Source organism: Halorubrum sp. DM2 (assembly GCF_901686465.1).
GTDB lineage: Archaea > Halobacteriota > Halobacteria > Halobacteriales > Haloferacaceae > Halorubrum.
This window is the reverse complement of record NZ_LR594487.1, coordinates 648,747-705,414: the sequence shown is the minus strand read 5'-3', so window position 1 is coordinate 705,414 and position 56,668 is coordinate 648,747. Positions and strand designations below refer to the sequence as shown.

At 66.6% G+C, this 56,668-nt stretch carries 52 protein-coding genes, 1 tRNA gene and 1 pseudogene (1 of these 54 running past the window's edge); 31 read left to right on the top strand and 23 right to left on the bottom strand.

Annotated elements, in window-relative coordinates; translation table 11 throughout:
• Together QOL69_RS03665 and QOL69_RS03660 are read right to left on the bottom strand one after the other, a co-directional pair.
• Positions 1–656: the start of a class I adenylate-forming enzyme family protein gene (locus QOL69_RS03665; protein WP_283402076.1), read on the bottom strand. The gene continues 949 nt to the left of window position 1, outside the view; the window shows 656 of its 1,605 coding nt (coding positions 1–656); its start codon is at positions 654–656; its stop codon lies off the left edge, out of view.
• 1 nt (position 657) lies between these two features.
• Complete coding sequence (locus QOL69_RS03660; protein WP_283402075.1) at positions 658–1,464, bottom strand: alpha/beta fold hydrolase; 807 nt, start codon at positions 1,462–1,464, stop codon at positions 658–660.
• A 155-nt stretch (positions 1,465–1,619) separates the two neighbouring features.
• On the opposite strand from QOL69_RS03660, the gene QOL69_RS03655 reads away from it, so the two are divergent.
• From QOL69_RS03655 to QOL69_RS03640, 4 genes are all read left to right on the top strand, one after another.
• On the top strand, positions 1,620–2,981 hold the full coding sequence (locus QOL69_RS03655; protein ID WP_283402074.1) for a phosphoribosylamine--glycine ligase: 1,362 nt from the start codon (positions 1,620–1,622) through the stop codon (positions 2,979–2,981).
• An 80-nt stretch (positions 2,982–3,061) separates the two neighbouring features.
• Positions 3,062–3,610 (top strand): helix-turn-helix domain-containing protein, encoded by a 549-nt coding sequence (locus QOL69_RS03650; RefSeq protein ID WP_283402073.1) that lies wholly within the window; start codon positions 3,062–3,064, stop codon positions 3,608–3,610.
• Between the two features lie 9 nt (positions 3,611–3,619).
• Positions 3,620–4,576: a halocyanin domain-containing protein gene (locus tag QOL69_RS03645; protein WP_283402072.1), complete on the top strand. Its 957-nt coding sequence runs from the start codon at positions 3,620–3,622 to the stop codon at positions 4,574–4,576.
• Positions 4,577–4,648: 72 nt separating this feature from the next.
• Positions 4,649–5,860 (top strand): HD domain-containing protein, encoded by a 1,212-nt coding sequence (locus tag QOL69_RS03640; protein ID WP_283402071.1) that lies wholly within the window; start codon positions 4,649–4,651, stop codon positions 5,858–5,860.
• Positions 5,861–5,902: 42 nt separating this feature from the next.
• Here QOL69_RS03640 and QOL69_RS03635 read toward each other — a convergent pair whose 3' ends face one another.
• Positions 5,903–6,307, bottom strand: coding sequence for a universal stress protein (locus QOL69_RS03635; RefSeq protein ID WP_283402070.1), 405 nt, complete (start codon positions 6,305–6,307; stop codon positions 5,903–5,905).
• 116 nt (positions 6,308–6,423) lie between these two features.
• Here QOL69_RS03635 and QOL69_RS03630 point away from each other — a divergent pair, with 116 nt between their 5' ends.
• The 5 genes from QOL69_RS03630 (at position 6,424) to QOL69_RS03610 (ending at position 10,958) form a co-directional block, all read left to right on the top strand.
• Entirely contained in the window at positions 6,424–7,683 is a 1,260-nt protein-coding gene (locus tag QOL69_RS03630) for an HD domain-containing protein (RefSeq protein WP_283402069.1), read from the top strand.
• Between the two features lie 51 nt (positions 7,684–7,734).
• Positions 7,735–8,811 (top strand): amidohydrolase family protein, encoded by a 1,077-nt coding sequence (locus QOL69_RS03625; RefSeq protein ID WP_283402068.1) that lies wholly within the window; start codon positions 7,735–7,737, stop codon positions 8,809–8,811.
• An 84-nt stretch (positions 8,812–8,895) separates the two neighbouring features.
• Positions 8,896–9,351: a hypothetical protein gene (locus tag QOL69_RS03620; RefSeq protein WP_283402067.1), complete on the top strand. Its 456-nt coding sequence runs from the start codon at positions 8,896–8,898 to the stop codon at positions 9,349–9,351.
• A gap of 57 nt (positions 9,352–9,408) precedes the next feature.
• The gene (locus QOL69_RS03615; protein ID WP_283402066.1) at positions 9,409–10,050 is read left to right on the top strand and encodes a thymidine kinase; all 642 of its coding nucleotides are present in this window, start codon (positions 9,409–9,411) and stop codon (positions 10,048–10,050) included.
• A 455-nt stretch (positions 10,051–10,505) separates the two neighbouring features.
• Complete coding sequence (locus QOL69_RS03610) at positions 10,506–10,958, top strand: hypothetical protein (RefSeq protein ID WP_283402065.1); 453 nt, start codon at positions 10,506–10,508, stop codon at positions 10,956–10,958.
• A gap of 163 nt (positions 10,959–11,121) precedes the next feature.
• Here QOL69_RS03610 and QOL69_RS03605 read toward each other — a convergent pair whose 3' ends face one another.
• The 3 genes from QOL69_RS03605 to QOL69_RS03595 all read right to left on the bottom strand — a co-directional run bounded on the left by QOL69_RS03605 (position 11,122) and on the right by QOL69_RS03595 (position 12,680).
• On the bottom strand, positions 11,122–11,382 hold the full coding sequence (locus QOL69_RS03605; protein ID WP_283402064.1) for a hypothetical protein: 261 nt from the start codon (positions 11,380–11,382) through the stop codon (positions 11,122–11,124).
• 69 nt (positions 11,383–11,451) lie between these two features.
• Positions 11,452–12,015 carry a transcriptional regulator FilR1 domain-containing protein gene (locus QOL69_RS03600; RefSeq protein ID WP_283402063.1) on the bottom strand — a complete coding sequence of 188 codons (564 nt, stop codon included), beginning with the start codon at positions 12,013–12,015 and terminating at the stop codon, positions 11,452–11,454.
• Positions 12,012–12,680 carry a class I SAM-dependent methyltransferase gene (locus tag QOL69_RS03595; protein ID WP_283402062.1) on the bottom strand — a complete coding sequence of 223 codons (669 nt, stop codon included), beginning with the start codon at positions 12,678–12,680 and terminating at the stop codon, positions 12,012–12,014. Before QOL69_RS03595 ends, QOL69_RS03600 begins: the two co-directional genes overlap by 4 nt.
• 60 nt (positions 12,681–12,740) lie before the next feature.
• Here QOL69_RS03595 and QOL69_RS03590 point away from each other — a divergent pair, with 60 nt between their 5' ends.
• Positions 12,741–13,265: a CinA family protein gene (locus QOL69_RS03590; RefSeq protein ID WP_283402061.1), complete on the top strand. Its 525-nt coding sequence runs from the start codon at positions 12,741–12,743 to the stop codon at positions 13,263–13,265.
• 126 nt (positions 13,266–13,391) lie between these two features.
• Positions 13,392–13,811: a universal stress protein gene (locus QOL69_RS03585; protein ID WP_048076327.1), complete on the top strand. Its 420-nt coding sequence runs from the start codon at positions 13,392–13,394 to the stop codon at positions 13,809–13,811.
• Positions 13,812–13,844: 33 nt separating this feature from the next.
• On the opposite strand, the gene QOL69_RS03580 is transcribed toward QOL69_RS03585, so the two are convergent.
• The 4 genes from QOL69_RS03580 to QOL69_RS03565 form a co-directional block, all read right to left on the bottom strand.
• Positions 13,845–14,048 carry a hypothetical protein gene (locus tag QOL69_RS03580; protein WP_048076328.1) on the bottom strand — a complete coding sequence of 68 codons (204 nt, stop codon included), beginning with the start codon at positions 14,046–14,048 and terminating at the stop codon, positions 13,845–13,847.
• Between the two features lie 64 nt (positions 14,049–14,112).
• A tRNA-Thr gene (locus QOL69_RS03575) sits at positions 14,113–14,186 on the bottom strand.
• 61 nt (positions 14,187–14,247) lie between these two features.
• The gene (locus QOL69_RS03570; protein WP_283402060.1) at positions 14,248–14,796 is read right to left on the bottom strand and encodes a GNAT family N-acetyltransferase; all 549 of its coding nucleotides are present in this window, start codon (positions 14,794–14,796) and stop codon (positions 14,248–14,250) included.
• 80 nt (positions 14,797–14,876) lie between these two features.
• Positions 14,877–15,608: a CBS domain-containing protein gene (locus QOL69_RS03565; protein ID WP_283402059.1), complete on the bottom strand. Its 732-nt coding sequence runs from the start codon at positions 15,606–15,608 to the stop codon at positions 14,877–14,879.
• Between the two features lie 256 nt (positions 15,609–15,864).
• Here QOL69_RS03565 and udk point away from each other — a divergent pair, with 256 nt between their 5' ends.
• Positions 15,865–16,563, top strand: coding sequence for a uridine kinase (udk, locus tag QOL69_RS03560; RefSeq protein ID WP_283402058.1), 699 nt, complete (start codon positions 15,865–15,867; stop codon positions 16,561–16,563).
• A 750-nt stretch (positions 16,564–17,313) separates the two neighbouring features.
• Here the strand turns inward: udk and QOL69_RS03555 are convergent.
• Positions 17,314–18,696: a DEAD/DEAH box helicase family protein gene (locus QOL69_RS03555; RefSeq protein ID WP_283402057.1), complete on the bottom strand. Its 1,383-nt coding sequence runs from the start codon at positions 18,694–18,696 to the stop codon at positions 17,314–17,316.
• Positions 18,697–18,745: 49 nt separating this feature from the next.
• Between QOL69_RS03555 and QOL69_RS03550 the strand changes: the two genes are divergently transcribed.
• Positions 18,746–19,720, top strand: coding sequence for an alpha/beta hydrolase (locus QOL69_RS03550; protein WP_283402056.1), 975 nt, complete (start codon positions 18,746–18,748; stop codon positions 19,718–19,720).
• A 14-nt stretch (positions 19,721–19,734) separates the two neighbouring features.
• Here QOL69_RS03550 and QOL69_RS03545 read toward each other — a convergent pair whose 3' ends face one another.
• A complete protein-coding gene (locus QOL69_RS03545) occupies positions 19,735–20,184 on the bottom strand; it encodes a universal stress protein (RefSeq protein WP_048076330.1) in 450 nt (149 codons plus the stop codon).
• A gap of 107 nt (positions 20,185–20,291) precedes the next feature.
• Between QOL69_RS03545 and QOL69_RS03540 the strand changes: the two genes are divergently transcribed.
• The 7 genes and pseudogenes from QOL69_RS03540 to QOL69_RS03510 all read left to right on the top strand — a co-directional run bounded on the left by QOL69_RS03540 (position 20,292) and on the right by QOL69_RS03510 (position 25,579).
• Positions 20,292–21,890 (top strand): amidohydrolase, encoded by a 1,599-nt coding sequence (locus QOL69_RS03540; RefSeq protein ID WP_283402055.1) that lies wholly within the window; start codon positions 20,292–20,294, stop codon positions 21,888–21,890.
• A gap of 128 nt (positions 21,891–22,018) precedes the next feature.
• Positions 22,019–22,270, top strand: a complete 252-nt coding sequence (locus QOL69_RS03535; RefSeq protein WP_048076334.1) for a SelT/SelW/SelH family protein — start codon at positions 22,019–22,021, stop codon at positions 22,268–22,270.
• Between the two features lie 322 nt (positions 22,271–22,592).
• A complete protein-coding gene (locus QOL69_RS03530) occupies positions 22,593–22,910 on the top strand; it encodes a toxin-antitoxin system TumE family protein (protein WP_283402054.1) in 318 nt (105 codons plus the stop codon).
• A 33-nt stretch (positions 22,911–22,943) separates the two neighbouring features.
• Positions 22,944–23,360 (top strand): HVO_A0114 family putative DNA-binding protein, encoded by a 417-nt coding sequence (locus tag QOL69_RS03525; RefSeq protein ID WP_283402053.1) that lies wholly within the window; start codon positions 22,944–22,946, stop codon positions 23,358–23,360.
• 226 nt (positions 23,361–23,586) lie between these two features.
• Positions 23,587–23,676, top strand: a pseudogene (locus QOL69_RS03520) (IS6 family transposase); the annotation flags it as partial.
• 493 nt (positions 23,677–24,169) lie between these two features.
• Positions 24,170–24,580: a cupin domain-containing protein gene (locus QOL69_RS03515; RefSeq protein ID WP_048076336.1), complete on the top strand. Its 411-nt coding sequence runs from the start codon at positions 24,170–24,172 to the stop codon at positions 24,578–24,580.
• 165 nt (positions 24,581–24,745) lie between these two features.
• Positions 24,746–25,579: a phosphoenolpyruvate hydrolase family protein gene (locus QOL69_RS03510; protein WP_048076337.1), complete on the top strand. Its 834-nt coding sequence runs from the start codon at positions 24,746–24,748 to the stop codon at positions 25,577–25,579.
• A gap of 49 nt (positions 25,580–25,628) precedes the next feature.
• Here QOL69_RS03510 and QOL69_RS03505 read toward each other — a convergent pair whose 3' ends face one another.
• The 7 genes from QOL69_RS03505 to QOL69_RS03475 form a co-directional block, all read right to left on the bottom strand.
• Positions 25,629–26,894, bottom strand: coding sequence for a BamB-related PQQ repeat family beta-propellar protein (locus QOL69_RS03505; protein ID WP_283402052.1), 1,266 nt, complete (start codon positions 26,892–26,894; stop codon positions 25,629–25,631).
• 92 nt (positions 26,895–26,986) lie between these two features.
• Positions 26,987–27,730 carry an ABC transporter ATP-binding protein gene (locus QOL69_RS03500; protein WP_283402051.1) on the bottom strand — a complete coding sequence of 248 codons (744 nt, stop codon included), beginning with the start codon at positions 27,728–27,730 and terminating at the stop codon, positions 26,987–26,989.
• A complete protein-coding gene (locus QOL69_RS03495) occupies positions 27,727–28,485 on the bottom strand; it encodes an ABC transporter ATP-binding protein (protein WP_283402050.1) in 759 nt (252 codons plus the stop codon). The genes QOL69_RS03500 and QOL69_RS03495 overlap by 4 nt, the downstream gene beginning before the upstream one ends.
• The gene (locus tag QOL69_RS03490) at positions 28,485–29,639 is read right to left on the bottom strand and encodes a branched-chain amino acid ABC transporter permease (RefSeq protein ID WP_283402049.1); all 1,155 of its coding nucleotides are present in this window, start codon (positions 29,637–29,639) and stop codon (positions 28,485–28,487) included. Before QOL69_RS03490 ends, QOL69_RS03495 begins: the two co-directional genes overlap by 1 nt.
• The gene (locus tag QOL69_RS03485; protein ID WP_283402048.1) at positions 29,636–30,577 is read right to left on the bottom strand and encodes a branched-chain amino acid ABC transporter permease; all 942 of its coding nucleotides are present in this window, start codon (positions 30,575–30,577) and stop codon (positions 29,636–29,638) included. Before QOL69_RS03485 ends, QOL69_RS03490 begins: the two co-directional genes overlap by 4 nt.
• 210 nt (positions 30,578–30,787) lie before the next feature.
• Positions 30,788–32,143: a substrate-binding protein gene (locus QOL69_RS03480; protein ID WP_048076343.1), complete on the bottom strand. Its 1,356-nt coding sequence runs from the start codon at positions 32,141–32,143 to the stop codon at positions 30,788–30,790.
• Positions 32,144–32,228: 85 nt separating this feature from the next.
• Positions 32,229–33,428 carry a Tm-1-like ATP-binding domain-containing protein gene (locus QOL69_RS03475; RefSeq protein WP_283402046.1) on the bottom strand — a complete coding sequence of 400 codons (1,200 nt, stop codon included), beginning with the start codon at positions 33,426–33,428 and terminating at the stop codon, positions 32,229–32,231.
• 203 nt (positions 33,429–33,631) lie between these two features.
• On the opposite strand from QOL69_RS03475, the gene QOL69_RS03470 reads away from it, so the two are divergent.
• From QOL69_RS03470 to QOL69_RS03455, 4 genes are all read left to right on the top strand, one after another.
• Positions 33,632–34,546 carry a GAF domain-containing protein gene (locus QOL69_RS03470; protein ID WP_283402045.1) on the top strand — a complete coding sequence of 305 codons (915 nt, stop codon included), beginning with the start codon at positions 33,632–33,634 and terminating at the stop codon, positions 34,544–34,546.
• 93 nt (positions 34,547–34,639) lie between these two features.
• On the top strand, positions 34,640–35,404 hold the full coding sequence (locus QOL69_RS03465; RefSeq protein ID WP_283402044.1) for an IclR family transcriptional regulator: 765 nt from the start codon (positions 34,640–34,642) through the stop codon (positions 35,402–35,404).
• A 352-nt stretch (positions 35,405–35,756) separates the two neighbouring features.
• On the top strand, positions 35,757–36,725 hold the full coding sequence (locus QOL69_RS03460; protein WP_283402043.1) for a sugar phosphate isomerase/epimerase family protein: 969 nt from the start codon (positions 35,757–35,759) through the stop codon (positions 36,723–36,725).
• A gap of 935 nt (positions 36,726–37,660) precedes the next feature.
• Positions 37,661–39,589 (top strand): archaea-specific SMC-related protein, encoded by a 1,929-nt coding sequence (locus QOL69_RS03455; protein WP_283402042.1) that lies wholly within the window; start codon positions 37,661–37,663, stop codon positions 39,587–39,589.
• 153 nt (positions 39,590–39,742) lie between these two features.
• Here the strand turns inward: QOL69_RS03455 and QOL69_RS03450 are convergent, their stop codons facing one another.
• Positions 39,743–42,016 (bottom strand): glycoside hydrolase family 3 N-terminal domain-containing protein, encoded by a 2,274-nt coding sequence (locus QOL69_RS03450; protein ID WP_283402041.1) that lies wholly within the window; start codon positions 42,014–42,016, stop codon positions 39,743–39,745.
• 357 nt (positions 42,017–42,373) lie between these two features.
• On the opposite strand from QOL69_RS03450, the gene QOL69_RS03445 reads away from it, so the two are divergent.
• Complete coding sequence (locus tag QOL69_RS03445) at positions 42,374–44,704, top strand: glycoside hydrolase family 3 N-terminal domain-containing protein (RefSeq protein ID WP_283402040.1); 2,331 nt, start codon at positions 42,374–42,376, stop codon at positions 44,702–44,704.
• Between the two features lie 103 nt (positions 44,705–44,807).
• Here the strand turns inward: QOL69_RS03445 and QOL69_RS03440 are convergent, their stop codons facing one another.
• Positions 44,808–45,683, bottom strand: coding sequence for a fumarylacetoacetate hydrolase family protein (locus QOL69_RS03440; protein WP_048076350.1), 876 nt, complete (start codon positions 45,681–45,683; stop codon positions 44,808–44,810).
• A gap of 185 nt (positions 45,684–45,868) precedes the next feature.
• Between QOL69_RS03440 and QOL69_RS03435 the strand changes: the two genes are divergently transcribed.
• Entirely contained in the window at positions 45,869–47,020 is a 1,152-nt protein-coding gene (locus QOL69_RS03435; RefSeq protein ID WP_048076351.1) for a mandelate racemase/muconate lactonizing enzyme family protein, read from the top strand.
• Between the two features lie 84 nt (positions 47,021–47,104).
• Entirely contained in the window at positions 47,105–48,007 is a 903-nt protein-coding gene (locus QOL69_RS03430) for a HEAT repeat domain-containing protein (RefSeq protein ID WP_283402039.1), read from the top strand.
• 9 nt (positions 48,008–48,016) lie between these two features.
• On the opposite strand, the gene QOL69_RS03425 is transcribed toward QOL69_RS03430, so the two are convergent.
• Both QOL69_RS03425 and QOL69_RS03420 read right to left on the bottom strand, forming a co-directional pair.
• On the bottom strand, positions 48,017–48,250 hold the full coding sequence (locus tag QOL69_RS03425; protein WP_283402038.1) for a hypothetical protein: 234 nt from the start codon (positions 48,248–48,250) through the stop codon (positions 48,017–48,019).
• 71 nt (positions 48,251–48,321) lie between these two features.
• A complete protein-coding gene (locus tag QOL69_RS03420) occupies positions 48,322–50,400 on the bottom strand; it encodes an alpha-glucuronidase family glycosyl hydrolase (protein ID WP_283402037.1) in 2,079 nt (692 codons plus the stop codon).
• Positions 50,401–50,606: 206 nt separating this feature from the next.
• On the opposite strand from QOL69_RS03420, the gene QOL69_RS03415 reads away from it, so the two are divergent.
• Genes QOL69_RS03415 through QOL69_RS03400 form a run of 4 tightly spaced genes read left to right on the top strand, consistent with a single transcriptional unit; the run spans position 50,607 to position 56,635 of the window.
• Complete coding sequence (locus tag QOL69_RS03415; protein ID WP_079890560.1) at positions 50,607–52,385, top strand: ABC transporter substrate-binding protein; 1,779 nt, start codon at positions 50,607–50,609, stop codon at positions 52,383–52,385.
• A 34-nt stretch (positions 52,386–52,419) separates the two neighbouring features.
• Positions 52,420–53,418: an ABC transporter permease gene (locus QOL69_RS03410; protein WP_048076353.1), complete on the top strand. Its 999-nt coding sequence runs from the start codon at positions 52,420–52,422 to the stop codon at positions 53,416–53,418.
• A complete protein-coding gene (locus QOL69_RS03405) occupies positions 53,408–54,433 on the top strand; it encodes an ABC transporter permease (protein ID WP_048076354.1) in 1,026 nt (341 codons plus the stop codon). Before QOL69_RS03410 ends, QOL69_RS03405 begins: the two co-directional genes overlap by 11 nt.
• Positions 54,434–56,635: an ABC transporter ATP-binding protein gene (locus QOL69_RS03400; RefSeq protein ID WP_283402036.1), complete on the top strand. Its 2,202-nt coding sequence runs from the start codon at positions 54,434–54,436 to the stop codon at positions 56,633–56,635.
• Positions 56,636–56,668: the final 33 nt, after the last annotated feature.

Here is a 56,668-nt window from a genome sequence, read left to right as displayed (position 1 = left end):
CACCGGATCGCGCCGTGGCTGATCACGGTCTCCTTCGGCGTCCCCGTCGACCCCCCGGTGTGTAAGAGGAGGTGCGGGTCGGCGAGCGACACGTCCGCGGTCTCGACCGGGGAGCCGTCCGCGGGGAGGTCCTGCGTGTACGGCCGCCACGCGTCGTCGCCGTCGGTCGGGATCGCCCGGACCGCCGGCTCCACGTCGGCCCGCTCTAGGGCGTCGACCACGTCGCCCTCGAACGGGGTCTCGACGAGCAGCAGTTCGGGGTCGGCCGCGCCCAACACGGCGGCGAGGTCGCGCTCCGCGAGCCGGTGCGAGAGCGGCGCGAGGACCGCTCCGGTCTTGCCGGTCGCGAAGAACAGGTCGACCAGTTCGACGCGGTTCCGGGAGACGACGGCGACCCGGTCGCCCGCGTCGACCCCGGCCTCTCGGAGGAACCGCGCGGTGCGGTTGGCGCGCTCGTCCAGTTCGGCGTACGTGTACTCGGCGTTCGCCGCGGTGTCGGTGACGGCGACCCTGTCCGGCGAGAGCTCGGCGCGGCGGGCGGACAGCGAGCCGACCCACTCGTAGCCGCGGTCGCCGTGCGGGTGCGGTCGCGGGTCGGAGTCCGCGTCGGACTCGTTCTCGCGGTCCTCGGCCCGGGGATCGTTTTCCGTCGCCATCTCAGGCGACCTCGCCGAGGAAGCCCCGGATCCGGTCGTTGACGCGCTCGCGCTCCTCGATGAAGAAGAGGTGTGGCCCGCCGTCGAACAGGTCCACGTCGGCGTGCGGGAGGCGCTCGGCGAGCAGGTCGGCGTTCTCGACCGGGAGGACGCGGTCCGCGGTTCCGTGGAGGACGAGCGCCGGCACGTCGAGGTCGCCGAGCCGGTCGCTCGCGTCGAACGCCGCCACCGCCGCGACCTGCGCCTCGCGGCCCGCCGGGGTCGCGTCGCCCGCCAGCCGCCAGTCGACGATGTCCTCGACGAGCTCCGGCTCGCGGTCGTAGAACCCCTCGGAGACGGCCGGCTCCATCAGGTACCGGATCCGCTCGCGGGGGTCGGCGTCCTCGGGCGCGGCGAAGATGTGCTCTTGAACCTCCGGGGGCGTGGGGGCCGCCTCCTCGCCGCCCGGCGAGGTACACAGCAGCGTCAGGGAGGCGACGCGGTCGTCGCCGAGCGCGAGTTCCTGCGCGATCATCCCGCCCATCGACGCGCCGCAGACGTGGACCGCGTCGACCCCGCGATCGTCGAGGACCGCGCTCGCGTCGGCCGCCATCTCGGCGGCGGTGTACGGTCCTTCGGGCGCGTCCGAGTCCCCCGTGCCGCGGTTGTCGGGTCGAAGGACCTCGTAGTCGTCGGCGAGCGCCTCGGCGAGCCACCGCCACATCCACCGGCCGTACCCGAGCCCTTCGAGCAGCAGCACGGCCGGTCCCGACGGGTCCCCGTCGACGGCGTAATCGATCGTCACGCCGTCACGTGTCACAGTTGGCATACCCGGATCGACCACGCCGTCCTCCATCAACCCGAGCGTTAACGTTTCAACCGACCCGCCGAGGACAGCCCCTCCGAGACGCCGCCGACACGCCGGCGTCACTCGAGATCCATACACACACCTACACTCAAGTCTGTTCCCGACGACGGCCGGGTATGGACGCAGCGAACTTCCTCTTCGTCTCGGCCGACGCGGCGCTTATCACGGACCTCGCCTGGCAGGTCCACCGCGAGGGTCACGCCGTGAAGTACTACATCGAGGCCGAAAGCGATCAGGAGATCGGTGACGGCTTCGTCCCCAAGACGGACGACTGGCGCGCCGAGGTCGACTGGGCCGACGTGATAATCTTCGACGACATCTGGGTCGGCTCCGACGTGGGGACCGGCGCGCTCGCGCAGGAGCTCCGTGAGGAGGGCCACGCGGTGGTCGGCGGAACGCCGAACACCGACCGACTCGAAGAGGACCGCGGCTACGCGATGGAGGTCCTCGAAGACCACGGCGTCAACACCGTCGAACACCACGTCTTCCACGAGTTCGACGCCGGGATCCAGCACGTCCGCGAGAACCCCGCCCCGTACGTTATCAAGCCGCTCGGCGAGGTCCAGAACGTCAAGCGGCTGCTGTACGTCGGCAACGAGGACGACGGCAGCGACGTGATCGACGTCCTGAAGGCGTACAAGAAGGCGTGGGGCCACCGGATGAAGGGGTTCCAGCTCCAGCGGAAGGTCGAGGGCGTCGAGGTCGCGATCTGCGGCTTCTTCGACGGCGACGAGTTCGTCGACCGGGTCAACTTCAACTTCGAGCACAAGAAGCTGTTCCCGGGGAACATCGGCCCGTCGACCGGCGAGATGGGAACGTCGATGTTCTGGGCCGGCCGGAACCGACTGTTCGAGGAGACGTTCGGGAGGATCGAGGGGTGGCTCGCTGACGAGGGGTACGTCGGCAGCATCGACATCAACTGTATCGTCAACGAGACGGGGATCTACCCGCTGGAGTTCACGCCGCGGTTCGGCTACCCGACCATCGCCTTACAGGAGGAGTCGATCGAGTCCTCGACCGGCGAGTTCTTCTACGACCTCGCCCACGGTAACGCCCCCGAGCCGGAGGTCCACGGCGGGTACCAGATCGCCGTCAGGGTCGTCCTCCCGCCGTTCCCGTTCGACGACGAGAAGACGTACGACGAGAGCTCGCGGAACGCGGCGGTCGTCTTCCAGACGGAGCACCGCGACGGGAGTCACGCGAGCGGAGCGAGCGTGACGTCGTCGGGGGTCGCCCCCGACGGAATCCATCTGGAGGACACGAAGCAGGTCGACGGGCAGTGGCGCGTCGCCGGCGAGAGCGGGATGCCAATCGTCGTGACCGGGAAAGGCGAGACGATGAGCGCCGCCCGCGAGCAGGCGTACGACCGCATCGACGACGTCGTCATGCCGAACATGTACTACCGCGACGACATCGGCGAGCGCTGGATCGACGGCGACGGCGACCGGCTTCAGGCGTGGGGATACCTCGGGCCCTGACGCCCGCCGCGGTCAAACGCGTTCGCGACGCCGAGCGCGCCCTCCACGGCTTTTTAACGGCCCGGCCCACTACTCGGGGTATGCCGAAGTACTCGACGGGCGGCGGCGGCGGCGACGACGGCGACGCGTGCGAGCTCTGCGGCCGCGAGACCACCGACCTCCGGAAGGCGACGGTCGCCGGCGCGAAGCTGCTCGTGTGTTCGAACTGCCGCCCCCACGACGACGCCGGGAACGCCCCGAGCGGGGGCGACTCTCGCGGCGGAAACACGGGCGGCAGCCCCGGTGGGGCCGGGTCCGGGTCGAGTCCGACCGAGAGCCGGAACAAGGAGCTGGCCCGGAAGCAGGCGAAGATGTACGACTCCGCGACCGGCGACTCGAAGCGCTGGGAGGAGGAGGGGACGAGCTACGAGTCCGATCGGCTCCCGTACCTCGTCTCCGGCTACGGCGACGTCGTCACCGAGGCGCGACAGGACGCCGGGCTGACCGTCGAGGAGGTGGCGGCCGAGCTGGAGGTCGACGAGGACGATCTCCTCGCGGTCGAGGACGGCCGGGCCGCGACCGCGAACGTGGGCGGGTCGGTCGTGCGCGCGCTCGAAGAGCGGTTCGGGATCGACGTCGTCGACGAGTGATCCCGGCCGATGTCACGAACGCCCTCCACCTCCCGTCGCCGCGCGCTGGCGCTGGCGGCGGGCGGAACGCTCGGAGCGCTCGCCGGCTGTCTCGGCTCGCTCGATCCGATTGGCGGCGGCAACACTGACTCCGGCGACGGGTTCACCGACACGACGGACGTGCCGGAGCCGGAGTACGGCCACTGGTTCGACGGCGGGACCGATTACGCCGGGACGGTCGACCGACGGGGAGAGGACGAGGTTGTAATCCCGGTCGGCGACGGCGACGGGTTCCGGTTCGACCCCGCGGCGGTGTGGGTCGACTACGACACGACGGTCCGCTGGGAGTGGACCGGTGAGAGCGGCGTCCACGACGTGGTGACGTACGACGGTCCCGCGGCGATCGAGTCGGAACTCACCGACGAGGCGACCCACGAGTACGCCGTCACCCTCACCGAGGCCGACGAGGGGGTCACCCGATACTCCTGCCGTCCCCATCAGACGATCGGCGAGCAGGGGGCGATCGTCGTCGGCCCGGAGATCGAGTTGTATGTCACGGAGTACGACACGACGCCGGTCGACTACGGCGACTGGTTCGATCGAACGCCCAACGTTTCGGAGACCGCGAACCCGCTCCGACGGGACGCGGTCAGCGTCCGCGTCGGCGGTCCCGGTGGATACGATCCGGAGGCCGAGGAGTGGGAGACTGCGCCCGTCTACGACACCCCCGCGCTCCGCGTGACGCCCGGCACGACCGTCAGGTGGCGCTGGGTCCCCGGCGCGGGCGAACACAGCGTCGTCGCCGAGGACGGGTCGTTCGAGAGCGACCTCGTCGCCGTCGAGGCCGCCGACTCCCCCGAATATCAGGAGGACGAACACACCTTCGAACGCGTCTTCGAGGATCCGGGGATCTACGAGTACGCCTGCGAACGCCACCGGGACGACGGGATGCGCGGCGCGGTCGTCGTCGCCGAGTCCCGACACTGACCGCGTTGGCGAGACCGGGCGGCCGATCGGCGAGCCGAAACGACCAATTCCCCGGCGGGCGATCAGCCGACAATGAAGGCGATCAAGGACAGCGTCCACGGTCACGTCCGGCTCGGCGACGTCGCCGCCGAACTGGTCGACACGCCGGCGTTCCAGCGGCTGCGCCACATCAAACAGCTGTCCACGGTCCGGCTCGTCTACCCCGCCGCGAACCACACGCGGTTCGAACACAGCCTCGGCGTCTACCACCTCGCGGGCCGCGCGGTGGAGGGGCTCGGCGTCGACGACGACACCGCGGCGCACGTCCGCGCCGCGGCGATGCTCCACGACGTCGGCCACGGCCCGTACGGCCACCAGACCGAGGGGATCATCCGGCGCGCGACCGGGCGCGACCACGACGACGTGCGATGGCTGCTCACCGACGCGGACCGCGAGGTGTGTCAGGTCCTCGAACGCAACGGGCTCGACCCGGAGCGCGTCGCCGCCCTGATCGACGGAGCGGGCGCGCTCGGGCCGCTCGTCTCGGGCGAACTCGACGTGGACCGCATGGACTACCTCGTGCGCGACGCCCACCACACCGGCGTCCCGTACGGAACCGTCGACACCGGTCGGCTCGTCACCGAACTCCGGCTGGTCGGCGGCGACGGTTCGGCTGAGTCCCGGAGCGACGCCGACCTCGTCTTGGACGAGGGGAACGTCGCCACCGCGGAGAGCCTCCTCGTCGCGCGCTCGCTGATGAACGCCGTCGTCTACCGCCACCACGTCTCCCGCGTCGCGGGCGCAATGTTAGAGCGCGCCTGCGAGCGCTACCTCGATCGGACGGAGGCGGACGTCGAGGCGTTCCGGCGGATGGCGGACCACGACCTCCTCGTCGAACTGCGCGACCGCGTCCCGGCGCTCGGCGAGCGCATCGAGCGGCGCGACCTGTACAAACGCGCCGTCTGGGCCGAACTCGACGAGGTGCCGGCCGGCACGGTCGACGCCGGGCGCGCGGAGGAGCGGGCGGCCGAACGAGAGATCGCCGAGAGCGTCGGAATCGACCGCGACGCGGTCGTCGTCGACATCCCCTCCCGGCCGGCGCTCAAGGAGTCCGGCTCCGCCGTCGTCGTCGACGGCGTCCCCCAGCGGCTGGAGGACGCCTCGGAACTGGTCGCCGGACTCCGGGCCGCGGAGCGCCGCCGCTGGACGCTCGGGGTGTACTGTCCGGCCGAGCACGTCGACGCGGTCGCGATCGCGGCGCGGGACGTGCTGGGGCTGCGTGCGGCGAACCGTCCCTCGGCCTGACCGGCTCCGTCGACCGCTTGTCTCCCGCGCGGATTCTCTCGTTTACTCTCGTTCCGGTCCCGGAACCGTCAGAACCGGCCGGTCCGCGTTCAACACGAGCGCCTGCGTGGTGCTGCCGAAGACGGCCTTCCCGGTCGGACTCCGCTTCCGACCCGACACGCAGATCGCGTCGGCGTCGACGTCGGCCGCGGCCACGAGCAGCTCGTCGGCGGGGTCGCCGCTGGCCTCGTAGTGGACGCACTCGACACCGACGTCTTCCAACACCTCGCGGGCGCGCCGCACGGTTCCGAGCTGGTGGACCGACGCGCCCTCCGGGTTGTCTCGGAAGACGTGACAGAGGTGCGCGGTCACCTCGTCGGCGGCGGCCGGGAGGTCCGTCACCGCCGCCGCCTGTGCGGTCGCTCTCGCCTCGTCGTCGAGTCCAATTCCGAGCAACACGTCGTACATGCGCGACGCTTCGTCCGATCGGGATATAAATTGTACCGCCGATCCGTGGCTCGCGGTATCGGCGCGTCCCGATCGACACTCACAGCCTTTTATCTCGTGCCGCCGAAGGCGGACGCATGATCACGGTCAAGGATACCGTCCACGACCACATCGAGATCGACGGGGTCGCCGCCGACCTCGTCGACACCCCCGCCGTCCAGCGCCTCCGCCACGTGAAACAGCTCGGGACGGTCCAGCTCGTCTACCCCTCCGCGAACCACACACGGTTCGAACACAGCCTCGGCGTCTACCACCTCGCGAGCCGTGCGCTCGACCACCTCGGGATCGAGGGGAAACGCGCCGACCGCATCGAGGCGGCGGCGATGCTCCACGACACCGGTCACGGCCCGTTCAGCCACAACCTCGAATCGCTCACGCACCGGCGGACCGGTAAGTACCACGACGATGTCGGCGAGCTGCTCGCGACCGGCGCGGTCGGCGAGGCCCTGCGCGACCACGATCTCGACCCGGACCGGATCGCGGAGATCGTCGCCGGCGAGGGACCGTACGCCGGCCTCGTCTCGGGCGAACTCGACGTGGACCGCATGGACTACCTCGTGCGCGACGCCTACCACACGGGCGTCCCGTACGGCACCATCGACACCGAGCGGTTCGTCCGGGAGCTGACGTTCGTCGAACGGGACGACATCCCGGACGGAGACGAGCCGGACCGCGGCGGCCCGCAGCTCGTCTTGGACGAGGGGAACGTCCAGACCGCCGAGAGCCTGCTGCTCGCCCGGGCGCTGATGAACCCGGTCGTCTACACCCATCACGTGGCGCGCATCTCGAAGGCGATGTTGCGCCGGGCCGCGAGCGACCTCCTCGACGCGACCGCGACGACCGCGGCCGAGCTCCGGCGGATGGACGACCACGACTTCCTCGCGGCGATCCGGGACTGCCGGGAGACCGCCGGACTCTCCCGGCGGTACGACGAGCGCGACCTCTACAAGCTGGCCGTGTGGGCCGAGTACGACGACGTTCCCGACCGGGTCCACGAGGCGGACCACGCCGCGGAGGCGGCGCTCGAACGCGAGATAGCCGAGGAGGCGGGCGTCGCGCGCGACCACGTGATCTTGGACGTGCCGCCCGAGCCGACGATGCGGGAGTCGACCGCGCGCGTCACCGTCAACGGCGAGATCCGGCGCTTGTGGCGGCAGTCGCCGCTCGTCTCCGCGCTCCGGACCGCACAGCGGAACCAGTGGCGGCTCGGCGTGTATGCCCCCGAACCGGCGACCGACCGCGTCGGCCGGGCGGCCGGGGACGTCCTCGGACTCGACTCCGACGGTCTCGTGACCGAGGTGCGCGGCGCGATGCCGACGACGCTCGACGAGTTCTGAGCGGACGGGGCGTCCCCGTGACGTTTTACCCTCGGCTGGCGAGCCTCCGGTATGTATCTCGAAGGGACCATTCTGGTCGGCCCCGACTTCGAGCCGGTCGAGGGCCGGGTCGTCGTCGCGGACGGCGAGATCGTCCGGGTTGAGGAACGCGAGACCGAGGGCGACGACGTGATCTGCCCGGCGTTCGTCAACGCCCACACCCACATCGGCGACTCCATCGCCAAGGAGGCGGGCGAGGGCCTCTCGCTCGACGAACTCGTCGCCCCGCCGGACGGGCTGAAACACCGGCTCCTCCGGGCGGCCGGCCGCGAGGAGAAGGTGTCGGCGATGGCCCGCACCCTGCGGTACATGGAGTCGACCGGGACCGGGACCTTCCTGGAGTTCCGCGAGGGCGGCGTCGACGGCGTCGGCGCGCTTCGCGACGCGCTCGCCGGCGAGGGCGTCGAGTTCGGTAAGCGCGCGATCGAGGCGGTCGTCTTCGGCCGCGACGACCCCGACGTCCTCTCCGTGGCCGACGGGTACGGGGCCTCCGGGGCCCGCGACGCCGACTTCGACGCGGTCCGCTCCGAGACGCGCGAGGCCGGCAAGCTGTTCGGGATCCACGCGGGCGAGCGCGACGCCGACGACATCAACCCCGCGATGGATCTGGACCCGGACTTCCTCGTCCACATGGTCCACGCGGAGGGGATCCACCTCGAACGGCTCGAACATCGGGGGACCCCAGTCGTGGTCTGCCCGCGGTCGAATCTGGTGACGAACGTCGGCGTCCCGCCGATCCGCGAGCTGACCGAGCGGACGACCGTCGCCTTGGGCACCGACAACGTGATGACCGACTCGCCGTCGATGTTCCGCGAGATGGAGTTCGCCGCGAAGCTCTCCGATCTCCCCGCGCAGGAGATACTGCGGATGGCGACGCGCAACGGCGCGGAGATAGCCGGCCTGAACCGCGGCGTGGTGCGGGAGGGGGCCGACGCCGACCTGCTCGTCCTCGACGGCGACTCAGACAACCTCGCCGGCGCGCGCGACCTCGTCCGGGCGATCGTCAGGCGGGCCGGCCACGCCGACGTCTCGCGGGTCGTGATCGGCGGCGAGACCGTCGTCCCCCGCGACGATCCTCGCGACGACTGAGGGCGCTCGCCCGCCGGATCTCGTCCCCGAAGTCGGGCTCCCCGGTCGACGGAGTGAAACCCCTTCCGACCGTGTGATCTCGCAATGACGACGCTCTCGCTGCTCGCCGGTCTCGCCCTCGGCCCGGTCGTCGGGCTCGTCGCGACGCTCGCGATGGACGTGGCGATGGCGCGGCTCCCCGAGGGGACGACCGCACCGAAGGTCGCCGCGGGCGTGCTCACCGACACTCCGGTCGACGACGCGCCGGAGCGGCTGGCGACGTGGGTCCACTACGTCGCCGGCGGCGGCTCGGGGCTGCTGTTCGTCGGTCTCGTCGCCGCGGTCGGATCGCTTCTCGGCCTCGGTCCCCTCGTGACCCTCGCCGTCGCGGGCGTCGCGCTGCTCGCGCTGATGGTCGGCTTCTTCGCGCTCGTCCCGCTCCCCCGGGCGTCCGGCCTCCCGCGGCAGCGGCTCGGTCCGATCCGCCGGGACTGGGCGGTCTCCGCGGCGACGTACGTCCTCGTCGCGGCCGCGGTCGTCGGAGTGGCGACCGGCGTCTAGCTCGCCGCCCGCGCCCGGAGAGAAACGGTTTAGTCGCTGGCTCCGGCCCGATCGGGTATGCACGCCATCACTCGATCCGGCTGGATCGAGGTCATTTCGGGGTCGATGTTCTCGGGCAAGACGGAGGAGCTGCTCCGCCGGCTCCGGCGCTCGGAGATCGCCGGTCAGTCGGTCGCCGTCTACACGCCCGCGGTCGACGACCGCTACGGGGAGGCGACGATCGGCAGCCACACCGGCCGACAGTGGGAGGCGACCGTCGTCGACAACGAGGGCGACGGCCCGCTCGACATCCTCGACGACGACCCCGCCGAGGTGGTCGCGATCGACGAGGCGAACTTCTTCTCGAACGCGCTCATCGAGGTCTGTAACACCCTCGCGGACCGCGGAACCAGGGTGATCGTCTCGGGCACCGACCAGACGTTCCGCGGGGAGCCGTTCGAGCCGCTGCCGCAGCTGATGGCGACCGCCGAGTACGTCGACAAGCTACAGGCGATCTGCTCGGTCTGCGGGGAGCCGGCCTCTCGGAACCAGCGGCTCATCGAGGGCGAACCGGCCCACGTCGACGACCCGACGATCCTCGTCGGCGCGGAGGAGTCCTACGAGGCGCGGTGTCGCGACTGCCACGTCCTGTTGACCGGAGAGCGACCCGAGGAGGAGCGACCGTTTGAGGGGGCCGAGGCGGACCCCGCGAACGACTGATCCGGCTTTGTTGAAATTCTTATTAGTTGATACTTCCCTTAATCGCTCAGTACAGGAAGAACAGCGACCGATCTGCGGTGCGGTGGCGCGTGCCTCCGAGCGGTCGCCCTCGGCGACCGCGAGGAGCACCGCGCGAGGGAGTCGGCGGCGACCAACGGGAGCCGCCGACGAGGCTGGGGAGGTGTGAGGCTGCGGTTGCGGTTGGGCGGGACTCGAAGGGGCAGTCGCGAGGCGGGCGCAGGCGAAGCAAGCACCGCAGGAGCGAGTGAAGCGAGCGACGAGGAGCACAGCGAGCGTGCGCCCGCCTCGCGACTGGGGCTTCGGCGGTGTTCGTATCGATCAGCGATTTATATACGAGAGGCTTTATAAAAATCTCTTCTTCAGATAGATTCTCGCCTGAAACAGCCGGTCCATGAAACCTGCTTATCGACCGTCGGAAGTCCTACCAGTCTCAGATGATGTTCGGACACCGTACAAGATGTAGGGTTCAAATTCAGCAGACAGCATTAGCTGGCGAACAATTTTTGAACTGCGGCGTTTCACTCAAACAAGGAACAGTGCCAGAATCTAACTGGTGGTATGGCGTTGTAGTCGTTCCGATTCTCACAGCAGTCGTGTGGATTGCCCATTTTGGAGCCGAAGCTGGATTCCCGCTCCTCTCCGTCATTACTGGTATCGGACTGGTTTTCGTCGGTGGATTGTTGGTGCCGCTATTCTCGGTGAGTCTGATCATGGACGTTCGTGCGTTGAATCAGAACGAGAACGGCTGGAACCCTTCCAAGCCGCTGTATTATTTCGTTGCGGCCATTCACGTATTTGGACTCGTTACCCCATTAATCTACGTTGCTACGTTATTTGGAGCGACCGCATACCTCACACAGCGTCATAACAACGTCGGCTCACCCTGAAGATCTCTACAGGGTGAGACCCGATGTCTTACTCGAATATATTGTATTGACCGCACGGGAGAACAGAACCTATCACGTTTCCATGATTTCAACAGAGCCACTGATCCCCCGTCGACTCCGTCTCTGCCCCTCGATCTCGTTTGCGTCCGATCTCCGATCCCACCTACGCCGAACCGTCGGGCTCGTCCGCGTCCCCCGCTTCCGGCACCTCGTCGTCGTCGGTCGCGAGCCGGAACAGCCCGACGAGCGCGCCCGCGGCCACCAGCGCCCCCTCGGCCTTCGCGGCCGCGTACACCCACTCCCGCGGCTCCGCCTCGCCCGCGTTCCGGTAGAGCGCGCGCGTCCAGACCGCGACCGCGCGCCGCGGCGCGACGGCTTCGAGCAGTCCGCCGATCCCGGCCACCAACAGCAGTAGCGCTTTCATACGCGTCCTTCGACGGCGACCCTCAAAAGCGGTCGGGAGACCGACGCGGTTCGCACGGACGAGACCTGCTCACCCCTCCGTCACCGGCTCGGCCGCGTCGAGGTAGCGTGCGCACGTCGCGGCCGCCCACTCGCGGACCGCCGGCGCGTCCGTCCACAGCAGCGCCGAGATCCCGTCGCCGTCGGTCAGTCCGACCGCGGCGCGGTCGTCCGCGAGGACCACCGCGACCGGCGACTCGCCGTCGTGCCGGTAGGCGTCGACCCCGCGCTCGGAGAGGGCGCGCCGGACGACGGGACCGGTCGCCCCGGCGAGGCGGTCGCCCGCCGCGTCCGTGAACACCACTCGGACGTCGCTCGGGACGGTCCCGGACGACGACAGCGACGCGTTCAGTCGCCGGGCGAGATCGGCGTCGAATCGCGGGACGACGGCGACGACGCTCTCGGCCGCGCCGACTAGCTCCGCGAGCCGTTCGTCTGGGGGCGCGGCGTCCTCCGCGTCCGTCGCTCCGGCCCCGCGTTCGACGACCTCGATCCGGTCGTCGAGGCTCGCGGGTTCGGCGTCGACCGCGTTCGCGACGAGCGACCGGAGGACCGCCGCGGGCGACGCCGAGGACCCGGTGGCCTCGTCGCTCACGGGTCTCGCTCGTTTTCGGCGGTCGAGTCGGCGTCGCCGCCCGGCCACCGCTCCGGTACGCCCGGGCGCTGCGGATACGACTGCCGACCGCCGGTCGACTTCTGCGCGAGCAGTCGGGCCGTGGCCCGACGTCGACCGTCCGGCCGCTCCGTCGTCGTCTCGTCGTAGTAGCGCACGCTCAGTCCCATCCCGGCGCGGAGCAGTTCGTTCGCCGCGTAGCGGTACCGGTCTCCGCTCGGCCCGGACGACGCGTCCGCCGACCGCAGGTGTCCCTCGACGAAGAGGTACCCGTCCGGCGCGAGCGACTCGATCAGGTCGGCGAACCGGTCGAGCGCGTGGAAGTAGCTCATCGCGATCACGTCGTAGGTCTCCGCCGGGAACTCGTGCGTCGAGGCGTCGGCCTGAATCGTCTCGACTCGATCGCCGATCCCGCGTTCCGCGGCGCGCTCGCGGAGGATTTCGAGTCCTTCCGCGGAGGCGTCGAGCGCGTCGACCTCGCGGCCGCGGTCGGCGAGGAACACCGCGTTGCGGCCGGTTCCGGCGGCGACGTCGAGCGCGCGGCCGTCGGGTACGGACGGCTCGTAGGCGCGGAGCACGGGGGACGGCTCCGGCGCGCGCGGGTACTCGCCCGACGCGAACCGCTCGTCCCAGTCGGTGTCGGTCACGGTCGCCCTTCGACGCGCCGGGGCGTAAACCTCAGGGGCGCGCCGCTCGGAGCGGGAGGCATGGAGGACGCGACGGACCCCGCCGAGCGGCTGAACGCGCTCCTCGGCGACCGCGACGAGACGCTCGCGACCGCGGAGTCGCTCACGGGCGGGCTCGTCGGGTCACGGGTGACGGACGTTCCGGGCGCGAGCGCCTACTTCGACCGCGGGTTCGTGACCTACACCTACGACGCGAAACGGGAGCTGCTCGGCGTCTCCCGCGAGTCGCTCGACGCTCGCGGCGCGGTCAGCGACCCGGTCGTGCGCGAGATGGCGGCCGGCGCGCGCGACCGGGCGAACGCGGACTGGGCGGTCGCGACGACCGGGATCGCCGGGCCGACGGGCGGGACCGACGAGAAGCCAGTGGGACTCGTCTACTTCGGCGTCGCGCACGCCGCGCCGTGGGGCACCGAGGAGTCGTTCGTCCGGACGGAGCGAGCCGTCCTCGACGGCGACCGCGACGCGGTGAAGCGCGGCGCGGCCGAGACTGCGCTCGACGCGCTCGTCCGAGCGATCGAAGATGTCGACGGGAACGCCGAGGGCTGAGAGGCGCGGTTGAGAGACGAGGCTGAGCGGTGGACGGCTGAGCGGTGGACGGCTGGGCGGCAGTCGGGAAGCGACTTCGGGACCTCGCGTGCGAGCGTTTATCACACTCCTCCGTGTAACGCCGGCATGATCGAACGCGTCTTGGTGGCGATGGACGGATCTGACCTCGCGGAGCAGGCGCTTCGGTACGCGCTCGACGCGCACGACGACGCCGAGATAACCGTGATCCACGTCCTCGGCGGTGCCTCGCCGATGATGGGCGAGGCGACCGGGCTCGCCCTGTCCGACGACGACGACGACGGCGTTCGCGAGGCGGCCGAACCCGTGTTCAAGCGGGCCCAAGAGATCGCCGCCGAACACGACAAGACCGTCGAGACGCTCATCGCGGTCGGCCGGCCCGCCCGCAGTATCATCGACCACGCCGAGGGGTTCGACACGGTCGTCTTAGGCACGCACAACAGTTCGCTCGCGGACCGACTGCTCGTCGGCAACGTCGCGAAGACGGTGTTCCAGAAGTCGCCCGTGCCGGTCACGGTCGTGCGGTGAACCCCTCCGGCCCCTCTCGCGAGCGTCGCCCCCTCACTCGATGTAGGCGTTGCCGACGACGGCGACGACGAGCGCGGCGACCACGATCCACGTGAGGGGTTCGACCGCGAGGAGCCGGATCGGGCGGGCCGCCGACTCGTCGAAGCCGAAGAGGTAGCCGCCGGCGAACGCGACCGCCAGCACGAGCGCGCCGACGATTCCGGCCACGCCGAGCAGCGCGCGGTCCGACGGGTCCATATTCGCCGTTGGGCGTCGAGGATACTTAAGAAACGCCCGTGAGAACGAGCGCGGAGCGGATCCAAGCCAGGGCAGGGATTTGAACCCCGGAAGTCTCGATTACAAGTCGAGTGCATGAACCGCCCATGCTCCCCTGGCGCGTGCGGCCGTACTCGGTCCTCCTATGTGTGCGTGTCGCTTTCCGCGAACCCGGCCGGGGTCAGTCGCTTTCGTCTCTCGCGTCGTCATCGGCCCCGTCTCCATCGCTCTCGTCGCCCAGCGGCTTCGTCAGTTCGACGCGGTGGGCGTCGTAGCCGCGCGCCGCGTAGAACGACCGGGCGCGGTCGTTGTCGGCGAGCGCCTCCAGCGCCACGCGGTCGGCCCCCCGGTCGCGGAGCGCGCGCTCGGCCTCGTCGAGCAGCGCCGTTCCGACCCTCTCGCCGCGCCGCTCCGGCACCACGAAGAGGTTACTGACGGTGCCGCGGACGGCGTCGCGCTCGTAGCCGCCGTGTTCGAGCGAGAAGCCGACGAAGCCGACGAGACCGGCTTCGTCCTCGGAGTCCGCCGCAGATCCCGGGTCGCGCGCGACGAGCAGGTCGCCCGTGACGACCGACTGCGCGACCCACTCGCGGACCGTCGCGCGGTTCGCCTCGGCGCGGAGCGTGGAACCGTACTCTCGCTGGCCGGCCGCGAGCGCTACCCACATGTCGGTGACGGCGTCGACGTCGTCGGCGGTCGCCGGCTCGATGCGGGGGTCCGTTGCGGCCATGTGCCCGGCTTCGGCTCGCGGCGTGTTGAGGCTGCCGACCGGCGAACCGATCGCTCGGAGAACGGTCGTCCGGAGACGGGTCAGACCTCGCGGCAGTTCGGGCAGACCGCCTGCCCGTTGGCGCTGACGAGGTCGGGGACTAACGCGCCGCAGTTCTCGCAGACGCCCTGCGTCGACGACTCGCTCGGCGTCTCCGCGGGCCGCGAGGCGCTCCCGCTGTCACCGTCAGGGGGTCCGTCCAGCGAGGCGGCCGCTGCGCGGTCCGCCGCCGACTCCGGATCGATCGTCGCCCCGGCACCTCGTTCGGCGTCGGAGTCCGCCGCGGCGGCCGTCGAGACCACCGTCTCGTCGCGTCGGGGGTCGCCGGTCGGGGTCTCGCCGCCGAACCCGTCGGCCCCCGTTCGCGGCGCGCCCGCGGCGAGCACGTCGCCGTCCGTCACGACGCCGACCGCCTCTCCCTCGTCGACGGCGACGACGCGGTCGGCCCCGTCCGCGACGAGGCGCTCCTCGACCGCCGTCAGGGAGTCGTCCGGGGACATCGTCGGGAGCGGCGGTCCCATCGCGTCGCCGACGGTGCGCTCGTCGACATCCGTCTCCGACTCGGCTTCCGTGTCGCCTCCGGTCGCCGCCAGCAGCGCGTCGAGCGCGTCGCGGGACTCCAGCCGCCCGACCGGGTCGCCGCCGCGCACGACGACCACGCAGTTCGTCTCCTCTTCGACCAGCAGCGCGGCCGCGTCCGAGAGCGAGTCCGACTCGCTGACGCCGAGAAATTCGCGGTGCATCACGTCACGGACCGTGGTGTCTGTTCGCATACGTCTCGAATTCGCTCCGATCGGCTAAAAGCTGCCCCCGATACCGTTATACCGCCACCGATCGTACTCTTGCGATCGATTCGCACACTAAACGGCGCGAGACCTTCAGAGAGTTGCCCGAGTTGTCCGTGAGTTGTCCGGGAGTTCTCCGGGAGTTACGGGCGAGTTGAACGCGGCGAGTCGAACGCGGCGAGTGATGCGGAGGGCGGGACGACGAAAAGGGAGCGTTCAAACCCTCCGACGTTCGAACGGCGGTATGGCCATTCCCTCGTTCGTGATCGGGATCGCGGGCGGGACGGGCGCTGGGAAGACGACGGTCTCCCGGCTCGTCACCCGCGATCTCGGCGACAGCGTCACTCGAATCCCGCTCGACAACTACTACGAGGACCTCTCGCACCTCGACTTCGAGGAGCGGCAGGAGGTCAACTACGACCACCCCTCGGCGTTCGAGTGGGAACTGCTGCGAGAGCACCTCGAATCCCTGCTTGAGGGCCAGTCCGTCCAGATGCCCCAGTACGACTTCGAGGTTCACAACCGGAAAGACGAGCGCATCACCGTCGAGCCGACCGACGTCATCGTGTTAGAGGGGATCTTAGCGCTGTACGACGAGGAGATAAACGACATGATGGACCTCCGGCTGTTCGTCGAGACGGACGCCGACGTGCGCATTTTGCGGCGGATCCGGCGGGACGTTATCGACCGCGGCCGCGACCTGGAGGGCGTCATCGACCAGTACCTCTCGACGGTGAAGCCGATGCACGAGCAGTTCATCGAGCCGTCGAAGAAACACGCCGACGTGATCATCCCCGAAGGCGCGAACAGCGTCGCGGTGAACCTCCTCGAAGAGAAGCTCCGCGCCGAGGTCGAGGGCGACGCCGTCAGGAGCTGGGAGCGCGGGAGTCTCGAACAGGAACTCGGCGAGAAGCGCTCGCTCGACATCGACGGCGACGATTAATCGGTTCGATACGCCGACTCGCTGAGAATAGCTGTCGGAACAGCGAACACCGCTAAAGCCCCAGCCGCTCGCTACGATGCGGATTCTGCTGAGAACACGACCACCGAAGCCCCAGCCGCGAGGACTCGCGCGACTCGCTGCGCTCCTCGGTCGTTCGCTTCGCTCACTCCCTGCGGTGCTTACTTCGTCGTGCTTTGTCCTCGCGACTGCCCCTTCGATTCCCACCCCGCACAGCACCTCACACCTCCCCAGCCTCGTCAGCGGCTCCCGCTGGTCGCCGCTGACTCCCTCGCGCGGTGCTCCTCGCGGTCGCCAGAGGCGACCGCTCGGAGGCACGCGCCACCGCACCGTCATTTATAAGCAATTGTCGTAGTCACTCCTCGGTCAATGGCTCTGTTGAAATCCTCAACAGTTGATAGTTCACACCGCAAATTGCTCAATACAGGAGAACTACTCTCCGATAGAACTGGTACCCACGCTTAAGTCCCAGCCAGAAAAATCACTATATGATGAAAACGGAAATTTTCGAATGCCCTGAATGCGGGGCAGAGGTGGAAGTACAAGTTGAGCCTGAACCACCAAACGGTATCGCCGAATGTCCGGAGTGTGGAGGCGCGTTCGAGATATAGCGTCTTTCTCACCGACACGTTCGCACGCTTTACAGACCGGCTATTTCAGACGAGAAAACATCTGAATACTGGGATTTCAACAGAGCCCGGTCAATACATATCGTCTTTCGACTGTTCCTGCTCACCGCCGCCGGCTTGCCACGCGCTCCTCAGCGGTCTCGGCGCTGACGAGTTCGTAGAGCGTCGCCCGGCCACCGTCCTCCTTCGGTCGGAGGACGCGCCCGAGCCGCTGGGTGAACTCGCGCTCGCTACCGGAGCCGGAGAGGACGACCGCGACGTTGGCGTCGGGCACGTCGACGCCCTCGTCTAAGACGTTGGCGGCGACGACGCGCCCGTAGGTCCCATCGCGGAAGCGTTCGAGGATCTCGCGGCGCTCCTTCGCGCCCGTCTCGGCGGTGATCGCGGGCAGCAGGAACCGCTCCGAGAGCCGGTAGACGAGGTCGGTGTGGCCGGTGAACACGATCACGCGGTCGTCGCGGTGGCGGTCGAGGATCGCCGCCAGCTTTGCCACCTTCCGCTCGGCGTTCATCATGATCTCGCGGGCGTCCTGTTTCGCGAGGAGGGCCTCGCGGGCGGCGGGGTCGTTGCCGGAGCGCTTGACCAGCTCCTGATAGTCGCTCCCGCTGGTGAACGTGATCCCGGCCTCGCGGACGTACTCGACGAACGTACCCTGCTTCTCGTCGTAGCGCTCGCGCTCCGCGTCGGTCAGCTCCACCTCGATCCGCCGGATGTCGTAGGGCGCGAGGTGGTCACCGGCGAGGTCGTCGACATCGAGCGCGTAGACGCGGTCGCCGACCAGCTCCGCGACCGCCTCGTGAGCGCCGTCGGGGCGCTCGAAGGTCGCGGTGAGACCGAGCCGCGCGGGGGCTGCGAGCAGCCGCGCGGCGTCGCGGTACCCCTCGCCGCCGAGGTGGTGTACCTCGTCGAAGACGACGAACTCGAAGGCGTCGCCGACGCCGTCCGCCTTGAGGTACGCGGAGTCGTACGTCGACACCGTGATCGCTTCCCGGCGCTGCTCGCCGCCGCCGAACCGGCCGATCGGGGCCGAAAACTCGCGTTCCAGTTCGCGCTGCCACTGGTCGACGAGGTCGACGGTCGGGACGACGACGAGCGTCGGCACGCCGAGATCGACCATCGCCCGGATCGCGATCACGGTCTTCCCCGCCCCGGTCGGCAGTTCGATCACCCCCCGGTCGCCCGCCTCGTGCCACGCGTCGAGCGCCTCCCGCTGGTACTCGCGGAGGTCGTAGTCGGTGGCGAGCGCGTCCGGCAGCCCGGCCGCCTCGGCGGCGCGGTCGCTCACGTCGAGGACCCGGTCGTCGACGCCGATCCCGGCCACCCGGAGCGCCCGCCGGAGTTCGGCGTAGCGGTGCGCGGGAGCGCGCGCCGTGCCCGTTCGCGGGTCCGTCTCGACGCCGGGCAGCGGCGGCAGCGCGTCGGCCGCGAGGTCGGCGTCCGCCTCGACCCGGATCGTGCCGTCCTCGTAGGTCAGCCGGACGTCCATCGACCGGAGTTGCCGACCGACTTACAAAGGCCCACCGCCTCGGTCCGCCATGCGCGCGGACGAACTTGACCCGGACCTCGCCGCGGCGATCGCCGAGATCGAGTCGCTGGGGCTGCCGGGGTGGAGCGACCTCTCCGTCGCGGCCGCCCGCGACCTCGAAGACGACCTGTTCTCCGGGCCGCCTGAGCCGCCCGTGGCCGACGCCCGCGACCTCGCGTTCGACGGGCCCCACGGCGAGGTGCCGGTCCGCGTGTATCGCCCGGAGGGCGCGGAGGCGACGACCGCGTCGACGAGCGACGCCGCCGGCGCGTCGGGAGCCCGCGCCCTCGTCCACTTCCACGGCGGCGGGTGGACGCTCGGCACGCTCGACTCGGTCGACGGCATCTGTCGCGAACTCGCGGTCCGCGGCGACGCGGTCGTGGTCTCCGTCGACTACCGGCTTGCCCCCGAACACCCGTTCCCGGTCGCCGTCGACGAGGCGGCCGCGGCGGTCGAGTGGGTCGTCGAAACGGCCGACGCGCTCGGCGTCGACTCCGATCGAGTCGGCGTCTCGGGCACGAGCGCCGGGGGCGCGCTCGCGGTCGCGGCGTCGCTCCGCGCCCGCGAGGTCGACGACTCGCCGACGCCCGCCGGCCAGTTCCTCCTGTACCCGATCGCCGGTGACGACTTCGAGACGGACTCGTACCGGGAGAACGCGGACGGCCCCCTGCTCACCCGCGCGGACATGCGGTGGTTCTACGAGCGGTACCTGCGGAGTCCGGTCGACGCCGCGAACCCCCACGCGGTCTCCCTCCGGGCGACGGACCTCGGGGACCTCCCGCCCGCGACGGTCGTCACTGCCGGGTTCGACCCCCTGCGCGACGACGGCGTCGCGCTCGCGGAGCGGTTCGAGCGCGAGGGAACGCCCGTCCGACACCGGCACTACCCGGCGATGGCGCACGGGTTCTGTAGCCTCGCGGACCGGGTCCCGACGGCGGAGACGGCGCTGTCGGCGGTCGCGGACGACGTGCGAGAGGGGCTGTAGCTCGACCGGGCGACTCAGGCCTCGACCGTCGTCTTCACGATGCTCACTGGCGCGGTCGACTGCCGGGAGACGCGCTCGGTGACGGAGCCGAGCATCCGGCGGTAGTCGCCGGACCGCGTCTTCGACCCCATCACCGTGAGGTCGACGTCCTCCTCGTCGATGTACCGGAGGATCTCCTCGTGGGGAGCGCCGTACCGCATCGCGGTGACCGCCTCCACGCCGGCGTCGTCCGCGAGCGCGGCGACGGCGTCTATCGCCTCGCGGCCGGTCTCTTCGAGCGTCTCCTCGGCACCCTCGGCCCCGTCGACGAACTCGTCGCCGGAGTAGGCGTTCACCACGCCGCCGTCGACGACGTAGAGGACGTGGAGCGTCGCGCCGTAGCGGGCGGCGGCGTCGATCGCGTGGTCGATCGCACGGTCGACGCCGACGCTGCCGTCAGTCGGGAGGAGGATATGGTCGTACACACGTGAGGGTTCGCCGGCGGCGCGAATAAATCGGTCGCCGTTTCTCGGCCGGCGGTGCCATCGCCGTTTTCCGAACGGTTAACACGCTGTGTCTCGGCGGAATTCCCATGACCGAGGCCGCGGACCGGATCTTCGTGAACGGGGAGGTACACACGCTCGCGGACCCCGAGGACGGCGGCGACGCGGTCCGCGAGGCCGTCGCCGTGCGCGACGGCGCGATCGTTCGGACCGGGCGGACGCACGACGTGGAACTGCTCGCGGGCGTCGGCACCGACGTGGTCGACCTCGACGGGCGCGTCCTTCTCCCGGGCTTCGTCGACGCGCACACGCACCTGACCACCGTCGGTCGCTACCTGGTCCACGCCGACCTCTCCGACGCCGACGCGCCCGAGGCCGCCGTCGACCTGCTCGCGGAGCGCGCGGCGGAAGTGGAAAACGAGGAGAGCGGGCGAGAGAGCACCGAAACCGGCGACTGGGTGCTGGGCTACGGCTACGACGAGTCGACGTGGGACGAGTCGCGCTACCTCACCCGTGAAGACCTCGACCGCGTCTCGACCGAGCGCCCGGTCGCGGCGTTCCGCGAGGACATGCACGTCGCGGCGGTGAACGGCGTCGTCCTCGACCGGTTCGCGGACGCGCTCGCGGACGCCCCCGACGAGACGGTCCCCGCGGACGACGACGGGGAGCCGACGGGCGTCCTCCTCGAAGCCACCATCGACCCGATCTACCGGGCGGTCGAGCCCGACCGCGTGGAGACGCGCGCGGTCGTCGAGGCCGCGCTCGACGGCTGCGCCGCCCGCGGGATCACCGGGTTCCACGACATGGTCCGGAACTCGCACGCCCCGCGCGTCTACCGCGACCTCGACGCCGCCGGCGACCTGACCGCCCGCGTCCGGATCAACTACTGGAGCGACCACCTCGACGCGCTCGACGAGAGCGGCCTCGCTACGAACGCCGGGAGCGACACGGTTCGGACCGGCGCGATCAAGTCGTACACGGACGGGAGTTTCGGCGGTCGGACCGCCCGCCTCTCGGAGCCGTACGCGGACGCCCCCGACGAGACCGGACAGTGGGTCGTCGACCCCGAGGAACTGCGCGAGACGGTGGCGGCGGCGACCGACGCGGGCTTTCAGTTCACCGCGCACGCCATCGGCGACGAGGCGATCGCGGCGGTGTTGGACGCCTACGAGGAGGCCTCGGAGACCGACCCGGGCGAGGCTCGCCACCGGATCGAACACGTCGAACTGGCCGACGACGAGGCGATCGAGCGCCTCGCGGAGACCGGCGTCGTCGCCAGCGTCCAGCCGAACTTCCTGAAGTGGGCGGGCGAGGGCGGTCTCTACGAGGAGCGACTCGGCCCGGAGCGCACCGCCGAGACGAACCGCTACCGCGAGATGCTCGACGCGGGGGTCCGGCTCGCGTTCGGCTCCGACGGGATGCCGATGGACCCGCTCGTCGGCGTCCACCACGCGGTCAACGCCCCGGCCGAGCCTCAGCGACTCGCCGTCACGGAGGCGCTGCGCGCGTACACGAGCGGTGCCGCCTACGCCGGCTTCGACGAGGACCGCCTCGGCACGATCGAACCGGGCAAACGGGCCGACTTCGTCGCGCTCGACGCGTCACCGTGGGAGCGGTCCGACGCCATCGACGACATCGACGTCGGACTGACCGTCGTCGACGGCGAGGTCGTGTTCGACGGTCGGTGAGTTCGACGGCCAGCGAACTCGACGGCCTTTTGTTCGATGATCGTCGTAACACCAATCGACTGTCATCGAAAGCCGCAATCGCTGCCAGAAAACGATAGTTATTAATCATGTGGTTCTAACGTGTGAGCATGACGGAGATAGCTATCGAGTACGCCGCGGGGAACCGGCTCCGCTCCGAGGCAGAGACGGCCCGGCGGCTCATCGACGCGTACCTCGGCGACCGTCCCGAGGTCGACCGCGTCACGCTCTCGCCCTCCAGCGAATCGGTGTTCTGCGTGAGCGTCGAGGGCGACCGGATCTGGTGTACGGACCCACGGGAGTGGATCGACGCGATGGAGGCGGTGACGGCCGCGCGGCGGCGGCTCTCCGAGCTGTCGTAGCCGATCGGTCAGGACGTCAGGAACGGATCGCGTACGTGCGCTGCCCTTCGAGAAGCGGTCAGTGTAGGTGACATATAGAACACTCAATACAGCATTGACCCAATCGCGTATTGGGTACAAATATGCGGTTGGGAGGGTGTGTTATTGAGGTGCCGCAGACACCATCCGGGTAACAGCGGCTGATTCAATGGCGACTCGGGGCTCGGCTTCGATCTGTGCGGGAGACCGATCAGAGGCCTTTGCGGGACGAGCGGTGTTTCTGTTCAGTGTTGGACTTCTGCCCAACGCTTATGTTGTTGGGAGGTGTCCCAACACGTAAGGGATGCCCGCAGAGCCGCTCTTCCAGTACACGCACGTCGAAACCGGCCTCGTCGAGAACGTCGTGCTTCGACCGACTGACGACACCGAGACGTACCCCTCGGGCTGGAAGTACACGCTCCATCTGGGCACCCTCGACGATCTCACGCTCGTCCGGTACGACAACTCCCACGAGGACACGAAGGGGCACGAGCATCACACCGCAGCTGGCGATCTCGACGACATCGAGTTCCCTGGGATGGAGGAGCTGCTCGTCGAGTTCTGGGCGAATGCGGACGAGTACTGGGACGCTGTCGGCGGCGACCCACCCCGACCACACTGATCGAACACCACCCGACCCACTGCCACCCCGACCATGACCACACTCCACATCACCGTCGGCGGCCGAGAACAGCTCCGTGAGGACGCACTCCAGTTCGTCCAGGATGTCGAGGACGACGATCTCGACGACCAGGACGGAAAGGCGATGCTCCAGTTCGGAACCTACGACGACTTCGTCGACAGTCTCACCCCGCTCCGCTTAGAGCTCATCCGAGCGATCGCCGAGGAAGCTCCCGAAAGTATGCGCGAAGCGGCGCGGCTCGTTGAGCGAGACGCATCCGACGTCCACTCTGACCTGAAGCAGCTGGAAGTACTGGGTATCCTTACGCTCGAAGAGGGCGGCCCCAGCGGCGCGATACAACCTGTCGTCCCATTTGACCGCATCGAAGTTCACATCGACTACCCGCTCATCGATAACGGCGATGCCGACAGCGCCCCCGCGAGTGCGTAGTCGGTTCGTCTCAAACTAGGAGGATTCTCAGCGATCAATTCGCACTCTCCAGTGACCGGATGTTTCAGGTGAGTAACTGTCTGAAGAATAGGATTTCAACAAAGCCGCGTGAGTTGGTCTTGGAGGTCAGTAGCTATCGTCCCACTCTAATTTCACTGTCTTGAGTATTCTCGTGGTGGTGCGCAGATACGGTTTGAAAGGTGACGGTAGGGTTTCAAAGCCGTCCATCCCCGAGAACACCCGCTTCAGGGACTGTTTAGACGAGATCAACGTAGCGTTCGTGGAGCGAGAAGCAACACCGTGGCTGTTGCTGAAGTTTAGTGTTCTGTTTCGGCTGCCAGAAATACCATTTTAATATGTATATAGGATTCTTTATGTATTTGAGTTCAATTGTGTTCGCTTGATCGAGTATAACTGAGATCGGGAAATCGATCGACAGCCAAAAACCGGTCGGATTCCGAATCACCTTTCGATTAACAAAACGATATAGAAAATCGCTTTTTCTTGATTTTTGTGATAAATATGAGTTTATAACGCTTTTTATTAATATAGTTCACTTCAGTAAGCTTGTCAAAAACACGATCTCTGTTCAGAAATGACCAAGATGGAACCTGAATAGCGACAGACAAATAATATATAAGAAAAACTATTTGAATACTTATTTACCAAATTATTTTAATTTTGTCGAAGCAGTAACGGTAAACGAGTGGTTCAGGTCGTTCGCCTCGCATGGACTCAGCGCCTCTAAGTACGATCGCACAATTGACACCAACGTATTTAACCGGCACCTGTGAATGGCAGTGTGTAGCATGGTAGCTGAAAAGCGGTTCGTCAGTCCGGACGATGTCGAAACGATCCAGCTCGACTGGGGGACGATCAAGTGGATGAACACTCCGTCCGTCACTGGCGCAGCGGAATTCAGCGCCGGTGTCGTGGTGCTCGAACCGGGGAAAGGCCACGAGCGACACACGCATCCCGACTCCGAAGAGATCCTGTACTTCCTCAGCGGAGAGGGGGAACAGACCATCGCCGACGAGAAGCGGACCGTCGGAGCGGGCGAGATGGTACATATCCCGAGCGGCGTCGAACACAGCACGATCAACACGTCGTGGGAGCCACTTCGGTTCCTCGCGGCGTACGGTCCGCCGGGTCCGGAGGCCGAGATCCGCGAGGACGAGGACGCAACGGTGTTCCCGCCGGGTGAGTTCCCCGAAGACTGACAGTCCGCGGAGCGGACGCGGCCGGTAGCGCTCGGCCGACCGGCCACCATCCGAGTTTCGACGCCGGCCTGCGACAGCGGATAGCCGCCGCTCAGGCCCGAATACGGCCGTAATCGGCGCTTCTTCCACAATGTTAAAGTGATGTGCGGTGTGTCGTCACGTACGATGAAATACGACCGTGCGGAATCACTCGAACGGGTAGAATCGACTATCGAAGCGGGCGAGCCGGTCATCGGAGCGGGTGCGGGGACGGGGATCTCGGCGAAGTTCGCCGAGCGGGGCGGCGTCGACCTCCTCATCATCTACAACTCCGGGCGGTACCGGATGAACGGGCGCGGGTCGCTCGCGGGGCTGCTTCCGTACGGGGACGCAAACGAAATCGTCGTGGAGATGGGCCACGAGGTCATCCCGGTCGTCGAGGACACGCCGGTACTCGCGGGCGTCAACGGAACGGACCCGTTCCGTGAGATGGACGTGTTCATCGAGGACCTGCGTCGGCGCGGCTTCTCCGGCGTACAGAACTTCCCGACCGTCGGTCTCATCGACGAGGACAGCGACTTCCGACAGAACCTCGAGGAGACCGGAATGGGATACGACGAGGAGGTAGAGATGATCCGCGAGGCCAGCGATCAGGGAATGCTGACCTGCCCGTACGTATTTACCGAGGAGCAGGCGGAGTCGATGGCGGAGGCGGGCGCTGACGTGATCGTCTCGCACATGGGACTGACCACCTCCGGCGACATCGGCGCGGAGACGGCGCTCGATCTGGACGAGGCGTCCGAGCGCGTCCAAGCGCACCACGACGCCGCCAAGTCCGTCCGCGAGGACGTCCACGTCATCTGTCACGGAGGGCCAATCGCCTGGCCCGACGACGCCGAGTACGTCCTCAACAACACGGAGGGCATCGTCGGGTTCTTCGGGGCGTCGAGCATCGAACGGCTCGCGACCGAGGAGGCGATCGAGAATCAGGCGCGCAAGTTCAAAGAGATCGACTTCTGATCCCGTCGGCGGACGGACTCTGTTCGCCCGCCGCGGCGTCGCGTCCGGTTCACTCCATCGCGTACACGGTCGCGTCGGTTCCGCCGAAGTACAGCCGTCCGTCGACGAGCGCCGGGCTGGAACCGACGCCCCGACCGCCGATCTCGACGAACCACTCCTCCTCGCCGTCTGTCGTGAGCGCGTGGATGCCGACGGTGCTGTCTCCCTCCTCGGTCTGTCGGTGGCTGCCGACGTAGACGCGGTCGGTCGTCACGACCGGGCTGCTTCCGATCTCCAGCGCCGACGTCTCGAAGGCCCAGTCCTCCTCGCCGGTTCGACGATCGAACCGGAACACCTTCGCGTAGTTCGTGGTCGGGTCGTCGAGGGTGTTGTACGGCGTGTGGCCGACGTAGACGCCTTCTTCGTCGACGGCGACGGAGCCGGAGATGTAGCGCCCGGCCGTGTCGGCGAGCCACGCCTCATCGCCGGTTTCGGCGTCGACGGCGTGGACGTTCCCGTTCCAGTCGGTGATGAACACCGTTCCGTACGCGACCGCGGGACTCGACCAGATCATGTCGCGGGTTTCGTAGGTCCAGCGCGTGTCCCCCGAGGCGGGATCCAGCGCGTGGAGGATGCCGTCGGAGTCGCCGACGTAGACGGTGTCGTCGGCCACGGCCGGGGTGCTCACGACTTCCGTACCCACGTCGACCCGCCAGTCGGTCTCTCCGGTCGCCGCGTCGAGCGAGTAGATCCACCCGTTCTCGGGGGCCCCTTCTTCGTCGGCGTACCACGCGCACGCGAGGTTGTGACAGCCGACGCCCACGATGATCGACCCGTCCCACGGCGTCGGACTGCCGCGGATCAGCCCGTCGAACGAGCGCGACCAGCGCTCGGTTCCCGCCGCCGCGTCGACGGCGTACAGGCGCTTGTCGTACGATCCGACGTAGACCGTTCCGTCGCTGTACGCCGGCGTCGCCTCGATCCGGTGGTCGGCCGCAAACGTCCACTCCTCGTCGCCCGTCTCGGCGTCGAGCGCGTACAGTGCGTTATCGGCGCTCCCGATGAACACGGTCCCGTCGGCGACCACCGGACTCCCCCAGAACGGACCGTCCGCCTCGTACGTCCACGCCGGCGACGGGTCGGTGCCGATGTCGGAGTCGTCGCCCGTGTAGCCGGTGTTGTGTCGGTCGCCGCGAAACGTCGCCCACGACTCGATCGGTTCCGTGACGGGATGGCTCCCCGACGCGGACGGCGACAGCCGCTGACAGCCCGCAGTGAAAGCAAGCGCGGACGCCGAGGCCGCCGCGAGGAACTGTCGTCGGTTTTGGTTCGTCATCCAATACACTCTTCGGCGTCGCGGAGATAATAGTGTCGGCCGTTAACCGCCGTCTGGAGCCGAATTGGTCCGGCCCGTGTCGGCCGCGACGATCAGACGACGAGGTACTCGTCGAGGTCCTCGTTTTCGAGGTCCTCGGTGGTCCCCTGATACACGATATCTCCCTGGTCGAGGACGTATCCGCGGTCCGCGATCCGGAGCGCCTCGCGGACGTTCTGTTCGATGAGCAGCACCGTCAACCCCCTGTCTGCGATCTCTTCGACGGCGTCACCGACCGCGGTGACGATCTGCGGGGCCAGCCCCTCGGTGGGCTCGTCTAACAGGAGGAGGTCGAGGTCCGGCAGCCGGAGGGTCCGCGCGATCGACAGCATCTGCTGTTCGCCGCCAGAGAGCGTCCCCGCCTGCTGTTCCCGCCGCTCCTCTAAGCGCGGGAACAGGTCGTAGAGCTCGCCGATTTCCATGGTGCTCTCGCCTCCTCCGAGCCCGCGTCGTCGGATGGTGTTCCACCAGCTCCGCGTGATGGTCGACAGCTCGAGATTCTCCTCGACGGTCAGCTCGGTGAACAGCCGCCGCCCCTCGGGGACGACGCCGATCCCACCCATGGCGATGTCGTCGGCCGGCCAGTCGGTGATGTCGGTTCCGTCGAACCTGATAGCTCCCGACCGAATCTGTGGCGGCTCCGTCCCGGCGATGCTGCGCACGGTCGTCGTCTTTCCGGCTCCGTTGCGTCCGAGAAGGGTAACAACCTCTCCCTCGTCGATGGATATCGAGACGCCCCGGAGGATGTGACTCGGTCCGTAGTGGGCGTGGACGTCCTCGAGTTCGAGCAGACTCATTGCTCTTCACCCCCGAGGTAGGCCTCGCGAACCGCCGGATGGTCCCTGATCTCGTCGGGTGTCCCCTTCGCGATGAGCTCGCCTTGGTGAAGCGTGAAGATCCGGTCGGAGATGTTGAAGACGATGTCCATGTCGTGTTCGACCAAGAAGATCGTTATTCCCCACTCCGACTGAAGGTTTTCGATGAGATCGACGGTCATCTCGGTTTCCGCCGGCGACATCCCCGCCGTCGGCTCGTCCATGAACAGCAGGTCCGGATCGGTCGCGAGTCCGATGGCGACTTCTAGCCGTCGCTTGTCGCCATACGGGAGCGACGCGGCCGTCGTCTCCGACTTGTCGTCGAGTTCGATTGTGTCGAGGATGTCGTCCGTCAACCGTTGAACCTCGTCGAAGGAGTCCCGGCGGCTGAGGAAATTGATCCGGAAGGAGCCGTGTTCGGCCGCGAACGCCGCGACCTGAACGTTCTCGCGGACGGTGAGTTCGGGCAGGATCGACGCCGTCTGGAACGTCCGTCCCACGCCCAGTTGAGCGATCTCGAAGGGCTCCATCCCGACGAGTTCGGTGCCCGCGTACGTCACCGTTCCTTCGGTCGGCGTGAGCCGCCCCGTGATCGTGTTGATGAGCGTCGACTTCCCCGCGCCGTTGGGACCGATGAGCGACACCAGCTCGCCCTCCTCGACGGCGATGTCGACGTCTTTGAGCGCCGTAAGGCCGCCGAACTCCTTCGTCAACTCGTCTGTTTCGAGCAGTGCCATTACCGCTCACCCCCGTCGGACTCCTCGGTAGCTGAGCCACCCGTCACTCGGGCTTTCACCTTCGCAGCGAGCGTCTTCGGCTCCCGGAGCTCTGCCGTGAGGCTCGTGATCATTCCCCAGATTCCGTCGGGGTACGCCCACACGACCGCAGTGAACGAGACCGCCAACATGAGCAGCCAGTAGTTTCCGAGCGTGGGGAACCCGTTAACGATCCCCTTGAAGTAGAACCACACGAACGTGCCGATGACCGGGCCGGCGAGCGTACCGAGACCGCCGAGGACCGCCATCACGACCACGTCCCCGCTGATCGACCAGTACAGGCGTTCGACACCGGCGAACTGCGTGTTGACCGCCAAAAGCGAGCCGGCGAGCCCCGATATTCCCGCCGAGAGGAGGAACGCGGCGAACTTGTAGCGCCAGACGTCGAGCCCCACGAAGGACGCTCGGGTCTCGTTCTCGCGGATCGCCTTGAAGATCAGGCCGTAGGGCGATTTGCGAATCCGGGTGATGAACACGACGACGCCGACGAAGAAGACGCCGACGAAGAGGTACAGGTTGTCCACGACGAACTCCCCGAGAATCCCTCCGTACCGGTGGTTGAGATCGACGATGCCGAGGAGCGGCGCTCGATCCACTGAGAGCCCGTTTATCCCCTGTGTGATCCCTTCGAGCGGGTTGTTCGCGAGGAAGTACAGGAACTGGCCGATCGCCAGCGCGACGATGGCGAAGTACACCGTGTGGAGCCGGAGGAGGATGAGCGCCGCCACCGCTCCGAGGGCGACCGCGGACAGCACTCCGACGACGACGATCGTGAGCGGCTCGTTGAACACGTGGATCGAGAACAGCGCGGTCGCGTAGCTCGCGATCCCGAAGAACATCGCGTGTCCGAACGAGAGGAGTCCGGTCTGTCCCAACAGGAGGTTGAACCCGAGCGCGAAGATAGACCAGATGAGGATGGTCACCGTGAGCCCGTGGTACCCTTGTGTCACGTCCGAGATGACGGGTGCGCGACTGAACAGGTACGAGAACGTGAGGACGAACCCCACCGAGATCAGGAAGATGAACCGCTCGGTGTGTTTGATCCGGTCCCACGCGTCCACGCTGATCAGCGACGATTCGTCCTCGACGTCGGGTTGGGCGTTATCAGTGCTCATTGTCCGATCCTCGCAGAGGGGTAGATACCGCTCGGTCTAATTGTCAACACGACGATAGCCAGCAGGTAGATGATCGCTTGGGTCATGCTCGGCGCGACCACCGTCGCCAGCGCGAACGCGAGCCCGGCGAGCAGCGAGCCGACGACCGTTCCGCGAAGGCTTCCGACGCCGCCCATGATAACGATCACCAGCGACGGAATGATGATCTCCATCCCGATCCCGGTGGTGACACTGAACAGCGATCCGCCGAGCACGCCGGCGAGTCCCGCGTACGCGGCCCCGATCGCGAAGATAAGCAGGAATGGGCGACCGACCCGGATTCCCAGCATTTCGGCCATCTCGGAGTCTTCGGTCCCGGCCCGCACCGCGAGCCCGTAGTCGGTGTACTTGAAGAACGCGAAGATGATCCCGATGAGCACCAGCGTGAGCGTCACGACCAGCACTCGTATCGTCGACGCCGCGGCCAGCCCGGGCGGCGTTCCGATTACGGGAAGCGAGATCGCGCCCGAGAGCCATTCGGGTCGGGGAAATATCGTCCCCGTCCGACCGAAGACGATGGCGACAACCTCCTGGGCGGCGATCAGGACGCCGAACGTGACCAGCAGCTGGTCGAGCAGATCGCGGTCGTAGAACGGCTTCGCGAGCAGCCGTTCCATGGCGACGCCGACGGCGAAGATGACGATCGGCGTCAAGATTAACGCCGGCACGAACCCCCAGTCGAGGCCGACCGCCCCGTAGTCGGAGAGGAGCCCGCCGTACTCCTCTTCGGACGCGATGAGGAGTCCGATGTACGCGCCGCCGAGATAGAGGACGCCATGAGCCATGTTCACGTATTTAAGCGACCCGAACACGATTGACAGGCCGATGGCGACCAGCAGATACAGGGATGCGACGCTCAAGGCGATGAATACGAATCCGACGGCTGCGTCGAGAGTCATCCCAGCCACCTCGGATCAGACGGTGTTTGCTGTTTCATGGAGTGTACGATTATTGTAATTTTTCACTATGTTAATCTTGTGCTTTGGTGACTCTCCACGTGGAATCGATGTACGCTCTCTGGGTCCCGCTCAGCGAGCGAGCGACGTACTGGGACAAAAGTCGGGTGACGGAAGGCGGTGCGATCCCGACTCTCCCGACCGCGGGCGGAGCTACTCGTCGCCGTACTCGTTGTCGCCCATCGCGCACTCCGTTGCCGGGAACGCGTCGGAGCCGTAGATCAGCGGATCGGTCGTCTCGACGACCTCCGTGCGGATACCGAGCTCCTCGGCTCGGTCGTCGCCGACACCCTGCACGAGGTACCACGGGCGCTCGACCTGGTGATCGGCCTCGCGGAACACCGAGTCTCCCCACGCGAGGCTCCACTCGAACTCCTCGAGCGTGCGGACCACGGTCGGCGGGTGGAACGTGCCCGCCTCCTCGACGGCGGCGGCGTAGACCATCATCGACTCGTAGGTGTGCAGCGAGCTCTGGTTTGGCGTCTCGTCGTACTCGTCTCGGTACGAATCGATGAACACCTGGCTCGGCTCATTGTCGGCGGCGGGGTTCCACGGCTCCATGCCGAGGACGCCCTCCGCGTCGGCACCGAGCGGGTCGAGCGTGAACGCGCTGACGTGCGGGATGATGACGTCGATGTCGTCGGTCAGTCCGGCGTCGTTCAGCTGTGCGAGCCCGCTGGCGGCGAAGTTGCCGAAGCTGGAGAAGTACAGCGTGTCGGCACCGGACTCTTCGAGCGCCTGAATCTGCGAGCTGTGGTCGTTCTCTCCCTCTGCGATGGCGGCCTGTCCGGCGTGCTCCCAGGGGCCGTTCTCCGTGAGGTACTTGCGGGCGGCGTCCCGGTTGGACTGCCCGTACGAGTAGTCCATGTAGATGTGGAACAGCGAGCGGTCCTCACCGAGGACGGAGGGCGCGGCGTCGCCCATCGCCATTCCGATAATCTCCGCGTGGAACGTCGGGTGGAAGTAGTACCGCGAGCAGTTCTCTCCCGAGATGCTGGCGGACGTGGAGTTGCCACCCATGAACGGGATCTTCTCCCGTTGCGCGACGTTTTGCATGGCCATCGTCACCGTACTGGACATGCCGCCGGTCCAGAACTGGATGTTGTCCTGCTGGATCATCCGCTCGATGTTGTCCTGTGCGGTGTCGGCGCTGCCGGCCGTGTCCGCCCTCGTGGGCTCGACCTCGTAGCCCATGATGCCGTCGCCGCTCAGTCGGTCCCAGTAGTCGACGAGACCGCCGCCGTTGTTGAGGTGCTGGACCGCGAGGTCGAAGCCCGCCTCTTGGTCCTGTCCGTCGGGCCCCAGCGCGCCGGAGGTCGGTCCGTTGAATCCGATCGACACCGTGTCGCCCTCCGGGGGGAAGTTCCCGATGGGCGCGTATTCGCCGTCGCCACCGTCACCCCCGTTACCGCCCGTACAGCCGGCAAAACCGGCCGCGAGGCCGGTCGCGCCGATTGCTTTCAGATAGCGTCGCCTCGTGCTGTCGGTCTGTGATTGCGTATTCATCATGGATTTTTGGAACGTTCGTAGTCACATGGTACCAACCAGCAATTAAATGTTTGGGTGGTAACCGGTCACGACACCGAGACGGGGTTCACATGTACCGGTCGATCCGCTTTGCGAGCGCCAGCGCGAACTCCTCGTCGTTGATGTTCGCGTCCATCTCGATCAGCTCCACGTCGTCGTCGAGGTGTTCGCGGAGCGCGTCGAAGAGCGCCGCGTCGGCCTCGGGGTCGTGAAACTCCTCGCCCGGCGCGTCGAGCATGGAGACGCCGCCGAGCGGGAGCGCGACCGTCACCGGACCGGTCGCCGCGTTGAGTTTCTCCGCGATGATTCGGCCGAGCTCGACGTTCTCCTCGGGAGTGGTCCGCATCAGCGTCACCTGCGGATTGTGGACGTGGAAGTGACGGTCCGCGAACTCCTCGGGAACGGACGACTCCGGACCGAAGTTGACCATGTCGAGCGCGCCGGTCGAGACTACCTGCGGGACACCGGCGTTCCCCGCCGCCTCGAGTCGTTCCGGTCCGGCCGAGAGGACGCCGCCGACGAGCTCGTCCGCCCATTCCGTGGTCGTGACGTCGAGCACCGCGTCGATGACGCCCTCCTCGACCAGCGACTCCATCGCGCGGCCCCCCGTTCCGGTCGCGTGGAAGACGATCGTCTCGTACCCCTGCGCTTCGAGCCACTCGCGCGCGGTCTGGACGGAGGGCGTCGTCACGCCGAACATCGTGATGCCGATCGTCGGCTTCTCCTCGGTCTCGACGTCGGGATCCCGGGAGATCATGCCCACCACCGCGAGCGCGGCGTTGGCGATCACGGTTCGCGAGAGCTGGTTGAGCCCCTCGATGTCGGCGACGGAGTACATCATCGCGATGTCGGCGTGACCCACATACGGCTCCGTGTCACCCGACGCGACCGTCGAGACCATGAACTTCGGGACGCCGACCGGGAGCGCGCGCATCGCCGCCGTCGCCATCGACGTGTTGCCGGAGCCGCCGAGCCCGAGGACGCCGTCGAGCCGCCCCGCCTCGTGTGCTCGGGTGACGATCGCGGCGGCACCGTCACCCATGGCCTCGACGGCCGCGCCGCGGTCGCCGGTCTCGCGCAGCGACTCGAGGTCGGTACCGCCCGCCGTCGCGACCGTCGCGGCGTCGGTGTCCGGCTCGATCTCGGGGTCGCCCATCACGCCGACGTCGACGAGGTGGACGTCGATCCCCTGCGATTCGATCACGTCGCGGGCGAAGCCGATCTCCTCGCCCTTCGTGTCGAGCGTCCCGACGATGTAGATGCTCATCGTTCCACCCGCGGACGGGGCAACCGACGGGGAAGTGTGCGTCCGACTGTGTGTCCGAGTCGCTGTGGCGTGTGTTTGCGTGGCATGAGTACAGACCTACCGACAGCACAGAACATAATGAACATTCGGGTCGATCCACCGGTTCCCGCGAGCGGGGTTCACATGTAGATTTATTACGGTCTCCTCGTTACACGACGCTATTCATGGTCGACTCACCGGACTGGGATCGGACCGAGGTCTCGCAGTCCGTCCCGGACGCGTTCGAGGGACGGCTGCCGGAGGTGCTCGGGAGCCTCCAACGGCTCACGGGCATCGGGATGTGGTCGTACGACGTGCCGCGGTCGGAGCTCTGGTGGAGCGACGAGGCGAAGCGGATCCACGGCTTCGAGACCGAGGAGACACCGACGGTTTCGGACGTCGTGGGGCGATACGCGGAGACGGATCGGCAAGCGGTCCTCGACGGCCTCGTGGCCGCCATCGAGCGCGGTGAATCGTTCTCTCTCGGCGTCGGCTACGCCAGCGATCGGACGACGGAACGAACGATACGACTCTGCTGTGAGCCCCTCGTCGAGGAGGGAGCAACTGTCGCGTTACAGGGCGTCGTGAGGGACGTGACGGATATGAAACGGCAGGAGCAGCGGATCGAGATCCTGCGTCGAACGAGCCAAGAGCTCCGGAGCGCGAGCTCGAAAGACGAGGTCGCGGAGATTCTGGCGGACGCCGCGAAGAACGTCCTCGGACTCGTGAACACGACCGTCCGCCTCGTCGACGAAAACCGGAACGTCCTCCAGACGACGGTGGCCACCGAGGAGTGCCTGGAGCGAGCCGGCGACCGACCGAACTACACCGTCACGGAGGACACGCCGGCCGCGCGGACGTATCGAACCGGGGAACCGGTCATCCACGCGAACCACGATCAGACGGAAGACGACCACAGCCGCGGAGCCCTCCAGTCGGGGCTGTACGTCCCGATCGGGAGTCACGGCGTCCTCAGCGCCGGTGATGTCGTCGTCGACGCCTTCGACGAGTACGACTTGGAGGCCGCGAGTTTACTGGGGGAACTCGGGGCAGAGGCGATCACTCGAATCGGGTGGGTGAAGCGGTCACGGGCCATCTGAACGGCGTGCGAACGATCCTTCGCAGCCGACGTGGACCGGGGCGGTGATTCACATTATGAAAATTGTTATTACGGACGGCAGACACGATCACGTATGATCGGAGACGCAACCGGGCGACGACTCAAGACGACGCGTACCTCTCTCGAGATCCTCCGGCTTATCTTGGAACACGACGGACTCACGCCCGCCGAACTCGACACGATGGTCGACAGCTCGAAGAGTTCGATCTGTAGCCACCTCAACACGCTCGTGGACAGTCGCTACCTCGTGAAGGAGGGCGATACCTACCGAGTCAGCTTCAGAGTCGCCCTGCTGGGCGAGCGCGCGCGACACCGGTACCCGACCGGCGACGACGTCGAGGCGGTCGTCGACCGGCTGGCGCGAAAAACCGGCCAAGAGGCGAACTTCACGGTCTTTGAACACGGCCGACTACTCGCCTGCTACGGGTCCTCCGACGACGGGGACGACGAGACGGACGTTCGCTACCGGTCGGAGTACCACCTCCACAACACCGCCGCGGGAAAGGCGATCCTCGCCGAACTGGACAGGAATCGGGTGGAAGCCATCGTCAACGAGTGGGGGCTTCCCCGCGAGTCGGACGAGACGATCACGGATCGCGACCGACTGTTCGACTCGTTAGACGAGATCGGATCGCAGGGATACGCTCTAGTCGACGGCGAGTTCGCGCCGGATCTGGTCGCGATCGGCGCACCCGTCCGGGGCACCGACGGTAATATCGTCGGCGGGTTGAGTGTCGGCGGTCCGAAGTACCGCGTCGGGGTTTCACAGCTGGAACGCGAGGTCACCGAGGATCTGCTGACCGCCGTCGATTCGCTGGAGTCGCTGCTCGGCCCGTGAGGACCGAACGCGTTTTCGATATGTAAATTTCTACCACAGAATACATTTATAATAATCATTATATTGTGGGGCACCCCGATTCCATTACAGTACTACATATGTAATTCTATTCGAACAGCTCGTCCGATCGCAGCGCTCATTTGGGATATGTAAACGCTTCCGCCGTAGACCAGATCCAGTACAGAACAATACCGGCCAGTGAGGCCGCGGATCGGCGGGCGTGGCGAGACCGTCAGTCGGCCCATGGGGCTGTCTATTGACCCATTGTGATAGGGTGTTGCCCCACGTGGCGCGGGGACTAGCCGCGCACGCCGACCATAGTTTTATCTCTCGGCGGAGTGATCCGTCGATCATGGACGTTGGAGTCCTCACGGTCGCGTTGGGCGACGAACCGCTAGATCAGACGCTCGAATACCTCTCCGGCATCGGGGTCGGAACGATCGAACTCGGCTGCGGGGGGTTCGTGGGGGATAGCCACCTCTCACGGGAGGAGTACCTCGACGACGAGGCGGCACAGCGAGAGCTGCTCGATCTCGTTGCCGAACACGACCTCGAGATCAGCGCGCTCTCGACACACAACAACCCGCTCCATCCGGACGACGACCGGGCCGAGCGGGCAGCGACCGAGATCAGGGAGGCCGTGCGGCTCGCCGGCCAGTTGGGCGTCGACACCGTGAACACCTTCTCAGGGCTACCCGCAGGGAGCCCGAGCGGTGAGGTTCCGAACTGGATCACCGCACCGTGGCCGCCGGAACACGCCGAGGCGCTGGAGTATCAGTGGGGGGAGGTCGCGGTGCCGACGTGGACTGCCTTGGCCGAACACGCCGCCGACCACGGGGTGAATATCGGCATCGAGATGCACCCGAATATGCTGGCCTACGAGCCGACGAGCCTGCTCCGGCTCCGCGAAGCGACCAACGAGCGGATCGGGGCAAACTTCGATCCCTCACACCTCTACTGGCAGGGGATCGATGTCACCGAGGCGATCCGCTACCTCGGCGAGCGCGATGCTATCCATCACTTCCACGCCAAGGACACCGGCCTGTACGAACACAACGCTCGGATACAGGGATACCTCGACACGAATCCTTACACGGACGAGCAGAACCGGTCGTGGCTGTTCCGCTCGATCGGTTACGGCCACGGAGAGAGTCACTGGAAGGACGTGGTCTCGACGCTCCGGATGGTCGGCTACGAGGGCGCGCTTTCCATCGAACACGAAGACTCGCTCACGTCCGGTCGAGAGGGATTAGAGAAGGCTGTCGACATCCTCAACCGAGCCGTCTTCGAAACGCAACCGGGTGATGCGTACTGGGCCTGAACCACGACGGTGACCGTCGGGTTCCTCGGTCTCCAGTCCCTCCCCACGTTCATATTTAGAATTACTGAAGTGTATCTCAATATCACTGCGGGTTGGAATGAGCGTACCCTCTCTATCGAATGGTACTGTTCGGATCGGGACTTTGTTGAACTCTCAGCAGTTGATAGTGCTACTCTCTCGATTGCTCAGTACAGGTGACTTAGCGATCGATCCGCCAGATTGCGGTGGCGCGCGCCTGCGAGCGGCCGACAGGCGGCGAGCCAGCACGCGTGAGGTCGCCGGCGGCTCTGCCGCCGGCTGCCAGAGAATCTTCGATTCTCGCTGGAGTCGGCCGACCGGAGCAACGCGGAGGGAGGCCGACGAGGCTGGGGCTTCGGCGGTCGTGTTCGCCCCGTTAGCGGCGATTCCGCCCTTGATAGCCTCTTCACCCTCAAAATACCCGACCTACAAGTAGCTCTCACCGAACAGCTGCTTCAGGCGAGAATCTGTCTGAAAGTACGATTTTAAGAGAGTCATTCGAACTCATCAGACTCATCATATCAAAATTCAATATTGTATTTAAAAATAATAGTAATGCCAGATAGATCCGAGTTCCAAGCTTCAGTAACAGCCGCAGTATTGTCATTTCCGCCACAAATCACAGTAGATCTGGTCTATAGGTCCCCTGTGATAGTCGTTTTTGGCATGAATCACTTAAAATCGGCCTCGCTTCCTTCAACCTTTGTGGCTAAATCGCGGGTGTCTTTTTCTGATGATACCGACGGCCTCGAATCGAGTGCTCTCACCTCCTCGGTGACCTACAGAGAGATATCGTGTTCTCCGGCACGCGCTGATGCTCTCGGCGACACTGCTTGAACGAAGCAGTTTCAGAAGTGAATAACCACTACATGGAACAGTAGATTTAATACTTTAAAACCTATCCTTAAGCCATATCGATGGCTCAGATCTCGAAACCTGCCGTCCAAGTCGATGTCCGAAATATCGGTGGTATCGACGAAGCGTCGGTAACGCTCTCCGACGGCGTCTCGATCCTGACCGGCCGCAACGCGACGAACCGGACCTCCTTTTTACAGGCGTTGATGGCCGGGCTCGGCAGCCGCCAGAGTTCGCTGAAAGGCGACGCCGAGGAGGGTACAGTGACCATCACGCTCGACGACGAGACGTACACGCGAACGCTCCAGCGCCGCGGCGACTCGGTGGCGTTCGGCGGTGACCCCTACCTCGACGACCCGGAACTGGCCGACCTGTTCGCGTTCCTGCTGGAAGACAATGAGGCGCGTCGGGCGGTGGCGCGCGGCGACGACCTCCGCGAGATCATCATGCGACCGATCGACACGGACGCGATCGACGCGGAGATACGCGAGTGCCAGCGCGAACGCGACGAGTTGGCGTCCGAAATCGAGACGCTCGATAGCCTCGAACGCGACCTCACCGATCTCGAAGCGGACCGCCGCGAAAAGGTCGAGGAACTGGAGGCGGCACAAGAGGAACTCGAATCAGTCCGTGAGGAACTCGACGACCTCGACGCCGGCGTCGAGGAGAGCCGGACGCGAAAACAGGAAATGGAGGAGGCGTTCCAGCGCGTGCGCGACGCTCGGTCGGCCCTCGACGACCTCCAGTTCGACCTCGAAACCGAGCGCTCGACGCTCGCGGAGCTGAAATCGGAGCGTGAGGAACTCCGTGAGACCGTCGAGGAGGCGGAGGAGCCGGACGAGAACCTGGACCGGCTCGCGGGCCGGATCGACGAGCTGCGTCGCCGGAAGCGGTCCCTCGACGACGACGTCAGCGAACTCGGGAGCGTGATCGGGTTCAACGAAGACATGGTCGACGGTTCGGGGATCGACATCGGCGAGGAAACGTCGGAAGACGACCCGACCGATGCGCTGACCGCGGGCGATCAGACGGTCTGTTGGACCTGTGGGTCCGAAGTCGAAGGCGAGCAGATCGAATCGACCCTCGACCGGCTTCGAGAGCTTCGCTCCGACAAGCTCGACGAACGCAACGAGATCCGCGCGGAAATTCAGGAACTCACCGACCGGCAGTCGTCGATCCGCGAGGCCCGGCGCGAGATCGAGCGCGCTGAGGATCGGCTCGACGCGGTCGGGACGGAGATCGAATCGACGGAATCCCGAATTGCTGATCTGGAAGAGCGAGTCGAGTCAAAACAGACGGAAATCGAGGAGCTGGAGGAGGAAGCGGAGTCGATCGACGTTGACGGCTACGACGAGGCGTTAGAACTCCACCGCGAGGCGAACGGGATCGAACTCCGTATCGAGCGGATCGAAGCCGAGATCGACGAGATCGAAGCCGAGATCGAAGAGCGCGAGAGCGCGATCGAGCGGCGCGAGGAGCTGGAGGCGGAGCGCGAGGAGATCGCCGACCGGCTGACGGAACTCCGGACGCGCGTCGACCGCATTGAGGAGAACGCCGTCGAGGAGTTCAACGAACACATGGAGACCGTCCTCGACATCCTCGACTACGAGAACCTCGATCGGATCTGGATCGAGCGTCGAGAGACCCGGGTCCGAGAGGGGCGTCGCAAGGTCACCCGGACTCGGTTCGACCTTCACATCGTCCGCTCGTCGCCCGACGGCACGGCCTACGAGGACACGGTGGACCATCTCTCTGAGAGCGAGCGAGAGGTAACGGGGCTCGTGTTCGCGCTCGCGGGCTATCTCGTCCACGACGTTCACGAGACGGTCCCGTTCGTCCTGCTCGACTCGCTTGAGGCGATCGATTCGGACCGAATCGCACGCGTCGTCGACTACTTCCGGACGCACGCTGACCACCTCGTCGCCGCGCTCCTGCCGGAGGACGCCGCCGCGCTCTCCGAGGAGTACACCTACGTCGAGAACATCGACTGATCGGCCCGGTCGTAGACCGACTCGCAGGCGGGCTTCGTTCTCTGTCTCTTGAAGCCGAGAAGCAACCGGAGCAGTAGGAATTACACTACTACATTTGTAATTCCAGCAGCGTTCATAATATCAGAACAGACGATGGGGAAACCCACGGTGTCGTCACAGTTCGAGTGTCGTTGACGCACCGGCCACGTCGAATCGGTACGGCCCGGATTCGACGACGTGCCCCTCTCGGGGCTTATGGAAGCCGAGTCGCTTCACGGGGACCGACACCTCGACGCGCTCGCTCTCGCCCGCGGCGAGGGTCACGCGCTCGAACCCGACGAGCGACCGAACGGGCCGGACGCGAGACGCGTGTCGCTGTCGGGCGTACACTTGTACCGTCTCCGTGCCGGCACAGTCGCCGACGTTGGACACTTCGACCGAGACCCGGACCGTCCGGTCCGTCGGTGCGTCGTCCTCTCCGCTCCCGCCCGGCCGGGCCGCGACGCTCGCGCTCAGGTCCGTCGTTTCGAACGTCGTGTAGCTGAGTCCGTGGCCGAACTCGAACAGGGGATCGTACGAATCCGGGTGTTCGTCCACCCCGATGGGCGTCGGATGCGCGAGCGCGTCGTGGTGTTGCGGGAGGTCGCCCTCGTCGCGCGGCACCGAGATCGGGAGCCGACCGCTCGGATCGTTGTCTCCGAACAGCGTCTCCGCGACCGCGACGCCGCCCTCCGTTCCCGGAAAGTACGCCATGAGGATGGCCGGCACGTGTTCGGCCATCCAGTCGACGATCAGCGGTCGCCCGGTCACGAGGACGCCGACGACCGGCGTTTCCGTCTCGTGTACTCGGCGGACGAGTTCCCGCTGCGACTCGGGAAGCCGGAGGTCGCTTCTGGTGGGCCACTCGCCCGTCTCGGATCCGGCCTGCGCTTCCGGCCCGAACTCGTGGATGTACCACCCCTCGCCGAGCGCGAGCACGGCCACGTCCGCGTCTCGCGCCGCCCGGACCGCCTCGTCGATGTCGATGGCCTCGTTCATAGTCGTCCCCGGCACGTACGACACGGTCCCGGCGGTCGCGTCTGCGACGGCTTCCCGGATCGTCTTCCCGGGAACCCCCTCGTCGCGCCCGACGCTCCAGCCGCCCAGCTGGTTGACGAGGTCGTCGGCGTTCGGGCCGCCCACGAACACGTCCTCGTCGCCGGAGAGCGGTAGCAGCCCGTCGTTTTGCAACAGCGTCATGCTGTCACGTGCGGTTTCGAGGGCCCGCTCGCGGTGGGCCGGCGCGCCCAACGTCTCGACGGCGTCGGTCTCGTCGGCCGCGTCCTCGGGCTCCTCATCGAACAGCCCGAGGTCGAACTTTAGCCGGAGGACACGCCGTACCGCCCGTTCGAGTGTCGCCTCGTCGAGCCTGTCGTCTTCGATCAGTTCGACGACGCGGTCGGCGTGAGGCGTGTGACCGACCGACGCCACGTCGACGCCCGCGGTCCGTGCCTGTCGGACGCCGTCGGCGTGGTCGACGGCGGTGCGGTGGTCCTCGTGGAGGTGTCGGATCCCGTTCCAATCGGAGACGACGTGCCCGTCGAATCCCAGCTCGTCGCGGAGCAGCCGGTCGAGGTACGCAGCGGAGCCGTGGGAGGGCTCGCCGTTGATCGAGTTGTACGACGGCATGACCGACGCGACGCCCGCGTCGAGAACGCGCTCGAACGGGCGGACGAACGTGTTCCGAAGCTTGTACTCGGAGACGTCGACTGGGGAGGCGTCTTCGCCGCGCTCCGGTTCCCCGTACGCCGGGAAGTGCTTGGCCGTCGCGACGACGCGGTCGGTGGGGATGGCGGGACCGTCGGGGGCGGCAGAACCCTCCCCCTGATACCCCCGAACCTTCGCGGCGGCGAGCGCTCCGACGAGGTGCGGGCTCTCTCCGAACGTCTCGAAGACGCGCCCCCACCGCGCGTCGCGTCCCACGTCGACCGTTGGCCCGTAGTTCTGATGGGCACCCGTCGCGCGCACCTCCGTCGCCGTCACGGCGGCCGCGGCTTCGACCCCCTCCGGATCCCACGTCGCCGCCGCCCCGAGACCGTTCGGGAACACCGTCGCGCCCGAGACGTACGCGTGTCCGTGGACCGCGTCGACGCTGAACAGCAACGGGATCCCGAGCCGGGTCTCCTCCCGGGCGTACGTCTGGAGTTCCTCGACTGCGGACACGGCGTCCTCGGGAGTCGTCGCGAGCGCCCCGCCCCAGCCGAACGGCGCTGCGAACCCGAGGTGGCCGTCATCGATCGCTTCCTTCACGTCGTCGAGGTCGTGCGTCTCGCGGAGCGTTCCCGCCCACGTTCCGGTCACCTGTCCGGCCTTCTCCGCCAGCGTCATCCGGTCGAGGAGATCATCGATCCGCTCGTCCGTCGAAGCGCTTTCCCGCTGGTACGCCGGCTGCTTGGGCCGATTGTCCATGGTCTACACCTGCCGACGCCGTTATTTAAAACTACCTCGGTGGCCGCTCTCGGACGAGGCGATTACTCCATCGGTGCCTCTCCAGACCGATCTCTCCGAACCCGCCCTGTTCTCTATTACAGAACCCTCGTCCACATATCGTATATTTGAAACATCGGCGTGAAAACACCGATTTGGAGTGTTTGACATATTCAACCACAAATATTCGGGCGGTGTTTTATACAATGATCGAGTCGTATATTCTGATATTAAGAACGAGGCGGCCATCGTCAGCGTGTTCCGATACCGGCGATTCGTTGCCGTAAACACGCGCCGACACCCGAATCATTAATAACTGGGATCGAGAGGGAGGTGATAATGCGAACTGGTTCAGACGGCGGTGTCTCCGAGACATCGACCGACCGACGCGTCGACGAGCTCCTCGACCGGATGACGGTCGCCGAAAAGGCAGCGCAGCTCGGCTCCGTGAACGCCGACCGGATCCTGACAGAGGACGGCGAGATCGACGAGGCCGCCGTCGACGAGCACCTTTCGAACGGGATCGGCCATCTCACGCGGATCGGCGGAGAGGGTAGTCTTCCGCCGAAGGCGGCCGCCGAGCGGACGAACGAACTCCAAGAGTACCTTCGCGAGCAGACCCGACTCGGGATCCCGGCGATCCCGCACGAGGAGTGTCTGAGCGGGTATATGGGGCCCGCAGGCACGACGTTCCCGCAGATGATCGGAATGGCGAGCACGTGGTCGCCGGAGCTCCTCGAATCCGTCACGGACATCGTTCGCGGTCAGCTCGAAGCGATCGGCACCGCACACGCGCTCTCGCCCGTCCTCGACATCGCCCGTGACCTCCGATGGGGGCGCGTCGAGGAGACGTTCGGCGAGGACCCGTACCTCGTCGCGTCGATGGCGTGCGGCTACGTCGAGGGACTACAGGACGGCGGTGACGGCGTGACGGCGACGCTGAAACACTTCGCGGGTCACGGCGCGGGCGACGGCGGGAAAAACCGGAGCTCGGTCAACATTGGCCGCCGCGAGCTGCGCGAGACGCACTTGTTCCCGTTCGAAGCCGCGGTTCGCACCGCGGACGCGGAGTCCGTGATGAACGCGTATCACGACATCGACGGCGTCCCCAGCGCGAGCGACGAGTGGCTGCTGACCGACGTTCTCCGGGGTGAGTGGGGGTTCGAGGGCACCGTCGTCTCCGACTACTACAGCATCGAGTTCCTCCGGAGCGAACACGGCGTCGCCGCCGACGAGCGCGAGGCCGGGACGACCGCGCTCGAAGCCGGCATCGACGTGGAACTGCCCTACACCGACTGTTACGGCGACCACCTCGTCGACGCGGTCGAGGCCGGCGAACTCTCCGAGGCGACGCTCGACGCCGCGGTGCGGCGCGTCCTCCGCGCGAAGGCCGACGCGGGGGTACTCGACGACGCGACCGTCGACCCCGAGGCGGCCGACGAGCCGTACGGTACGGACGAGGCCCGCGAACTCACCGAGCGCGCGGCGCGGGAGTCGATGACCCTGCTGAAAAACGAGGGCGACCTGCTTCCCCTCGTCGGCGAGGAGACCGACTCCGTCGCGGTCCTCGGACCGAAGGCGGACGACGCACAGGAGCTGATGGGCGATTACGCCTATCCCGCCCACTACCCCGAGGCGGAGGTCGAGCTCGACGCCACGACGCCGCTCGACGCGGTCCGCGAGCGCGCGGCCGATCACGGCTTCGACGTGACCTACGAGCGAGGCTGTACGACAACCGGCCCCGAGACGGACGGGTTCGACGCGGCCGCCGACGCCGCCGCGGACGCCGACGTGGCGCTCGCGTTTGTCGGCGCGCGCTCGGCCGTCGACTTCTCCGACTCCGACCGCGACCGCGTCAACAAGCCCAGCGTCGCCACCAGCGGCGAGGGGCGTGACGTGGTCGACCTCGGGCTCCCGGGCGTCCAGCGCGACCTCGTCGAACGCGTCCACGAGACGGACACCCCTGTCGTGGTCGTCGTGGTGAGCGGGAAGCCGCACTCGATCGAGTCGATCGCGGAGTCGGTCCCGGCGGTCGTACAGGCGTGGCTCCCCGGCGAGCGCGGCGGCGAGGGCGTCGCGTCCGTGCTGTTCGGCGAGTACAATCCCGCCGGTCACCTTCCGGTGTCGATTCCGCGGTCGGCCGGACAGCTCCCGGTTCACTACAGCCGGAAGCCCAACACCGCGGACGAGGAGTACGTCTACACGGCGACCGACCCGCTGTTCCCGTTCGGCCACGGGCTCAGCTACACCGAGTTCGAGTACGGCGACCTCTCGCTGTCGGCGACCGAACTGCCCCCCGCGGGGACGATCACCGCCGAGGTGACCGTCGAGAACGTCGGCGAGGCCGCCGGACGCGACGTGGTCCAGCTGTACGCCAGCGCGGGGAACCCCGATCAGGCCCGTCCGGTCGAAGAGCTCGTCGGGTTCGAGCGCGTCGCCCTCGATCCGGGCGAGACCGCGCGCGTCGCCTTCGAGGTCGACGCCACCCAGCTCGCGTACCACGACCGCGACATGGACCTCGCCGTCGAAAGCGGCCCCTACGAGTTCCGCGTCGGCCACTCCGCCGCGGCGATCGCTGACACTGCGACGTTCGAGGTCACGTGGACGAAGGAGGTTCCCGAAAACGGACGGACGTACTTCACTGAGACGCAGGTCGACACCGACACGTAATCCGGAGGGTCGACACCGACACGTGATCCGGGAGGGGCGCGGACGACGCGTCACTCGGTAGGACGCTGACGATGCTTGACTCGGGACGTGGTTCGAGGGACCGTCAGACGGTGACGGTGTCGTTGACCAGCTGTCCGATCGCTTCGATGTCGATCGCGATCTGGTCGCCCTCGGCGAGCGTGAACGATTCCGGCGGGACCAAGGCGGTGCCGGTCAGGAGGATGACGGTCTCCGGGAGGTCGTTGTGCCGCCGGAGGTACGAGACGAGCTTCTCGCAGGTGGTCGCCATTTCGCTCGTCGACGTCGAGTCCTCGAAGACGATCTCGTCGTCGCGCTCGATGGTGAGCGTCATCTCGAGGTCGTGGGGGTCGTCGATGACTCCCGGGGTCGCCACGCACGGCCCGACCGCGCAGCACCTGTCGTACACCTTCGCCTGCGGGAGGTACAGCGGGTTCTCACCTTCGATGGACCGGCTCGACACGTCGTTGCCGATCGTGTACCCGACGACCTCCTCGTGGTGGAGCACGACGCCGAGCTCCGGCTCCGGCACGTCCCACGTGGAGTCGCCGCGGATCCCGACGGCGTCGTTGGGGCCGACCGTCCGCGACGGCGTCGCCTTCAGGAACAGCTCCGGTCGCTCGCTGTCGTAGACGTCGATATACACCTCGGGTTTGCCGCTCTCGGCCTCGCGCGCCTGTTCGCTGATCTGGTACGTGACGCCCGCGGCCCACACCTCGTCGGGAGTCACCGGCAGGAGCACGTCGTCGAGATCGAGGTCCACCCGATCCGCGTCGGGGATCCGGTCGCGAGCGATGGCGTCGACGGACTTGTCACACGCGTTCGCGGCGCGGGCGAGCTGCGAGAACGACCCGAGGTCGTCGGACGCCGCCGACAGGTCGTACGCGTCACCGTCCGCGACGACGACGAGCGAGTCGGACCCCACGCTGTGCTTTCCGCCGGGGAGTCGATAATACCGCATACCCGAGAATGACCGGACGCCATTAAAAGAGTATCGCTGACGCACACGACGTGAGCCGATCGCTCCGATTCGGAGCCGCACCGCTGGTCGGTGCGTTCGCCGGCTCCGGGGCGTACCGGTCAGTCTCAGAAGGTTGAAAAGAATCGACGATTGTATATCGGATGTCTCAGAATGGTAGCGTGCCCATGGAAGTTACTGAAGTCGAGACGTACGTCGTCGACGCGGACTGGCGCAACTGGTTCTTCGTTCGGGTGAAGACCGACGAGGGGATCACCGGGGTCGGCGAGGCCCTCGGCGCTGAGGGGCTCACCACCGTCCTCGAAGAGGTTGCGCAGTCGCACAAACACTACGTAATCGGCGAGGACCCGCTGAACCGCAAGAAGATCAACCGCCGGCTCACCCGGTACCCGTTCGCGTGGCGCGGCGGGAAGCTAATCAACGCGGTCGCGGCGGCCTTCGACATCGCGCTGTGGGACATCGCCGGGAAGTACCACGACGAGCCGGTCTGGAAGCTGCTCGGCGGGAAGGTCCACGACGAGATCCCCGTCTACGCCAACGGCTGGCACATCGGCGAGCGCACCCCCGAGAACTACGCGCACCACGCGAAGAAGGCCGTCGAAGAGCAGGAGTATCCCGCCCTGAAGTGCGACCCCTTCGCCCATTACGAACACTCGCTGACCGACGACCAGATCGGTGAGGTCGCGGAGCTGCTCGAAGCCGTCCGCGACGCCGTCGGCTGGGACGTCGGCATTGCGCTCGACTGTCACGGTCGCTTCACCCGCCGGGGGGCCATCGAGGTCGCGAACGCCTTAGAGGAGTACGATATCATGTTCCTCGAAGAGCCGGTCGAGCTGGAGGACCGCGAGGTGATGGCCGACGTGACCGACAAGGTGAACATGCCCGTCGCGACCGGCGAGCGCATCTACAACAACGAGACGATGGCCGACGTGATCCGGCAGCAAGCCTGCGACATCATCCAGCCCGACGTCACCAACTACGGCAGCCTCCAGGAGGCGCAACACGCCGCGGCGATGGCCAAGAACCGGTACATGACCATCGCGCCGCACAACCCCAACGCGGGCGTCTCGACGGCCGCGTCGGTCCATCTCTGTGCCGGTCTGGAGAATCTCGAAGTGCTCGAACACATGAGCCGCGACGTGCCGTGGGGCGAGGAGGTCGTCGAGACGAGCTTGGAGGTCTCCGACGGGGCCATCGAAGTACCCGACGAGCCCGGACTCGGCGTCGAGTTCAATCCCGAAGCCGCGCGGGAACACCCCGGAGAGCCGAAGGACAGTCACAGTCTCTTCGACGAGGGTGGCGCGCTCAAACGGCCGTAACCCGCCCGTAACCCGCTTATCCGGCGGTCAACACTTGTTCTGTTGACCCACACGTATTTACATGAAGGTGTCTTTGCTCCGCGTATGTCCACGAACTCTTCGAAGCCCCTCGACGGCGTGACCCCAGAGACGGTCTCGCCCGGGGACGTCGACGCGACCGAGATCCGGGCCGCGCTCGAATCGTCGAACCCGCTCGTCCAGCAGCGCGGCGTCGACGTCTGCGAAGCACTCGCCGAGCAGGAGATCGACGCGATCCAGCCGCTGCTCGACGACGTTGCGGCGCTCGCGGGCGACAGCAACTCACCGATCGCGTTGCGCGCGATCGCCACGCTCGATGCCGTCGCCGACGCCGACCCGACGGCTCTCGACGGGCGTCTCGGAGCCGTCGCGAGCGCCGCCGGCGCAGACGTCGTCGACGTCCAGTTGACGGCGGCGACGCTGCTCGGGAAGGTCGTCGTCAACCATCCTGACCTCGTTGCGCCGCACGTCCGCACGCTGGTTGCCGGAGTACAGGTCACCGAGACGGCCGAGTTTGCGGATATCGGAGAGTTCGTCGACCATCCCGGCACCCTGGAGACGATCGCGGAGCACGAACGCGGGGAGCGCGAGCGACGCGCTTCCGCGCGGCGCATGCTCGTCAACGTCGCGGTCGCGGTCACCGAGACGACGCCGGAATCCGCGTTCGACGCCGTCGACCCGCTCGCGGCGCTCCTCGACGACGACGACCCCGAGATCGTTGGCGGTGCCGTCGACGCGCTCGGCGAACTGGCGGCGGCCGACCCGGAGGTCGTCGCGCCCGCCGTCGACCGGCTTCGGGACTGTCTCGACCACTACGACCGGTCCGTTCGTGCGCGCTCGATACGGGCGCTCGGTCGCCGCGGAGACCCCGACGTGGTCGACGAGTTGCGTACGGTCGCCGCCGAGGACGACGACGAAACGGTCCGAGAACTGGCCGAGGAGACCGTTACGTTCCTCGCCGGCCCGTGACTCACGGAGTCACTCACCCATCTCGCGCTTCGTACAGTACCAGTACGTCGACGCAAAGGCGGCGAACCCCCCGACGACGAGCACGGCGTCGATAACGAGAATCGGCCACGCGTCGTCGCCGGGACGGACGAAGACCGCGGAGAACGCGAGCAACAGTCCGCACGCGATGAGGACGGCGAGAGCGACCTTCATCTGGCGGCGGTGCGCGCAGACGAGGTCGAGCAGCGCAGATGTCTTCGACATGGTGCGAGGGTGGCGGACGGACATGAAAAATCCAGCGGTGAGCGGGGCGATTCGACGGCGCTGGCCGGCGATCAGTCCTCGTCGTCACCGGGCACGCGGCCGCGCTCGTCGGGGATGCCCGCGTGGTCGTAGAAGTACGCCGTGAGCACGTCCCGCCAGCGCGCCGCCTGCGCGACCTGTTCGTCGAAGCGCTCGGCGACGTGCCGGAAGCGCCGCTCGTCGATCTGTCCGTCGAGGGACCGCCACAGGTCGCGGAGCCGTCGCGCTTCCTCGACGCCCGCGAAGCAGTTGTCGTAGAGCCGCTGGACGACCGTCGTGCCGTCCGCGAGTTCGTGCTCCCACGGGACGTGGTGGAAGAACAGGAGGAACTCTTCCGGGCACGTCTCGACGTCAGCGAACCGCTCGGCCACCGGGTCGGTGTACTGCTCGGCGTAGCCGCTGCCGGTGTCGGTGCGGTCGACGCCGACGCCGTCCTCGCTTACCCCGTGGTAGCCGGGCCACTCCCCCGGAGACGGGTAGTAGTGGTTCTCTAAGTACTCCTCGCCGTTGTGCATCATGTGTAGCAGGCCGAGCCCGCCCGTCTCGTAGTCGACGGAGGCCTCCCACGACGACAGCAGAATCTCGGTGACCGTGTCGACCACCGCCTCGTCGGTGCCGAACGTCTGCTCGACCCACTCCTCGGTCACTGCGCTCGCGTCCGCATCGGGGTTCCAAGCGATACGCCCGAACGCGTAGAGGTTCGCCTGCGCGAGGTAGTGCCCGGTCCAGCTGTGGTCCTCGCCGACGTTTCCGACGCCGACGATCCCCTCGCCGTCGCCGCGGAACTGCGCGCCCACGGGCGACCCCTCGCCGTCGGCGTACGTGTCGAACTCCAAGATTTCCTTCCACATCGGTAGGTGGTAGGTCACGTGGACCCCCTGACCGGTGTACTCCTGAGTGACTTGGAGTTCGAGCCCGAGATCCGTCTCGGACATCGCGCCGAACAGCGTCGACGCCGGCTCGCGGGGCTGAAAGTCGATCGGGCCGTTCTTCACCTGAACGGTGACGTTGTCCGCGAACTCGCCGTCCAGTGGTTCGAACGTCTTGTAGGCCTGAACCGCGCGGTCCTCGTGGGAGCCGTAGACGAACGCCCGCCACCAGACGCGACCGTCGTGCGGGGCCAGCGCTTGCGCGATGGCGTTCGCACCGTCGACGTGGTCGCGGCCGTAGTCGTGGGGACCGGGCTGGCCCTCCGAGTCGGCCTTCACGAGGAACCCGCCGAAGTCCGGGATCAGGTCGTATATCTCGTCGGCCTTTCGCCGCCACCACTCGCGGACACCGTCGTCGAGCGGATCGGCGGTGTCGAGGTCGCCGACCAGCATCGGTGCCGCGAAGTTCACCGAGAGGTACGTCCGAATTCCGTACCGCCGGAACACCGACGCCAGCCCGGTGAGGTCTTCGAGGCGTTTGGATTCGAGGAGCTGCCACCCCTCGAACGCGTCGAAGGCGGCGTTGGCGCTCCCGCGGTCGGGCTTGATCGTGTTGACGTTGTTGAGCACGATGCCGTTGACCCCCACCGACGCGAGCAGGCGGGCGTAGTCCTCGTAGCGGTCTCGGAGGTCGGGCAGCCGCTCCCAGTCGAAGACCGACTCGCCGCCGTACCCGCGCTCGACCGACCGGTGGAACGGCGTGTCCCACTGGTCGATCACGCGGTGTGCGGACGCCGGCTCCTCGCGGACGTCGAGGTCGTCGATCGGTTCCCGGGTACGCAGCAGGCGGAGGAGGTGGAAGGTCCCGTAGACGAGCCCCCGGTCGGTCGGCGCGGTGACGACGATACAGTCAGCGCCGTTCCACGTCACCGAGCGCACGAGGTATCCGCCGTCATCGAGGCTGTTGACGTCCTCGGGGGGAACCGAGTCGGCGATCATCGCCATGTCGTCCGGCGTGCCGACGGCGAGGAACCCGTCGACCGTCGTCGGCGGGTGTTGCCAGAGGTGCGGCTCCCGATCGAGAAGCGACGGGATCGCCCGACGGAGTTCGTCACGGACGGCGCTACACTCCGGCGACTTCTCTGAGACGTATACGTGACTCACTCGGGCACGATACGCCTCTCGACGCCCGCCGACCTCAATATCATCGTACCTGAGCCAGCAGTCGTCGTAGTGATCCATTATCGTAAGCTGAACATTCGGCGGACATAATGGTAGTGGTCGGGCACGTTCTCAGGCAGGGTACACTCGGATCTGTGGCGCTATTGCTCCTCGACGACGTGGAGTCCGGGGGTCTATTTTGGAGATAGAACGTCTCAAACGGGTCTCAATGTGTATAATATTCTTCCCCAATGTTTATGCCCTATTACGTTAACAGTAGCTACGCTATGGCAGCTAATCACGAGGGGGACCCCTACGACCAAGCGGTGAGTCGACGAAAGATAGTCTCTGTCGCCGGGGCGTCCGGCCTCGCCGCGCTCGCCGGCTGTAGCGGCGGCGGCGGTGACGGCGGAGATACCGGAGAGACATCGGGCAACACGGACAGCGGCGACTCGATCTATGACGCCACGTACAACGACGCGTACAACGGCAACCCGGCCGACCTCCACTTCAACACCTCGGCGGTCCAGAACTATCGGTGGCCGGCCGGAAGAGCGGTGTTCGCGCCGTTCCTGAAGTACTCGTTCAACGAGGACGAGTTCCTGCTCGGTGCCCTCGAAAACCTCGAAATCGAGAGCGAGGAAGTCACGCTCACCTTTCGCGAGGATCTCTCGTGGGACAACGGTGACGACTGGACGACCGAAGACCTCGACGTCCAGCTCCAGCTCGCGGAGAAGACCGGGAGCTCGATCTGGGGGTACCTCGACGACTACGAGATCGTCGACGACAATACGGCACGCCTTCTCCTGTCCGGCGAGACGAACCCGCGTATCATCCAGTTCGAACTCACGAACTTCCTCGTGGACGTGAAGGCCGAAACCCACGAGCAGTTCCTCGACCAAGACGCTCAGGAGTTCCTCCGGTGGGCGTGGGAGGACCCGGTCGCGAGCGGCATGTGGTCGTTCGTCAGCAAGGACCAGCAGGCGTTCGAGTTCGAGCGCAACCCCGAGTTCTACAACGCCGACAACATCAATTTCCGGCGGCATCTCATCGAGAACACCGGCGGGGCCGACGCGCAGTATCAGGCGCTTATCGCCGGCGACCACATCGACGGCGCGATGAGCGCGTTCGCGCCGCCGGAGATCGTCGAGCAGTTCGCCGACAACGTCGTCGAGGTCAACATCCCCGCGAAGTGGGGATACGGCATCGTGTTCAACCACGACGACCAGCACTTCGGAAAGCGAGAAGTGCGACAGGCGACTGCTCACGTCATCAACCGCCAGTCGCTCGTCGAGAACGCGGGTCCGCGGTCGAAGTTCGTGGCACCGGTCCCGTGCGGTATCGCGCCGGAGGATCAGGAGTACTGGCTCGACGACTGGCAGGAGGACTTCGAGACGTACGGGGCCGACGCGAGCCAGACCGAGGAAGCAACGCAGCTGCTCGAAGACGCCGGCTACAGTAAGTCGGACGGGACTTGGCAGGACGAGAACGGGAATACCATCAGCGGGGACTACTACTCGCCGGCGGGCTGGAACGACTGGACGACCATGACGCAGACGGTCGTCAGTCAGCTCAACGACTTCGGGTTCGACTTCTCAATCAGTACCCTGCCGACCAACGACTGGTTCACGCAGTACTCCGACAGCGACTTCGCCATGAGCAGCCTCTACTGGCTGCCCGGAGGGTCGCGCTCGGCGTTCCCGTACTTCCCGCTGCGGTACCAGCTCTGGGAGCCGGAAATCGGCGGCGGTCACAACTATCGTGGGCCCGCTCAGTCCGAGCAGACGATCCCCGGTCCGGACGGCGGCGAAATGACTCTCACGCCGCTCGACGAGGTCGACCAGATCGCCCAGCAGCCCGACGACGAGTCGTCCCGCGAGTACGTCCAGCGCGCCGCTTGGCACAACCACATCGAGCTGCCGTTCCTCGGACTGGTGTCCAAGTACGAGCAGTCGTGGACGACCGACGACGAGTGGACCGTCGCGAGCGAGGACAGCGTCAACCGCCAGGTCAAATGGCCGCAGTTCTGGTGGCCGCACGAAGGCGAACTCCAGTATCGGGGCTGAGCCAAGCCGATAGTCTCTGCTAACATTTGCCAACATGAACTACTACCTCAAACGGACGCTCCGCATCCCCGCGACCATTCTCGCGGTCGCAACGCTCACGTTCGGGCTGATCCGACTGCTCCCCGGCGGGCCGTTCACCCAGTTGCGGATCTCGCTACTCCAGCGGGGGGTTCCGGCCGAACAGGTCAACGCACGCATCGAGGCGTTACAGAACATCCGCCCGGACGCGCCGCTCTGGCAGCAGTACATCGACTACATCGTCGGCATTTTGCAGCTGGATTTCGGGCAGTCCATCTCGTTGAACGAGCCCGTCGCGGCGGTAGTGGCTCGCGCGCTTCCGTGGACGGTCTTCCTCGTCGTGACATCGACCATCCTCATGTTCGCCATCGGCGTCAGTATCGGGGCCCTTCAGGCGTACTGGGAGGGGTCGCCGTTCGACAAGGGCACCACCGGCGTGTCCATCTTCCTGATGTCGATCCCGTACTACATCTTCGCCGTACTCGGCGTGTTCATCCTCGCGTACCAGCTCGGCTGGTTCCCGACGGGGAGCGCGTCAGCGCGCAGCGTTGAGGCGGGCTTCTCGGTCCCCTACATCCGAAGCGTCCTCTACCACGCGGCGTTACCGATCGCATCGTTCACGATCGGAGGAATCGGATCGAGAGCGCTCAACATGCGCGGTAACAGCATTCAAGTGCTCGGCGAGGAGTTCGTCGAGGTCGCCAGATTGCGCGGCCTCTCGGACAGCCGCATCGCGACCAGCTACGTCGCGAAGAACGCCATCCTCCCGATGTACACGGGCCTGCTTCTCCAGTTCGGGTTCCGGCTCGGCGGGACCGTCGTCCTCGAAGACATCTTCGCGTACCCGGGACTCGGCTACTACCTCATCGACTCCCTCAACGCGAACGATTACCCCCTCATGATGGGCTGTTTCCTCGTGATCACGGTGACGCTCGTCGTCGCCGTCTACATCGCCGACCTGACGTACGGCCTCATCGACCCGCGCATCAGCGCAGGTGATTCGAATGCCTACTGACGCGAACGACGACGCGACGTCCGCCGAGCTCGGCTGGCGCGCGGAGGCCTCCACCGAGGAGATCAGCCGTCGCGACCGGTTCGCGGAGTTTTATCGGCGATCGATCCGCGAGCCCGCGGTCGTCGCGTGGTCGGACGGTCGAACTCGCGCGGGCATCGTCATCCTGAGCGGCTACCTGCTGATGGCGCTCGTAGACGTGTTCGGTCTCTGGCGGGACGCCAGTCCGAACCAGTCCTCCGAGCGGCTCCTGTTGCCGTTCCAGTCGCTCCAGTACCCGCTCGGGACGACCCAGTCCGGGACCGACCTGCTGGCGCTCATCATCGACTCGACGCCGTTCATCCTGCTGATGGTACTGGCAGGAGGGGTCTGGGCGACCGGCCTCGCGCTGTTCGTCGGCACCGTCTCGGGGTACAAGGGCGGCCGCGTCGACACCGTCATCACGTCGATATCCGACTTCTTCATGGCGATTCCGGGGCTACCGTTGGTCATCGTGCTCGCGATCGCAATCAACCCGCAGAACCCCTTGCTGCTCGGCGTCATCCTCACGATCAACTACTGGGCGGGGCTCGGTCGCTCGATACGCTCGCAGGTCCTCTCGATCCGCGAGGAGAGCTACGTCGAGGCCTCCCGCACGATGGGGACGGGTACCTTCCGTATCATCCGGAAGGACGTCCTCCCGAACATCATGCCGTACGTGATGGTGAACTTCGTGCTCGCGGCCCGGTACACGATCTTCGCGTCCGTCGGCCTGTACTTCATCGGCGTGTTGCCGTACAGCGGGCAGAACTGGGGCGTCACGCTGAACAACGCGTACAGCCAAGGCGGACTGTTCACGCTGGACGCGGTCCACTGGCTCATGGTGCCGATGGTCGCCATCGTTGGCCTGTCGTTCGGACTCATCCTCCTGAGTCAGGGGATGGACCGCATCTTCAACCCCCGGGTGCGGACGCGCCTCTCCGGGGAGTCCGAATCGATCGAGGAACCGGACGAGGAGACGACCACGGGGCCGATCTAAATGGCTACTGAAAACGCACTTTCGACGCCGTCGACCGACGACGCCGTCGAGGATCCGATCATCGAAGTACAGGACACGAACGTCACGTTCAACGACGGGCGCACGTACGTCCTCGACGACGCGAACGTCAGCATCGAGCGCCACGAGGTACTCGGCATCGTGGGGGAGAGCGGCAGCGGGAAGTCGATGTTCGCCTCCGCGCTCATGGACTCCATCCCAGATCCGGGCGTTCTCAGCGGGAAGATCCACTACCACCCCGAGGACGGCGAGACGGTCGACGTCCTCGAACTGAGCGACGAGGAGCTCCGCCAGTTCCGCTGGGAGACGGTCTCGATGGTCTTCCAGGGTGCGATGAGCTCGTTCAACCCGACGATGAAGGTCGGTGCGCACTTCGAGGAGACGCTGAAGGCCCATGACAAGAACGTCTCGGAGGGCATGGAGTTCGCGGCCGAACTCCTCGAAAATCTCTACCTTGAACCCGACCGCGTGCTCGGGTCGTACCCGCACGAGCTCTCGGGCGGGATGCAACAGCGCGCGCTGATCGCGTTGAGCATGGTGCTCGACCCGGAGGTGCTGGTGATGGACGAGCCGACCGCTGCGCTCGACCTGCTGATGCAGCGGTCCATCCTCACGCTACTCGAAGAGCTCCAAGACGAGTACGATCTGACGATCGCCTTCATCACACACGATCTCCCGCTGATCGCGTCGCTCGCCGATCGGATGGCGATCATCTACGCGTTCCAGTTCGCGGAGATCGGCCCGCGAAACGACATCATCCAGCGGTCCGCACACCCGTACACGAGAGCGCTGTTGAACGCGACGCCGAACCTCGACGCGCCGCTCTCGGAGATGAAGCCCATCGAGGGAGAGGGGCCAGCGCCGATCAACGTCCCGTCGGGGTGTCGGTTCCATCCCCGGTGTCCGCTGGCGACCGAGGAGTGTCGGACTGACGATCCGCCGCTGGTCTCCCACGAGGGGACCGACCACCGGTCGGCCTGCCACCACTGGGACGAGGCCCGCGAGGAGATCCCCCTCAACTTCGGGGAGGACAGCCTCGACGTCGAAGCCGTCGAGTCCCCCGGCGACAGCGAGTCCGGCGCTCGGAGGAGAGTCAGCGACGAACCGCCGCTGCTGTCGCTGGACGACGTCGAGGTCCACTTCGAGGAGGAACAGGGGTTCGTCGAGGGGCTGTTCAACGACTCTCGGGTCGTGCGCGCGGTCGACGGCGTCGACCTCGACATCGAGGAACAGGACCTCGTCTGCCTGCTCGGCGAGAGCGGCTGCGGGAAGACGACGCTCGGGAAGACGATGATCGGCCTCCAAGAGCCGACCGGCGGCTCCGTGAAGTTCCGCGGGCAAGACGTCTGGGAGGCGAAATCCGGCGGCGGGGAGATCCCGTACGACGACATCCGGTCGTCGCTCCAGATCATCCATCAGGACCCGGGGAGCGCGCTCAACCCCAACCGCCGAATCGTCGATATCCTCGCGGAGGCGCTCCGGCACACCCATCCCGACAGCGACCGCGGGGAGCGGCGCGCCCGGATGGTCTCGCTGCTCGAACGCGTGGGGATGACGCCGGCGGACGACTTCCTCGACCGGTACCCCCATCAGCTCTCTGGCGGCGAGAAGCAGCGCGTCGCGCTGGCGCGCGCGCTGCTGATGAACCCGGAGGCGATCCTCGCCGACGAGGCCATCAGCGCGGTCGACGTCTCGCTGCGCATCGAGATCATGGACCTCATGCTGGAACTCCAGACCGAGTTCGAGACGTCGTTCCTGTTCATCTCCCACGACCTCTCGAACGCGCGGTATTTCGCCGAACACGGGGACGGCCGCATCGCCGTGATGTACCTCGGGGAGATCGTCGAGATCGCGTCCGCGGAGCGACTCATCCACGATCCGCGCCATCCCTACACCGAGGTGCTTCGGTGGGCGACGCCGAACCTCGACCTCGACGAGATGGACGACTCCGGGCCGCCGCTCCGCGAGGTCGACGTGCCCGATCCCGTCGACCCGCCGTCGGGCTGTCGGTTCCACACGCGGTGTCCGGTCGCTCGCGAGGCGTGCCGCGAGGAGAAGCCGAGCCTCCGGGGCGTCGACGACGCCGACGGCAAGGCGGCGTGCTTCCGCGAGGACCCGAACCACCGCTACTGGAACAGCGAGCCCCTCGACGGCGCTGAGGAGGATCCGAGCGTGATGAAGTAGCGCGTCCGGAACGCGACGCGCTCGCTTCGCCCG

Excerpts from the sequence above, each read along its gene's own strand:
- QOL69_RS03580 (WP_048076328.1), bottom strand. The coding sequence starts at position 14,048 with ATGGACCCGTCGGACCGCGCGCTGCTCGGCGTGGCCGGAATCGTCGGC.
- QOL69_RS03610 (WP_283402065.1), top strand. The coding sequence starts at position 10,506 with ATGATGTTCGGACACCGTACAAGATGTAGGGTTCAAATTCAGCAGACA.
- QOL69_RS03485 (WP_283402048.1), bottom strand. The coding sequence starts at position 30,577 with ATGACTCTCGACGCAGCCGTCGGATTCGTATTCATCGCCTTGAGCGTC.
- QOL69_RS03460 (WP_283402043.1), top strand. The coding sequence starts at position 35,757 with ATGGACGTTGGAGTCCTCACGGTCGCGTTGGGCGACGAACCGCTAGAT.
- QOL69_RS03655 (WP_283402074.1), top strand. The coding sequence starts at position 1,620 with ATGGACGCAGCGAACTTCCTCTTCGTCTCGGCCGACGCGGCGCTTATC.
- QOL69_RS03650 (WP_283402073.1), top strand. The coding sequence starts at position 3,062 with ATGCCGAAGTACTCGACGGGCGGCGGCGGCGGCGACGACGGCGACGCG.
- QOL69_RS03635 (WP_283402070.1), bottom strand. The coding sequence starts at position 6,307 with ATGTACGACGTGTTGCTCGGAATTGGACTCGACGACGAGGCGAGAGCG.
- QOL69_RS03420 (WP_283402037.1), bottom strand. The coding sequence starts at position 50,400 with ATGGATCACTACGACGACTGCTGGCTCAGGTACGATGATATTGAGGTC.
- QOL69_RS03615 (WP_283402066.1), top strand. The coding sequence starts at position 9,409 with ATGCACGCCATCACTCGATCCGGCTGGATCGAGGTCATTTCGGGGTCG.
- QOL69_RS03495 (WP_283402050.1), bottom strand. The coding sequence starts at position 28,485 with ATGGCACTGCTCGAAACAGACGAGTTGACGAAGGAGTTCGGCGGCCTT.
- QOL69_RS03505 (WP_283402052.1), bottom strand. The coding sequence starts at position 26,894 with ATGACGAACCAAAACCGACGACAGTTCCTCGCGGCGGCCTCGGCGTCC.
- udk (WP_283402058.1), top strand. The coding sequence starts at position 15,865 with ATGGCCATTCCCTCGTTCGTGATCGGGATCGCGGGCGGGACGGGCGCT.
- QOL69_RS03450 (WP_283402041.1), bottom strand. The coding sequence starts at position 42,016 with ATGGACAATCGGCCCAAGCAGCCGGCGTACCAGCGGGAAAGCGCTTCG.
- QOL69_RS03540 (WP_283402055.1), top strand. The coding sequence starts at position 20,292 with ATGACCGAGGCCGCGGACCGGATCTTCGTGAACGGGGAGGTACACACG.
- QOL69_RS03535 (WP_048076334.1), top strand. The coding sequence starts at position 22,019 with ATGACGGAGATAGCTATCGAGTACGCCGCGGGGAACCGGCTCCGCTCC.
- QOL69_RS03435 (WP_048076351.1), top strand. The coding sequence starts at position 45,869 with ATGGAAGTTACTGAAGTCGAGACGTACGTCGTCGACGCGGACTGGCGC.
- QOL69_RS03410 (WP_048076353.1), top strand. The coding sequence starts at position 52,420 with ATGAACTACTACCTCAAACGGACGCTCCGCATCCCCGCGACCATTCTC.
- QOL69_RS03455 (WP_283402042.1), top strand. The coding sequence starts at position 37,661 with ATGGCTCAGATCTCGAAACCTGCCGTCCAAGTCGATGTCCGAAATATC.
- QOL69_RS03590 (WP_283402061.1), top strand. The coding sequence starts at position 12,741 with ATGGAGGACGCGACGGACCCCGCCGAGCGGCTGAACGCGCTCCTCGGC.
- QOL69_RS03620 (WP_283402067.1), top strand. The coding sequence starts at position 8,896 with ATGACGACGCTCTCGCTGCTCGCCGGTCTCGCCCTCGGCCCGGTCGTC.
- QOL69_RS03490 (WP_283402049.1), bottom strand. The coding sequence starts at position 29,639 with ATGAGCACTGATAACGCCCAACCCGACGTCGAGGACGAATCGTCGCTG.
- QOL69_RS03515 (WP_048076336.1), top strand. The coding sequence starts at position 24,170 with ATGGTAGCTGAAAAGCGGTTCGTCAGTCCGGACGATGTCGAAACGATC.
- QOL69_RS03425 (WP_283402038.1), bottom strand. The coding sequence starts at position 48,250 with ATGTCGAAGACATCTGCGCTGCTCGACCTCGTCTGCGCGCACCGCCGC.
- QOL69_RS03585 (WP_048076327.1), top strand. The coding sequence starts at position 13,392 with ATGATCGAACGCGTCTTGGTGGCGATGGACGGATCTGACCTCGCGGAG.
- QOL69_RS03530 (WP_283402054.1), top strand. The coding sequence starts at position 22,593 with ATGCCCGCAGAGCCGCTCTTCCAGTACACGCACGTCGAAACCGGCCTC.
- QOL69_RS03645 (WP_283402072.1), top strand. The coding sequence starts at position 3,620 with ATGTCACGAACGCCCTCCACCTCCCGTCGCCGCGCGCTGGCGCTGGCG.
- QOL69_RS03605 (WP_283402064.1), bottom strand. The coding sequence starts at position 11,382 with ATGAAAGCGCTACTGCTGTTGGTGGCCGGGATCGGCGGACTGCTCGAA.
- QOL69_RS03480 (WP_048076343.1), bottom strand. The coding sequence starts at position 32,143 with ATGATGAATACGCAATCACAGACCGACAGCACGAGGCGACGCTATCTG.
- QOL69_RS03565 (WP_283402059.1), bottom strand. The coding sequence starts at position 15,608 with ATGCGAACAGACACCACGGTCCGTGACGTGATGCACCGCGAATTTCTC.
- QOL69_RS03470 (WP_283402045.1), top strand. The coding sequence starts at position 33,632 with ATGGTCGACTCACCGGACTGGGATCGGACCGAGGTCTCGCAGTCCGTC.
- QOL69_RS03625 (WP_283402068.1), top strand. The coding sequence starts at position 7,735 with ATGTATCTCGAAGGGACCATTCTGGTCGGCCCCGACTTCGAGCCGGTC.
- QOL69_RS03400 (WP_283402036.1), top strand. The coding sequence starts at position 54,434 with ATGGCTACTGAAAACGCACTTTCGACGCCGTCGACCGACGACGCCGTC.
- QOL69_RS03570 (WP_283402060.1), bottom strand. The coding sequence starts at position 14,796 with ATGGCCGCAACGGACCCCCGCATCGAGCCGGCGACCGCCGACGACGTC.
- QOL69_RS03440 (WP_048076350.1), bottom strand. The coding sequence starts at position 45,683 with ATGCGGTATTATCGACTCCCCGGCGGAAAGCACAGCGTGGGGTCCGAC.
- QOL69_RS03555 (WP_283402057.1), bottom strand. The coding sequence starts at position 18,696 with ATGGACGTCCGGCTGACCTACGAGGACGGCACGATCCGGGTCGAGGCG.
- QOL69_RS03465 (WP_283402044.1), top strand. The coding sequence starts at position 34,640 with ATGATCGGAGACGCAACCGGGCGACGACTCAAGACGACGCGTACCTCT.
- QOL69_RS03445 (WP_283402040.1), top strand. The coding sequence starts at position 42,374 with ATGCGAACTGGTTCAGACGGCGGTGTCTCCGAGACATCGACCGACCGA.
- QOL69_RS03630 (WP_283402069.1), top strand. The coding sequence starts at position 6,424 with ATGATCACGGTCAAGGATACCGTCCACGACCACATCGAGATCGACGGG.
- QOL69_RS03525 (WP_283402053.1), top strand. The coding sequence starts at position 22,944 with ATGACCACACTCCACATCACCGTCGGCGGCCGAGAACAGCTCCGTGAG.
- QOL69_RS03550 (WP_283402056.1), top strand. The coding sequence starts at position 18,746 with ATGCGCGCGGACGAACTTGACCCGGACCTCGCCGCGGCGATCGCCGAG.
- QOL69_RS03660 (WP_283402075.1), bottom strand. The coding sequence starts at position 1,464 with ATGCCAACTGTGACACGTGACGGCGTGACGATCGATTACGCCGTCGAC.
- QOL69_RS03510 (WP_048076337.1), top strand. The coding sequence starts at position 24,746 with ATGAAATACGACCGTGCGGAATCACTCGAACGGGTAGAATCGACTATC.
- QOL69_RS03475 (WP_283402046.1), bottom strand. The coding sequence starts at position 33,428 with ATGAGCATCTACATCGTCGGGACGCTCGACACGAAGGGCGAGGAGATC.
- QOL69_RS03415 (WP_079890560.1), top strand. The coding sequence starts at position 50,607 with ATGGCAGCTAATCACGAGGGGGACCCCTACGACCAAGCGGTGAGTCGA.
- QOL69_RS03430 (WP_283402039.1), top strand. The coding sequence starts at position 47,105 with ATGTCCACGAACTCTTCGAAGCCCCTCGACGGCGTGACCCCAGAGACG.
- QOL69_RS03500 (WP_283402051.1), bottom strand. The coding sequence starts at position 27,730 with ATGAGTCTGCTCGAACTCGAGGACGTCCACGCCCACTACGGACCGAGT.
- QOL69_RS03405 (WP_048076354.1), top strand. The coding sequence starts at position 53,408 with ATGCCTACTGACGCGAACGACGACGCGACGTCCGCCGAGCTCGGCTGG.
- QOL69_RS03640 (WP_283402071.1), top strand. The coding sequence starts at position 4,649 with ATGAAGGCGATCAAGGACAGCGTCCACGGTCACGTCCGGCTCGGCGAC.